The 56,840-nt window shown below is 70.5% G+C and carries 55 protein-coding genes and 1 pseudogene (1 of these 56 running past the window's edge); 41 read left to right on the top strand and 15 right to left on the bottom strand.

Annotated elements, in window-relative coordinates; all coding sequences use genetic code 11:
* The 15 genes from AB0C26_RS43805 to nuoN all read left to right on the top strand — a co-directional run.
* Nucleotides 1-1,108, top strand: the 3' portion of a protein-coding gene (locus AB0C26_RS43805) for a geranylgeranyl reductase family protein (RefSeq protein WP_360260528.1). It extends 188 nt beyond the left edge of the window; only the last 1,108 of its 1,296 coding nucleotides appear in the window; its start codon lies beyond the left edge, outside the window; the stop codon is at nt 1,106-1,108.
* A gap of 74 nt (nt 1,109-1,182) precedes the next feature.
* The gene (locus AB0C26_RS43800) at nt 1,183-1,548 is read left to right on the top strand and encodes an NADH-quinone oxidoreductase subunit A (RefSeq protein WP_360260525.1); all 366 of its coding nucleotides are present in this window, start codon (nt 1,183-1,185) and stop codon (nt 1,546-1,548) included.
* Nucleotides 1,549-1,582: 34 nt separating this feature from the next.
* Nucleotides 1,583-2,251 carry an NADH-quinone oxidoreductase subunit B family protein gene (locus AB0C26_RS43795; protein WP_360260523.1) on the top strand — a complete coding sequence of 223 codons (669 nt, stop codon included), beginning with the start codon at nt 1,583-1,585 and terminating at the stop codon, nt 2,249-2,251.
* An 83-nt stretch (nt 2,252-2,334) separates the two neighbouring features.
* Nucleotides 2,335-2,952, top strand: coding sequence for an NADH-quinone oxidoreductase subunit C (locus tag AB0C26_RS43790; RefSeq protein ID WP_360260639.1), 618 nt, complete (start codon nt 2,335-2,337; stop codon nt 2,950-2,952).
* Nucleotides 2,949-4,274 carry an NADH-quinone oxidoreductase subunit D gene (locus AB0C26_RS43785; protein ID WP_360260520.1) on the top strand — a complete coding sequence of 442 codons (1,326 nt, stop codon included), beginning with the start codon at nt 2,949-2,951 and terminating at the stop codon, nt 4,272-4,274. Before AB0C26_RS43790 ends, AB0C26_RS43785 begins: the two co-directional genes overlap by 4 nt.
* Nucleotides 4,274-5,290 (top strand): NADH-quinone oxidoreductase subunit NuoE, encoded by a 1,017-nt coding sequence (nuoE, locus tag AB0C26_RS43780; protein WP_360260518.1) that lies wholly within the window; start codon nt 4,274-4,276, stop codon nt 5,288-5,290. The genes AB0C26_RS43785 and nuoE overlap by 1 nt, the downstream gene beginning before the upstream one ends.
* Nucleotides 5,287-6,603, top strand: coding sequence for an NADH-quinone oxidoreductase subunit NuoF (nuoF, locus tag AB0C26_RS43775; protein WP_360260515.1), 1,317 nt, complete (start codon nt 5,287-5,289; stop codon nt 6,601-6,603). The genes nuoE and nuoF overlap by 4 nt, the downstream gene beginning before the upstream one ends.
* Nucleotides 6,603-9,050, top strand: a complete 2,448-nt coding sequence (locus AB0C26_RS43770; RefSeq protein ID WP_360260513.1) for an NADH-quinone oxidoreductase subunit G — start codon at nt 6,603-6,605, stop codon at nt 9,048-9,050. The genes nuoF and AB0C26_RS43770 overlap by 1 nt, the downstream gene beginning before the upstream one ends.
* Nucleotides 9,047-10,423, top strand: coding sequence for an NADH-quinone oxidoreductase subunit NuoH (gene nuoH, locus AB0C26_RS43765; protein WP_360260511.1), 1,377 nt, complete (start codon nt 9,047-9,049; stop codon nt 10,421-10,423). The genes AB0C26_RS43770 and nuoH overlap by 4 nt, the downstream gene beginning before the upstream one ends.
* 1 nt (nt 10,424) lies before the next feature.
* Entirely contained in the window at nt 10,425-11,018 is a 594-nt protein-coding gene (gene nuoI, locus AB0C26_RS43760; protein WP_360260509.1) for an NADH-quinone oxidoreductase subunit NuoI, read from the top strand.
* Nucleotides 11,018-11,761, top strand: a complete 744-nt coding sequence (locus AB0C26_RS43755) for an NADH-quinone oxidoreductase subunit J (protein WP_360260506.1) — start codon at nt 11,018-11,020, stop codon at nt 11,759-11,761. Before nuoI ends, AB0C26_RS43755 begins: the two co-directional genes overlap by 1 nt.
* On the top strand, nt 11,758-12,057 hold the full coding sequence (gene nuoK, locus AB0C26_RS43750; RefSeq protein WP_360260504.1) for an NADH-quinone oxidoreductase subunit NuoK: 300 nt from the start codon (nt 11,758-11,760) through the stop codon (nt 12,055-12,057). The genes AB0C26_RS43755 and nuoK overlap by 4 nt, the downstream gene beginning before the upstream one ends.
* 12 nt (nt 12,058-12,069) lie before the next feature.
* Nucleotides 12,070-13,995, top strand: a complete 1,926-nt coding sequence (nuoL, locus tag AB0C26_RS43745) for an NADH-quinone oxidoreductase subunit L (protein WP_360260502.1) — start codon at nt 12,070-12,072, stop codon at nt 13,993-13,995.
* Nucleotides 13,992-15,527: an NADH-quinone oxidoreductase subunit M gene (locus AB0C26_RS43740; RefSeq protein WP_360260500.1), complete on the top strand. Its 1,536-nt coding sequence runs from the start codon at nt 13,992-13,994 to the stop codon at nt 15,525-15,527. The genes nuoL and AB0C26_RS43740 overlap by 4 nt, the downstream gene beginning before the upstream one ends.
* A gap of 2 nt (nt 15,528-15,529) precedes the next feature.
* Nucleotides 15,530-17,062 carry an NADH-quinone oxidoreductase subunit NuoN gene (gene nuoN, locus AB0C26_RS43735; protein WP_360260498.1) on the top strand — a complete coding sequence of 511 codons (1,533 nt, stop codon included), beginning with the start codon at nt 15,530-15,532 and terminating at the stop codon, nt 17,060-17,062.
* 27 nt (nt 17,063-17,089) lie between these two features.
* Here nuoN and AB0C26_RS43730 read toward each other — a convergent pair whose 3' ends face one another.
* On the bottom strand, nt 17,090-17,704 hold the full coding sequence (locus tag AB0C26_RS43730) for a hypothetical protein (RefSeq protein WP_360260496.1): 615 nt from the start codon (nt 17,702-17,704) through the stop codon (nt 17,090-17,092).
* 34 nt (nt 17,705-17,738) lie between these two features.
* Here AB0C26_RS43730 and AB0C26_RS43725 point away from each other — a divergent pair, with 34 nt between their 5' ends.
* Complete coding sequence (locus AB0C26_RS43725) at nt 17,739-18,611, top strand: alpha/beta hydrolase (RefSeq protein WP_360260494.1); 873 nt, start codon at nt 17,739-17,741, stop codon at nt 18,609-18,611.
* A 258-nt stretch (nt 18,612-18,869) separates the two neighbouring features.
* Here AB0C26_RS43725 and AB0C26_RS43720 read toward each other — a convergent pair whose 3' ends face one another.
* The 3 genes from AB0C26_RS43720 to AB0C26_RS43710 form a co-directional block, all read right to left on the bottom strand.
* Nucleotides 18,870-19,883: a polyprenyl synthetase family protein gene (locus tag AB0C26_RS43720; RefSeq protein WP_360260492.1), complete on the bottom strand. Its 1,014-nt coding sequence runs from the start codon at nt 19,881-19,883 to the stop codon at nt 18,870-18,872.
* A gap of 82 nt (nt 19,884-19,965) precedes the next feature.
* Entirely contained in the window at nt 19,966-20,613 is a 648-nt protein-coding gene (locus tag AB0C26_RS43715) for a GyrI-like domain-containing protein (RefSeq protein WP_360260490.1), read from the bottom strand.
* The gene (locus AB0C26_RS43710) at nt 20,597-21,139 is read right to left on the bottom strand and encodes a PadR family transcriptional regulator (protein WP_360260488.1); all 543 of its coding nucleotides are present in this window, start codon (nt 21,137-21,139) and stop codon (nt 20,597-20,599) included. Before AB0C26_RS43710 ends, AB0C26_RS43715 begins: the two co-directional genes overlap by 17 nt.
* Before the next feature lie 199 nt (nt 21,140-21,338).
* On the opposite strand from AB0C26_RS43710, the gene AB0C26_RS43705 reads away from it, so the two are divergent.
* Complete coding sequence (locus AB0C26_RS43705) at nt 21,339-22,133, top strand: IclR family transcriptional regulator (RefSeq protein ID WP_097327878.1); 795 nt, start codon at nt 21,339-21,341, stop codon at nt 22,131-22,133.
* A gap of 89 nt (nt 22,134-22,222) precedes the next feature.
* Nucleotides 22,223-22,942, top strand: a complete 720-nt coding sequence (locus AB0C26_RS43700) for a zf-HC2 domain-containing protein (protein ID WP_360260485.1) — start codon at nt 22,223-22,225, stop codon at nt 22,940-22,942.
* Nucleotides 22,943-22,955: 13 nt separating this feature from the next.
* Here the strand turns inward: AB0C26_RS43700 and rarD are convergent, their stop codons facing one another.
* The 4 genes from rarD to eccE form a co-directional block, all read right to left on the bottom strand.
* On the bottom strand, nt 22,956-23,894 hold the full coding sequence (rarD, locus tag AB0C26_RS43695) for an EamA family transporter RarD (RefSeq protein WP_360260483.1): 939 nt from the start codon (nt 23,892-23,894) through the stop codon (nt 22,956-22,958).
* A gap of 53 nt (nt 23,895-23,947) precedes the next feature.
* A complete protein-coding gene (locus AB0C26_RS43690) occupies nt 23,948-24,397 on the bottom strand; it encodes a GNAT family N-acetyltransferase (RefSeq protein WP_360260481.1) in 450 nt (149 codons plus the stop codon).
* Nucleotides 24,398-24,449: 52 nt separating this feature from the next.
* The gene (locus AB0C26_RS43685) at nt 24,450-24,830 is read right to left on the bottom strand and encodes a phage holin family protein (RefSeq protein ID WP_360260478.1); all 381 of its coding nucleotides are present in this window, start codon (nt 24,828-24,830) and stop codon (nt 24,450-24,452) included.
* Between the two features lie 93 nt (nt 24,831-24,923).
* Nucleotides 24,924-26,777, bottom strand: coding sequence for a type VII secretion protein EccE (gene eccE, locus AB0C26_RS43680; protein ID WP_360260476.1), 1,854 nt, complete (start codon nt 26,775-26,777; stop codon nt 24,924-24,926).
* A gap of 216 nt (nt 26,778-26,993) precedes the next feature.
* Between eccE and AB0C26_RS43675 the strand changes: the two genes are divergently transcribed.
* The 4 genes from AB0C26_RS43675 (at nt 26,994) to AB0C26_RS43660 (ending at nt 31,497) form a co-directional block, all read left to right on the top strand.
* Nucleotides 26,994-27,383 (top strand): WXG100 family type VII secretion target, encoded by a 390-nt coding sequence (locus AB0C26_RS43675; protein ID WP_360260474.1) that lies wholly within the window; start codon nt 26,994-26,996, stop codon nt 27,381-27,383.
* 14 nt (nt 27,384-27,397) lie between these two features.
* Entirely contained in the window at nt 27,398-27,694 is a 297-nt protein-coding gene (locus AB0C26_RS43670; RefSeq protein ID WP_360260472.1) for a WXG100 family type VII secretion target, read from the top strand.
* Nucleotides 27,695-28,003: 309 nt separating this feature from the next.
* Nucleotides 28,004-31,135, top strand: a complete 3,132-nt coding sequence (locus tag AB0C26_RS43665) for an SseB family protein (protein ID WP_360260469.1) — start codon at nt 28,004-28,006, stop codon at nt 31,133-31,135.
* Nucleotides 31,132-31,497 carry a hypothetical protein gene (locus AB0C26_RS43660; RefSeq protein WP_360260467.1) on the top strand — a complete coding sequence of 122 codons (366 nt, stop codon included), beginning with the start codon at nt 31,132-31,134 and terminating at the stop codon, nt 31,495-31,497. Before AB0C26_RS43665 ends, AB0C26_RS43660 begins: the two co-directional genes overlap by 4 nt.
* On the opposite strand, the gene AB0C26_RS43655 is transcribed toward AB0C26_RS43660, so the two are convergent.
* The 3 genes from AB0C26_RS43655 to acs all read right to left on the bottom strand — a co-directional run bounded on the left by AB0C26_RS43655 (nt 31,494) and on the right by acs (nt 35,027).
* Nucleotides 31,494-32,417: an alpha/beta hydrolase gene (locus tag AB0C26_RS43655; RefSeq protein ID WP_360260465.1), complete on the bottom strand. Its 924-nt coding sequence runs from the start codon at nt 32,415-32,417 to the stop codon at nt 31,494-31,496. The genes AB0C26_RS43660 and AB0C26_RS43655 overlap by 4 nt on opposite strands.
* 23 nt (nt 32,418-32,440) lie before the next feature.
* A complete protein-coding gene (locus tag AB0C26_RS43650) occupies nt 32,441-32,971 on the bottom strand; it encodes a hypothetical protein (protein ID WP_360260463.1) in 531 nt (176 codons plus the stop codon).
* Nucleotides 32,972-33,035: 64 nt separating this feature from the next.
* The gene (gene acs / locus AB0C26_RS43645; RefSeq protein ID WP_360260460.1) at nt 33,036-35,027 is read right to left on the bottom strand and encodes an acetate--CoA ligase; all 1,992 of its coding nucleotides are present in this window, start codon (nt 35,025-35,027) and stop codon (nt 33,036-33,038) included.
* 201 nt (nt 35,028-35,228) lie between these two features.
* Here acs and AB0C26_RS43640 point away from each other — a divergent pair, with 201 nt between their 5' ends.
* From AB0C26_RS43640 to AB0C26_RS43625, 4 genes are all read left to right on the top strand, one after another.
* Nucleotides 35,229-35,960 carry an oxidoreductase gene (locus tag AB0C26_RS43640; RefSeq protein ID WP_360260457.1) on the top strand — a complete coding sequence of 244 codons (732 nt, stop codon included), beginning with the start codon at nt 35,229-35,231 and terminating at the stop codon, nt 35,958-35,960.
* Between the two features lie 60 nt (nt 35,961-36,020).
* Nucleotides 36,021-36,500 carry a PH domain-containing protein gene (locus tag AB0C26_RS43635; protein ID WP_360260455.1) on the top strand — a complete coding sequence of 160 codons (480 nt, stop codon included), beginning with the start codon at nt 36,021-36,023 and terminating at the stop codon, nt 36,498-36,500.
* A gap of 634 nt (nt 36,501-37,134) precedes the next feature.
* The gene (locus AB0C26_RS43630; protein WP_360260453.1) at nt 37,135-37,701 is read left to right on the top strand and encodes a TetR/AcrR family transcriptional regulator; all 567 of its coding nucleotides are present in this window, start codon (nt 37,135-37,137) and stop codon (nt 37,699-37,701) included.
* Nucleotides 37,702-37,838: 137 nt separating this feature from the next.
* Nucleotides 37,839-38,306 (top strand): nuclear transport factor 2 family protein, encoded by a 468-nt coding sequence (locus tag AB0C26_RS43625; protein WP_360260450.1) that lies wholly within the window; start codon nt 37,839-37,841, stop codon nt 38,304-38,306.
* Between the two features lie 142 nt (nt 38,307-38,448).
* Here the strand turns inward: AB0C26_RS43625 and AB0C26_RS43620 are convergent, their stop codons facing one another.
* Nucleotides 38,449-39,246, bottom strand: a complete 798-nt coding sequence (locus tag AB0C26_RS43620) for an HAD-IB family hydrolase (RefSeq protein WP_360260637.1) — start codon at nt 39,244-39,246, stop codon at nt 38,449-38,451.
* Between the two features lie 321 nt (nt 39,247-39,567).
* Entirely contained in the window at nt 39,568-39,924 is a 357-nt protein-coding gene (locus AB0C26_RS43615; protein WP_360260448.1) for an STAS domain-containing protein, read from the bottom strand.
* Between the two features lie 168 nt (nt 39,925-40,092).
* Here AB0C26_RS43615 and ssd point away from each other — a divergent pair, with 168 nt between their 5' ends.
* The 8 genes from ssd (at nt 40,093) to AB0C26_RS43575 (ending at nt 44,992) form a co-directional block, all read left to right on the top strand.
* A complete protein-coding gene (gene ssd, locus AB0C26_RS43610; RefSeq protein WP_360260446.1) occupies nt 40,093-41,148 on the top strand; it encodes a septum site-determining protein Ssd in 1,056 nt (351 codons plus the stop codon).
* Complete coding sequence (locus tag AB0C26_RS43605) at nt 41,145-42,344, top strand: TadA family conjugal transfer-associated ATPase (RefSeq protein ID WP_360260443.1); 1,200 nt, start codon at nt 41,145-41,147, stop codon at nt 42,342-42,344. Before ssd ends, AB0C26_RS43605 begins: the two co-directional genes overlap by 4 nt.
* The gene (locus AB0C26_RS43600) at nt 42,341-43,060 is read left to right on the top strand and encodes a hypothetical protein (protein WP_360260441.1); all 720 of its coding nucleotides are present in this window, start codon (nt 42,341-42,343) and stop codon (nt 43,058-43,060) included. Before AB0C26_RS43605 ends, AB0C26_RS43600 begins: the two co-directional genes overlap by 4 nt.
* The gene (locus tag AB0C26_RS43595) at nt 43,057-43,239 is read left to right on the top strand and encodes a hypothetical protein (RefSeq protein ID WP_360260439.1); all 183 of its coding nucleotides are present in this window, start codon (nt 43,057-43,059) and stop codon (nt 43,237-43,239) included. Before AB0C26_RS43600 ends, AB0C26_RS43595 begins: the two co-directional genes overlap by 4 nt.
* Complete coding sequence (locus tag AB0C26_RS43590; protein ID WP_360260437.1) at nt 43,236-43,928, top strand: type II secretion system F family protein; 693 nt, start codon at nt 43,236-43,238, stop codon at nt 43,926-43,928. Before AB0C26_RS43595 ends, AB0C26_RS43590 begins: the two co-directional genes overlap by 4 nt.
* 109 nt (nt 43,929-44,037) lie before the next feature.
* The gene (locus tag AB0C26_RS43585) at nt 44,038-44,223 is read left to right on the top strand and encodes a DUF4244 domain-containing protein (RefSeq protein ID WP_360260435.1); all 186 of its coding nucleotides are present in this window, start codon (nt 44,038-44,040) and stop codon (nt 44,221-44,223) included.
* Complete coding sequence (locus AB0C26_RS43580) at nt 44,220-44,582, top strand: TadE family type IV pilus minor pilin (RefSeq protein ID WP_360260433.1); 363 nt, start codon at nt 44,220-44,222, stop codon at nt 44,580-44,582. The genes AB0C26_RS43585 and AB0C26_RS43580 overlap by 4 nt, the downstream gene beginning before the upstream one ends.
* A gap of 50 nt (nt 44,583-44,632) precedes the next feature.
* A complete protein-coding gene (locus tag AB0C26_RS43575) occupies nt 44,633-44,992 on the top strand; it encodes an Rv3654c family TadE-like protein (RefSeq protein WP_360260431.1) in 360 nt (119 codons plus the stop codon).
* A gap of 16 nt (nt 44,993-45,008) precedes the next feature.
* On the opposite strand, the gene AB0C26_RS43570 is transcribed toward AB0C26_RS43575, so the two are convergent.
* A complete protein-coding gene (locus tag AB0C26_RS43570) occupies nt 45,009-47,366 on the bottom strand; it encodes a DEAD/DEAH box helicase (protein WP_360260429.1) in 2,358 nt (785 codons plus the stop codon).
* A 133-nt stretch (nt 47,367-47,499) separates the two neighbouring features.
* Between AB0C26_RS43570 and AB0C26_RS43565 the strand changes: the two genes are divergently transcribed.
* The 6 genes from AB0C26_RS43565 to topA all read left to right on the top strand — a co-directional run bounded on the left by AB0C26_RS43565 (nt 47,500) and on the right by topA (nt 55,275).
* The gene (locus AB0C26_RS43565; RefSeq protein ID WP_360260427.1) at nt 47,500-47,859 is read left to right on the top strand and encodes an STAS domain-containing protein; all 360 of its coding nucleotides are present in this window, start codon (nt 47,500-47,502) and stop codon (nt 47,857-47,859) included.
* The gene (locus AB0C26_RS43560; protein WP_360260424.1) at nt 47,856-48,296 is read left to right on the top strand and encodes an ATP-binding protein; all 441 of its coding nucleotides are present in this window, start codon (nt 47,856-47,858) and stop codon (nt 48,294-48,296) included. Before AB0C26_RS43565 ends, AB0C26_RS43560 begins: the two co-directional genes overlap by 4 nt.
* A gap of 282 nt (nt 48,297-48,578) precedes the next feature.
* A complete protein-coding gene (locus AB0C26_RS43555) occupies nt 48,579-50,921 on the top strand; it encodes a sodium-translocating pyrophosphatase (protein WP_360260422.1) in 2,343 nt (780 codons plus the stop codon).
* Between the two features lie 53 nt (nt 50,922-50,974).
* Complete coding sequence (locus AB0C26_RS43550; protein WP_360260420.1) at nt 50,975-51,508, top strand: hypothetical protein; 534 nt, start codon at nt 50,975-50,977, stop codon at nt 51,506-51,508.
* A 1-nt stretch (nt 51,509) separates the two neighbouring features.
* The gene (locus AB0C26_RS43545) at nt 51,510-52,286 is read left to right on the top strand and encodes a hypothetical protein (protein ID WP_360260417.1); all 777 of its coding nucleotides are present in this window, start codon (nt 51,510-51,512) and stop codon (nt 52,284-52,286) included.
* A 205-nt stretch (nt 52,287-52,491) separates the two neighbouring features.
* The gene (gene topA, locus AB0C26_RS43540) at nt 52,492-55,275 is read left to right on the top strand and encodes a type I DNA topoisomerase (RefSeq protein ID WP_360260415.1); all 2,784 of its coding nucleotides are present in this window, start codon (nt 52,492-52,494) and stop codon (nt 55,273-55,275) included.
* 3 nt (nt 55,276-55,278) lie between these two features.
* Here topA and AB0C26_RS43535 read toward each other — a convergent pair whose 3' ends face one another.
* A complete protein-coding gene (locus tag AB0C26_RS43535) occupies nt 55,279-56,580 on the bottom strand; it encodes a D-arabinono-1,4-lactone oxidase (RefSeq protein WP_360260413.1) in 1,302 nt (433 codons plus the stop codon).
* 137 nt (nt 56,581-56,717) lie between these two features.
* Here AB0C26_RS43535 and AB0C26_RS43530 point away from each other — a divergent pair.
* Nucleotides 56,718-56,840, top strand: a pseudogene (locus AB0C26_RS43530) (TetR/AcrR family transcriptional regulator); the annotation flags it as partial.

The following is a 56,840-nucleotide window of genomic DNA, read 5'->3' as shown; positions in this document are numbered from 1 at the left end:
GCAACTGGTCCGGATGGGCGTCGACACCTCCGAGAAGGCCGGCTGGCTGCACAACCGTGGCCTGCGCGTGATCGGCGGCGGCGTCCGGCTCGAGCTCGACTGGCCCGACCTGGCCAGCTTCCCCGACTACGGTCTCGTCCGTACCCGGCTGGACTTCGACGACATGCTGGCCAAGCGCGCGGTCGAGGCCGGTGCGCTGCTGCGGACGAACGTGAACGTCACCGGCCCCGTGCTCGACGACGACGGTCACGCCATCGGCGTCGAGGCCAAGGTCGGTCCCGGCAAGGAGCCCGTGCAGTTCCGGGCCCCGCTGGTGATCGCCGCCGACGGCGTCTCGGGCAAGCTCCCGCTGGCGATGGGCCTGGCCAAGCGCGACGACCGCCCGCTGGGCGTGGCCGTCCGGCGCTACTACACCTCGCCCGTGCGCGCCGACGACGACTACCTCGAGTCCTGGCTGGAGCTTCGCAGCTCCGAGGACCCGAGCCGCCTGCTTCCCGGCTACGGCTGGATCTTCGGCATGGGCGACGGCCGGGTGAACGTGGGCCTCGGCATCCTCAACTCGTCCAGCGCCTTCGGCAAGACCAACTACCGGTCGATGCTCACCGACTGGCTGGCCGGCACGCCCGCCGACTGGGGTTTCCGCGACGAGACCAACGCGGACGGGCCGATCCTCGGCGCCGCGCTGCCGATGGGCTTCAACCGGGTGCCGCACTACACGCGCGGTCTCATGCTGGTCGGCGACTCCGGCGGCATGGTGAACCCGATGAACGGCGAGGGCATCGCGTACGCCATGGAGTCGGGCGAGCTCGCGGCCGAGGTGGCCGTGCAGGCGCTGGCCCGGCCCGAGGGTGCCGACCGCGAGCGTGCGCTGCGGGCGTACCCGTCGGAGCTTAGTCTGCGGTTCGGTGGCTACTACCGACTCGGCGGAGTGTTCGTGAAGCTCATCGGCAACCCGCAGATCATGCGGCTCGCGACGAAGCACGGGATGCCGCATCCGACGTTGATGCGGTTCGTTCTGAAACTGCTGGCCAACCTCACCGACCCGCGTGGCGGTGACGCGATGGACCGGGTGATCAACGGCCTGACGAAGGTGGCCCCCGCCGTCTGACGCACCCCCGCTCGACCAAGAACAAATCGGACGAATAGTGTTATACGGCTCATAGTCGCAGTAGGAGTCCTGAGATGTCGGTCAACCCATACGTCCCGATCGTCGGGTTACTTGTCCTCGGCGCGCTCTTCGCGTTGTTCTCGGTGTCGATCGCGCCGATCGTCGGTCCACATCGCTACAACCGGGCCAAGCTCGACGCGTACGAGTGCGGTATCGAACCGGCGCCGACACCGGTGGGCGGCGGCCGGTTCCCGGTGAAGTTCTACCTGACCGCGATGCTCTTCATCATCTTCGACATCGAGACCATCTTCCTCTATCCGTGGGCCGTGTCCTTCAACGCGCTCGGCCTGTTCGGCTTCGTCGAGATGGTCCTGTTCATCGTCACGGTCTTCATCGCCTACACCTACGTGTGGCGGCGTGGCGGCCTCAACTGGGACTGATCCGCGGCAACTGGTCTTAACAGGAGACACAGCCATGGGAATCGAAGAGAAACTACCGGCCGGCATCCTGCTGACCTCCGTCGAGAAGTTGTCGAACTGGGCCCGCAAGTCCTCGTTCTGGGGTGCCACCTTCGGACTGGCCTGCTGTGCCATCGAGATGATGGCCGCCGGCGGTCCGCACTACGACCTCGGTCGCTGGGGCATGGAGGTCTTCCGGGCCTCGCCCCGGCAGGCCGACCTGATGATCGTGGCGGGCCGGGTGAGCCAGAAGATGGCGCCCGTCGTCCGGCAGATCTACGACCAGATGCCCGAGCCCCGCTCGGTGATCTCGATGGGCGTGTGCGCCTCGTCCGGCGGCATGTTCAACAACTACGCGATCGTGCAGGGCGTGGACCACATCGTCCCGGTCGACGTCTACCTGCCCGGCTGCCCGCCGCGGCCCGAGATGCTGATCGACGCCATCCTCAAGATGCGCGAGAAGGTGATGGCCCAGCCGCTCGGCCCCAACGGCCGCAAGATGCTGGAGCAGCGCCGGGCCGAAGGCAAGGTACCGGTCGTCGCGCCGGGTGCGATGCCGTCGTCGTACCGGGTGGACAAGGTGCGCCGGGCCGAGTGGACGCAGGCGGTCAAGGAAGGCCGCGAGGAACAGCTGCGCATCGAGAACTGGATGAAGCTGCAGCCGCACCTGCGGGAGGGCAAGTGAGCATCGAACCACAGGACGGCCCCCAGCCGGTCGGCGCCGACATCGACGCCCCGGCCCAGGCGCCGGCCAGCCCGCAGAAGGGCATGTTCGGCATCACCGGCACCGGTGACGTCTCCGGCTTCGGCGGCCTGGTCCGCCGGCGGCCCGAGGAGATCAGCAGCCCCAAGCCGTACGGCGGGTACTTCGACGAGGTCACCGACGCCCTCGAGGAGGCGTACCCCGGCTTCGCCGACGCGATCGAGCGGGTCGTGGTCGACCGGGGCGAGCTGACCCTGCACATCAAGGCCGAGCGGATCGCCGAAGTCGCGCAGATCATGCGGGACGACGAGTCGCTGCGCTTCGAGCTGTGCTCGTCGGTGTCCGGCGTGGACTACCTCGCCAGCGACGTCCGCCGGCTGCACGTCGTCTACCACCTGGCCTCGATGACGTACCGGCGCCGTGTGCGGCTCGAGATCGCCGTGCCCGACGGCGTGAGCGTCCCCAGCGTGACCAGCGTCTACCCGACCGCCGACTGGCAGGAGCGGGAGACGTACGACATGTTCGGCGTGGTCTTCGCGGGTCACCCCAACCTGACGCGGGTGCTCATGCCGGACGACTGGGAGGGCCACCCCCAGCGCAAGGACTACCCGCTCGGCGGCGTGCCCGTCGAGTACAAGGGCGCCGAGATTCCGCCTCCTGACCAGCGGAGGGTCTACCAATGACACAGTCCGGATACGCAACCGAGCGCGAGACCACCGAGGGCCGCGTCTTCACCGTCACCGGCGGCGACTGGGACACCGTCACCGGCAGCGTCGACCCGCTGAGCAACGAGAAGATCGTCGTCAACATGGGTCCGCAGCACCCGTCGACGCACGGCGTTCTGCGCCTCGTGCTCGAACTCGAGGGCGAGACCGTTCAGGAGGTACGGCCGGTCGTCGGTTACCTCCACACGGGCATCGAGAAGAACCTCGAGTACCGCAACTGGACGCAGGGCACCACCTTCGTCACCCGGGCCGATTACCTCGCGCCGCTGTTCAACGAGGCCGGTTACTGCCTCGCCGTCGAGAAGCTGCTCGGCATCACCGACCAGATCACCGAGCGGGCGAACACGATCCGGGTGCTCTTCATGGAGCTGAACCGGATCTCGTCGCACCTGGTCTGGCTGGCCACCACCGGCATGGAGCTGGGCGCCATCTCGATGATGCTGTACGGCTTCCGCGAGCGTGAGTACATCCTCGACATCTTCGAAGAGACCTCCGGCCTGCGGATGAACCACGCCTATTTCCGCCCGGGCGGAGTGGCGCAGGACGTTCCGGAGTCGGCGATCAAGAAGATCCGCGACTTTCTGGTCTACCTGCCCAAGAAACTCAAGGAGTACGAGGCCATGCTCTCCGGCCAGGTGATCTGGCAGGAGCGTACTCAGGGCGTCGCCGTGCTCGACGTGACCGGTTGCCTAGCGCTCGGCGTCACCGGGCCCGTGCTGCGTTCCGCCGGCCTGGCTTGGGACCTGCGGAAGACGATGCCCTACTGCGGCTATGAAAATTATGAGTTCGATGTCCCGACCGCGACGACCGCCGACGTCTGGGGGCGGTACCAGGTTCGTCTCGCCGAGATTCGAGAATCTCTCAAGATCATAGAACAGGCCCTCGACCGCCTGCGGCCGGGTCCGATCTTCATCGCCGACAAAAAGATAGCCTGGCCTGCGCAATTGGCCGTCGGGCTGGACGGCATGGGCAACTCGCTCGAGCATGTGGCCAAGATCATGGGCCAGTCGATGGAGTCCCTTATCCACCATTTCAAGCTCGTGACCGAGGGCTTCCGGGTGCCGGCGGGCCAGGTCTACGTCGCGATCGAACACCCGCGCGGGGAACTCGGCGTGCACGCCGTCTCCGACGGTGGCACCCATCCCTACCGGGTGCACATGCGCGACCCGAGCTTCGTGAACCTCCAGGCCATCCCCGCGATGGCCGAGGGCGCGCTGTTGGCCGACGTCATCGCCGGCGGCGCTTCTCTGGACCCCGTGATGGGTGGGTGTGACCGGTAATGACTGATACAACGGTGGATTTCTCCCCCGCCGCCGCCCCTCTGGCCGAAAAGCTTCTCGGCCAGGCAACTGAGATCCTCGCTCGCTACCCCGCCGGTCGCGAACGGTCGGCCCTGCTGCCGCTGCTCCACCTGGTGCAGACCGTCGAGGGCCACGTCAGCCCGAACGGCGTGGCGTTCTGCGCCGAGATCCTGGGCATCAACAAGGCCCAGGTCGGCGCGGTCGCGACGTTCTACACGATGTACAAGCGCCGGCCGACCGGCGAGTACCTGGTGAGCGTCTGCACCAACACGCTGTGCAACACGCTCGGCGGTCAGGAGGTCTACGACCAACTGTCCGAGCACCTCGGCGTCGGGCACGACGAGACCACCGGCGACGGCCGCATCACGCTGGAGCACGCCGAGTGCCTGGCCGCCTGCGACTACGCACCGGTCGTCACGGTCAACTACGACTTCGCCCTCGACGAGGCCACCCCGGAGGCGGCGGTCGGCCTGGTCGAGAAGCTGCGCACCGGCGAGTCGTTCACGCCGGCCCGGGGCGCGCGGATCTGCTCCCTCAAGGAGATGCAGGTCCAGCTGGCCGGCTTCGCCGATCCCCGCGAAGGCGCGGTCGGCGACGGCCGGGCCGGGGCGCCCACCCTGCGCGGCGTGACCCTGGCCCAGGAGCACGGCGTGGCGGTGCCGAACTTCAACCCGGACACCCCCATCACCAAGACCAAGCCCTCCCCGCGTGAGGAGAGCAAGGGCCCGGTGGCCACCGTCGTCGACAAGGTGAAGTCGGTGGTGACCTCGCACGCGGGCAAGCCGGTCAAGGCCGGCGACGACAAGGACCCCCAGGTCCGTACGGCCGAGCAGCGCAACCCCGACGCCAGCACGCCGGACAAGGACGCCACGAGCAAGCCGGCGCCGGTCGTGCCGTCGAACCCGGCCGAGGCGGCCGGTGCGGGCGCCAACCAGCCCGCCGGTGACGGCAAGCCCGCCGGCGACACTGCCCGCGGCAGCGAGGAGGCGAAGTGACCCAGCCACGGCGTGAGCTTCTGGAAAAGCTGACCCCGGTCCTCACCAAGCGCTGGCTCTCGCCGAACGCCTGGCAGATCGGCGTCTACGAGCAGCTGGACGGATACCGTGCGGTCCGCAAGGCCCTCGACGTCCACCCCGACGACCTGATCCAGCTCATCAAGGACTCGGGCCTGCGCGGCCGCGGCGGCGCCGGCTTCCCGACCGGTCTCAAGTGGGGCTTCATCCCGCAGGGCGACGGCAAGCCGCACTACCTCGTGATCAACGCGGATGAGGGCGAGCCCGGCACCTGCAAGGACCTGCCGCTGATGACGTACGACCCGCACTCGCTGGTCGAGGGTGCGATCATCGCGGCGTACGCGATCCGGGCCAACCGGGCCTTCATCTACATTCGCGGCGAGGCGGTGCACGCCGCCCGGCGGCTGCGCAACGCGGTGGAAGAGGCGCGCGCCGCCGGATATCTGGGCGAGAACATCCTCGGCTCCGGGTTCGACCTCGAGCTGGTCGTGCACAGCGGCGCCGGCGCGTACATCTGCGGCGAGGAGACCGCCCTGCTGGACTCGCTCGAGGGTTTCCGGGGCCAGCCGCGGTTGCGGCCGCCGTTCCCGGCGATCGCCGGCCTGTACGCGAGCCCGACGGTGGTCAACAACGTCGGCACCATCGCGAGTGTGCCGTACATCGTGCTCGGCGGCGCCGACTGGTGGAAGAGCATGGGCACCGAGAAATCGGCCGGCCCGATGATCTACTCGCTCTCCGGCCGGATCGCCAACCCGGGCCAGTACGAGTGTGGGCTCGGCATCACCCTGCGCGAGCTGATCGAGCTGGCCGGCGGGATGAAGCCCGGGCACAAGCTGAAGTTCTGGACGCCCGGCGGATCGTCGACGCCGCTGCTCACCGCCGAGCACATCGACACGGCGATGGACTTCGAGGGCGTCGCCGCGGCCGGGTCCATCCTCGGCACCACGGCCATGCAGATCTTCAGCGACCAGGACTGCCCGGTCTACTCGACCTGGCGGTGGCTGGAGTTCTACCACCACGAGTCCTGCGGCAAGTGCACCCCGTGCCGCGAGGGCAACTACTGGATGGTCCGCACCTACCGCCGGATCCTCTCCGGCGAGGGCACGTACAAGGACCTCGACACCCTGCAGGACACCGCCGACAACATCTTCGGCCGGTCCTTCTGCGGCCTCGGTGACGGCGCGGCCACCCCGGTCATGTCCACGCTGAAGTTCTTCCGTCAGGACTACCTGGACTACATCGAGGGCCGGACAGCTCCGCGGCTGTCGTCCAAGTCCCTGGTTGGAGCTCACTGATGACTGATGTAGCCAAGAAGGCCGACACCGTCACGCTCACCATCGACGGGATCGAGGTCGTCGCCGAGAAGGGCGAGCTCGTCATCCGCGTGGCCGAGCGGATGGGCATCGCGATTCCCCGGTTCTGCGACCACCCGCTGCTCGCGCCGGCCGGCGCCTGCCGGCAGTGCCTGGTCGACATCGAGGGCCAGCGCAAGCCGGTCGCCTCCTGCACCCAGACGGTCGCCGAGGGCATGGTCGTCAAGACCCAGCTCACCTCGCCGGTGGCCGCCAAGGCGCAGGGCGGCGTGATGGAGCTGCTGCTGGCCAACCACCCGCTCGACTGCCCGACCTGCGACAAGGGCGGCGAGTGCCCGCTGCAGAACCAGGCGATGACGAACGGCCGCACCGACTCCCGCTTCCACGAGCACAAGCGGGAGTACGAGAAGCCGATCCACATCTCCAGCCAGGTGCTGCTCGACCGCGAGCGGTGCATCCTGTGCCAGCGCTGCACCCGGTTCTCCGAGGAGATCGCCGGCGACAAGTTCATCGACCTGATGGACCGCTCGTCCGGCGAGCAGATCAACGTCTACCGCGACGACTTCTTCGGCGGCCGCGGCACCGGTGACGGCCAGGTCGGCGAGGGCGAGGGCGACGTCGCCTTCAACTCGTACTTCTCCGGCAACACGATCCAGATCTGCCCGGTCGGCGCGCTCACCGGCGAGCAGTACCGGTTCCGGGCCCGCCCGTTCGACCTGGTCTCCACGCCGACGGCGTGCGAGCACTGCGCGGCCGGCTGCTCGATGCGGGCCGACCACCGCCGCGGCAAGGTGCTGCGCCGGCTGGCCGGCGACGACCCGGCGGTCAACGAGGAGTGGAACTGCGACAAGGGCCGCTGGGGTTTCCGCTACACGACCGCCAACGACCGGATCACCACGCCGCTGATCCGCGGCGCCGACGGTGAGCTGCGCGAGGCGTCCTGGAGCGAGGCGCTGCTGGCGGCGGCCGAAGGCCTGACCGCGGCCAGGGAGAGCGGGGTCGGGGTCCTCACGGGTGGCCGGCTCACCGTGGAGGACGCGTACTCGTACGCCAAATTCGCCCGTCTCGCCCTCGGCACCAACGACATCGACTTCCGGGCCCGCCCGCTCAGCGCCGAGGAGGCCGATTTCCTGGCCTCGTCGGTGGCCGGACTGGCCGACGTGACCTACGAGGACGTCGAGAACGCGGGCTCGGTGGTGATCGCCGGGCTGGAGCCGGAGGAGGAGTGCCCGATCCTCTTCCTGCGCCTGCGCAAGGGCTTCAACCGCAAGCGGCTGAAGGTCACGGCCGTCGCGCCGTACCTGACCCGCGGTTTCACCAAGCTGGGAGCCGCGCTCGTGGCGGCCGTGCCCGGCGAGGAGGCCCGGCTGCTGGCCGAGGACCCGGCGATCGCCGCCGCGCTCGCGACGCCGGGCGCGGTGCTGATCGTCGGCGAGCGGCTGGCCACGGTGCCCGGCGGTCTGTCGGCCGCGGCGGCGCTGGCCGCGCGGACCGGCGCCCGCCTCGCGTGGGTGCCCCGCCGGGCCGGTGACCGCGGCGCCATCGACGCCGGCTGCCTGCCCAACATGCTGCCGGGCGGGCGCCCGGTGGCCGACCCGGCCGCTCGGGCCGAGCTGGCCCGGGCGTGGAAGGCCGCGCCCGACACGCTGCCCGGCTCGGCCGGCCGCGACACCGACGCGATCATCGCGGCGGCCGCCGAGGGGAGGCTCGGCGGCCTGCTGGTCGCTGGCGTCGACCCGGGCGACCTGGCCGACCCGCGGCTGGCCGAGCAGGCGCTCGAGGCGGCCGGCTTCGTGGTCAGCCTCGAGCTGCGGCACAGCGCGGTGACCCGCCGCGCCGACGTGGTGCTGCCGGTGGCCCCGGCGGCCGAGAAGTCGGGCACCTACCTCGACTGGGAGGGCCGGCTGCGGTCCTTCGGAACCGTGCTCCCGACCAGCACGGCGATGACCGACGGCCGGGTGCTCGAGGCGATCGCGGCCCTGATGAACGTGACGCTCGGGACCGGCGACGTCATGGCGATCCGCCGCGAGCTCGGCGCCATGCCGGCGAGCAGCGCGGCCCGCCCGGCGCTGCCCTCGGTGTCTCCCGCCGCGCTGCCTTCCGTCACCTCGGCGGAAGCCGTCCTCGCCACCTGGCACCACCTGATCGACCTCGGCTCGCTGACCGAGGGCGACGCGGTGCTGGCCGGGACGGCCCGGACGCCGCTGGCCCGCATCGGCAAGGACCTGGCCGAGGAGCTGGGCGTGGCCGACGGGGACGCGCTCACGGTCGGCACCGACCGCGGCGCCGTCACCCTGCCGGTCGCGATCACCGATCTGCCGCCGCGGGTGGTGTGGCTGCCCACGAACTCCCCAGGCTCCACGCTGCGCCGCAGCCTGGGGGTCACCGCCGGCGCGGTTGTCCGGCTCTCTTCGGGAGCGAACGCATGAAGTCGACATTGCTGGCGGCGCACGCCGTCGACCCCACCCTCCAGACGTTCGAGGACGACATCTGGTGGATCACGCTGATCAAGCTGTTCGGCGTCTTCGTCCTGCTGCTCCTGTTGACGCTCTTCACGATCAACTATGAGCGCAAGGTCGTGGCCCGGATGGCGGTCCGCCCCGGTCCCAACCAGGTCGGTCCCAAGGGCTGGCTGCAGAGCCTCACGGACGGTGTGAAGTTGCCGTTCAAGGAGGAGATCATCCCGAAGACCGCCGACAAGGTGGTCTACTTCATCGCCCCGGTGATCTCGGCGACCACGGCCTTCACCGCCTTCTCGGTGATTCCGTTCGGCGGCGTGGTCAACATGTTCGGCCAGACGACGGCGCTGCAGCTCACCGACGTGCCGGTCTCGGTGCTGGTGCTGCTCGCCTGCTCCTCGATGAGCGTGTACGGCGTCGTGCTGGCCGGCTGGGCGTCCGGCTCCACCTACCCGCTGCTGGGTGGCCTGCGGTCGAGTGCGCAGATGATCTCGTACGAGGTCGCCATGGGTCTGTCCATCGTGGCCGTCTTCATGACGGCCGGCACGATGAGCACGTCGCAGATCGTCAAGGCGCAGGCCGAGGGCAACCCGGTGAACATCTTCGGCTGGGAGGCGACGACACCGAGCTGGTACGCGATCCTGCTGCTCCCCAGCTTCGTCATCTACTGCATCGCCGCCGTCGGTGAGACCAACCGGGCGCCGTTCGACCTGCCCGAGGCGGAGTCGGAGCTGGTCGGTGGCTTCCACACCGAGTACTCGTCGTTCAAGTTCGCGCTGTTCTTCCTGGCCGAGTACATCAACATGATCACCGTCTCGGCGTTCTGCACCACGCTGTTCCTCGGCGGCTGGCGCGCGCCGTGGCCGATCACCACGATCTGGGAAGGCGCCAACGCCGGCTACTTCGGGCTGATCTGGTTCTTCGCCAAGGTGCTGCTGCTGCTCTTCGGCTTCATCTGGCTGCGGGCCACGCTGCCCCGCATGCGCTACGACCAGTTCATGCGGTTCGGCTGGAAGGTCCTCATCCCGGTCAACCTGGTCTGGATCCTCTTCCTGAGCTACGTCAAGGTCGCCAACAACGAGCTGTCGCAGCAGGCCAAGTGGATCTCGATCGTCGGCATCGTGGTCGTCGTCCTGCTGGTCGCCATGCTCTGGCCGGCCGCCCGCAAGCCACGGCAGCTCTCCCTGGAGGAACAGCTGGCCGCGCGACCACCGGGCAGTTTCCCGGTGCCACCGATCGACCTACAGGTTCCCCCCAGCCCACGGGCCCGCCGCGCGGTGGCCGAACGCGCACCCGCCACGGTGGGTGGCGACCCCGCTCCCTCGGAAAACAAGGAGGTGTGACGTGGGTACGTTCACCGGCTCGTTCAAGGGCTTCGGGGTGACCTTCGCGCACATGTTCCGCAAGGTCATCACGACCGACTACCCGTTCACGCCGCCGACGCCGGCCCCGCGCTACCACGGCCGGCACATCCTCAACCGGCACCCGGACGGGCTGGAGAAGTGCATCGGGTGCGAGCTCTGCGCCTGGGCCTGCCCGGCCGACGCGATCTACGTCGAGGGCGCCGACAACACCGACGAGCAGCGCTTCTCGCCCGGTGAGCGGTACGCGGGGATCTACCAGATCAACTACGCGCGGTGCATCTTCTGCGGCCTGTGCATCGAGGCCTGCCCGACCCGTTCGCTCACCATGAGCAACGAGTACGAGCTGGCCCGCGACAGCCGGCAGGACCTGATCTTCACGAAGAAGGAACTGCTGGCCCCGCTTCTGGAGGGCATGGAGCAGCCGCCGCACCCGATGCGCCTGGGCGAGACCGACAAGGACTACTACGTCGGCGCTCTCACCAACCCGGGCACCTCGGTCGGCGCCGAGCGGGCGCCCTGGGCCACGAACGAAGTTTCGGACGCGACGGGCGAAGCGGCGAAGGGGGCCGTGTGATGGACCACGTCTCCACCGGCGAGGCCGTCGCCTTCTGGATCCTCGGCCCGATCGCGGTGATCGGGGCGCTGGGCATGGTGCTGGCCCGCAACGCCGTGCACTCCGCGCTCTGGCTCGTGTTGACGATGCTCTGCCTCGGCGTCACGTACGTGATCAATGCCGCGCCGTTCCTGGGCATGGTGCAGATCATCGTCTACACCGGCGCGATCATGATGCTGTTCCTGTTCGTGCTGATGCTGGTCGGCCGGGATGCCTCGGACTCCCTGATCGAGACGTTGCGCGGCCAGCGGGTGGCCGCGATCGTGCTCGGCGTCGGCTTCGCGATCCTGGTCGGCACCGGCCTGGCCCGCTCGCTCGGGGACACCCCGACGGCCGGCCTGACCGAGGCCAACGCCAACGGCAACGTCCAGGGCCTCGCGTCGCTGCTGTTCACCCGCTACGTCTTCGCCTTCGAGGTCACCTCGGCCCTGCTCATCACGGCGGCGGTCGGCGCGATGGTGCTGGCGCACGTCGAGCGGGCCAAGGCGGACGTCGTCGACCAGCTGACCCGGATGAAGCAGCGCTTCCGCCCTGGCAGCTACCCCGGCCCCAAGCCCGGCCCGGGCGTGTACGCCAACACGATGTCGGTCGCCGCGCCCGCCCGCCTGCCGGACGGTAACGGCGCCGAGCGGAGCATCTCCGCGATCCTTCCGCTGCGCGAGCTGACGGCGGACGAGGCGGCCCCGAAGGGAACAGAGAAGTGACTCCTGACTACTACCTCGTTCTGGCGGCCATCCTCTTCACCATCGGCGCCGCCGGGGTGCTCGTCCGCCGCAACGCGATCGTGCTGTTCATGTGCATCGAGCTGATGCTCAACGCCGCGAACCTCGCCCTGGTCACCTTCAGCCGCATCAACGGCAGCCTCGACGGCCAGATCATCGCGTTCTTCGTGATGGTCGTCGCGGCGGCCGAGGTCGTGGTGGGTCTCGCGATCATCATGTCGATCTTCCGTACGAGGCGCTCCGCGAGCGTCGACGACGCGAACCTCCTCAAGTACTAAAGGGGCCTTCACGTGGAACACGCAGTGGAGTACGCCCCCGCGTCGGGGGTGCTGAGCGGAATCTGGCTGCTCATCGCCATTCCGCTCGTCAGCGCGGCGATCCTGCTGCTGCTGGGCAAGCGGGCCGACAAGTGGGGACACTGGCTCGGCGTCCTCGCGGTGGCCGCCTCGTTCGTGCTCGGCCTGATCTTCTTCATCAGCCTGGCCGACCTCGAAGAGGGACACCGCACGGCGCAGCAGAGCCTCTGGGACTTCATCACCGTCGGCAGCCTGCATGTCGACTTCGGACTTCTCTTCGACCCGCTCTCCGGTGTCTTCGTCCTGCTGATCACCGGTGTCGGCTCGCTGATCCACATCTACGCGGTCGGCTACATGGAGCACGACCCCGGCCGCCGCCGGTTCTTCGGCTACTTCAACCTGTTCGTCGCGGCGATGCTCCTGCTCGTCCTCGGCAACAACTACGTGATGCTGTACTTCGGCTGGGAGGGCGTCGGTCTGGCGTCGTACCTGCTGATCTCGTTCTGGTACACCCGGCCGTCGGCGGCCACCGCCGGCAAGAAGGCGTTCCTGATGAACCGGGTCGGCGACACCGGCCTGGCCATCGGCATCTTCATCCTCTTCGCCTACCTGGGCACCACGCAGTACGACGAGGTGTTCACCAGCGTCGGCGGGCTCAGCTCGACGGTGACGCTGATCCTCGGCATCCTGCTGCTGCTCGGCGCGGCCGGTAAATCCGGCCAGTTCCCGCTGCAGGCCTGGTTGCCCGACGCGATGGAGGGCCCGACCCCGGTCTCGGCCCTCATCCACGCGGCCACGATGGTCACCGCCGGCGTCTACCTGATCGCCCGCTCCAACCCGATCTTCTCGGCCAACCAGACGCTCCAGGTGATCGTGGTCAGCGTGGGCGCCCTGACGCTGCTGATGGGCTGCATCATCGGCGCCGCCAAGGACGACATCAAGCGCGTCCTGGCCTGGTCGACGGTCAGCCAGATCGGCTACATGTTCGTCGGCGTCGGGCTCGGCGGCGGTGCGTACGCCCTGGCCATCATCCACCTGCTGGCGCACGGCTTCTTCAAGGCCAACATGTTCCTCGGCGCCGGCTCGGTCATGCACGGCATGCACGACCAGGTCGACATCCGGCGCTTCGGCGGCCTGCGCAAATACATGAAGTGGACGTGGTTGACCTTCGCCACGGGCTGGCTGGCCATCATCGGTATCCCGCCGCTGTCCGGCTACTTCTCGAAGGAGCCGATCATCGCGGCCGCCTTCGAGCGCGGTGACTGGACGTCCTGGCTGTTCGGCCTGGCGGCACTGCTCGGCGCCGGGCTGACCGCGTTCTACATGACGCGACTGTTCGTGCTCACGTTCCACGGGCCGGAGCGGTACACCGAGGACAACCAGCATCCGCACGAGTCCCCGGCGATCATGACGATCCCGTTGGTGATTCTGTCGCTGGGCTCGATCGTGGCCGGTGGGCTCATGGTCACGGTGGTCCCGGACTGGCTCGAGGCCACCTTCGGCCCCGAGGAGCAGACCGCCGAGGCGGTCCTCCCGCACCTGTGGATCACCATCCTCAGCGTGCTGATCACCCTGCTCGGCGCCGGGCTGGCCTGGGCGCTCTTCCGCCGCGGAACGGCGCTCGAGCCGCAGCCGGCCGGTGTCATCGTCACCGCGGCCCGCCGCAACCTCTACACCGACGCGTTCAACGAGGCGGTGTTCGAGCGGCCCGGCATCTACCTCACGCGGGCGCTGGTCTACCTCGACAACAAGGGCATCGACGGACTGGTCAACGGGATCGCGGCCGGTGTCGGCGGCAGCTCCGGGCGCCTCCGGCGGCTTCAGACCGGTTTCGTACGGTCGTACGCCCTCTCCATGCTCACCGGTGCCGTCCTCGTCGTCGGCGCCTTCCTCGCGATCCAGCTTGGGTGGTTGGCGTGAAAGACTTCCCGTTCCTGTCCATCCTGACGCTGCTGCCCCTGGTCGGCGCGGTGGTCGTGGCGTGCGTCCCGCGCGCCAAGGCGCAGCTGGCCAAGCTGGTGGCGCTGGGCTGGTCGCTGGTGGTGCTCGCGCTGAGCGTCGTCATGTGGATCGCCTTCCAGACCGGGGGTGACCGCTTCCAGTTCCGGGAGTCGTACGCCTGGATCCCGTCCTGGGACGCCCGGTTCACCCTCGCCGCCGACGGCATCGCGCTGGTCATGCTGATGCTGATCGCGGTGCTCTTCCCGATCGTCATCCTGGCGTCGTGGCGCGACGTCGACCAAAGCAAGCGCTCCGTGCCGACGTACTTCGCGCTGCTGCTGGCCTTCGAGTTCACGATGATCGGCGTCTTCGCCGCCGCCGACATCTTCCTGTTCTACGTGTTCTTCGAGGTCATGCTGATCCCGATGTACTTCATCATCGGCTCGTTCGGCGGTCCCCGCCGGCAGTACGCCGCTGTGAAGTTCTTCCTCTACAGCCTGGTCGGCGGCCTGTTCATGCTGGCCGCGGTGATCGGGCTGTGGGTGGTCGGCGGGCACACGTTCGACTTCGGCAAGCTCGCCGGGGCGGCCGGGTCGATCGACCAGAACACGGCCCGCTGGCTGTTCCTCGGCTTCTTCGTCGCCTTCGCGATCAAGGCGCCGTTCTTCCCGTTCCACACCTGGCTGCCGGACGCCGGTGGCGCCGCCCCGGCCGGCGCGGCCGCGCTGCTGGTCGGCGTCATGGACAAGGTCGGCACGTTCGGCATCCTGCGGTACTGCCTGCCGCTGTTCCCGGAGGCGTCCCGCTGGTTCGCCCCGGCGGCGCTGGTCCTCGCGGTCATCGGGATCATCTACGCCGCGCTGCTGGCGGTTGGGCAGAACGACCTGAAGCGCCTGGTGTCGTACACGTCGATCGCGCACTTCGGCTTCATCGGCATCGGCATCTTCGCCTTCACCACGCAGGGCGGCACCGGCTCGGTGCTCTACATGGTCAACCACGGCCTGGCCACCGGCCTGCTCTTCATCGTGGTCGGGATGTTCGTCGCCCGCCGGGGATCCAACCTGGTCAGCGACTTCGGCGGCGCCGGCAAGATGGTCCCGGTCCTGGCCGGCGTGCTCTTCTTCGCCGGTCTGGCCTCGCTGGCCCTGCCCGGCACGGCCCCGTTCGTCAGCGAGTTCCTGGTGCTGATCGGGACCTTCACGGTGCACAAGACGTACGCCGTGATCGCGACCGCCGGGATCATCCTGGCCGCCGCGTACGTGCTCTGGATGATCCAGCGCACCACGCAGGGCACGCTCAACCCGGTCCTGCCCACGGTGCCGGCCATGCGGCGAGACATCACACTGCGGGAAAAGATCGTGGTGGCCCCGCTCATCCTGCTGATCGTCCTGCTCGGCTTCTATCCCAAGCCGGTCACCGACGTGATCAACCCGGCGGTGCAGGCGACCATGCAGGACGTCGGCGTGCAGGACCCGACACCGGTCGTCGCGAATGAAAGGGTGGCGCGCTAGCCATGGGAGACCTGAAACTGCCCGCCATCGACTACGGCGCGCTGCTGCCGATGTTGATCCTCTTCGGGGTGGCCTGCGTCGGCATCATCGTCGAGGTGACGGCCCCGCGCCGGATCCGCAACGCCGTCCAGCTCAGCCTGGCGGCCCTCGGCATCGTGGCGTCCTTCGTCGCGGTGATCCTCCAGCACAGCACCCGCACGATCACGATCGGCGGCGCGGTCGCGGTCGACGGCCCCACCCTGTTCCTGCAGGGTGCGCTGCTCGTCCTCGGCCTGGTCTCGCTGATGCTGATCGGTGACCGCACCCTGGAGCGCGGCGGCCCGTTCGTCTCGCAGGCCGCGATCACCGTCGGCTCCCAGAAGGACGTCAAGCAGGCCGGCGACCAGCCCGGCCTGACCGAGGTCTACCCGCTGACCGTGTTCGCGCTCGGCGGCATGCTGCTGTTCGTCGCGGCCAACGACCTGCTCACGATGTTCGTCGCGCTCGAGGTCTTCTCGCTGCCGCTCTACCTGCTGTGCGCGCTCGCCCGGCGGCGGCGCCTGCTCAGCCAGGAGGCCGCCCTCAAGTACTTCCTGCTCGGGTCGTACGCCTCGGCGTTCTTCCTGTTCGGCGTGGCGCTCATCTACGGCTTCGCCGGCGGCATCAGCCTCGACCAGGTGCACCAGGCGGTGATCAACCCGCAGAGGAGCCAGGTTCTGCTGTACGGCGGTCTGGCCCTGCTCGCGATCGGCCTGCTCTTCAAGGCGGCGCTCGCGCCGTTCCACGTGTGGACGCCCGACGTCTACCAGGGCGCGCCCACCCCGATCACGGCGCTGATGGCGGCCTGCACGAAGGTCGCCGCCTTCGGCGCGCTCCTGCGGATCCTGTACGTGGCGTTCGACGGCGTCCGCTGGGACTTCCAGCCGGTGCTGGGCACGGTGGCGGTTCTGACCATGCTGGTCGGCGCGGTCCTGGCGGTCACCCAGACCGACATGAAGCGGCTGCTCGCCTACTCGTCGGTCGCCAACGCCGGCTACCTGCTGGTGGGTGTGCTGGCGCTCAACCCCGAGGGCCTGTCGAGCACGATGTTCTACCTGGTGGCGTACGGCTTCACGGTCCTCGCCGCCTTCGGCATCGTCACCCTGGTCCGCGACGCCGACGGCGAGGCGACCCACCTGTCCCGCTGGGCCGGGCTGGGCCGCAAGAGCCCGCTGTTCGCGGCGGTCTTCACGTTCCTGTTGCTGGCCTTCGCCGGTATCCCGCTGACCAGCGGCTTCACCAGCAAGTTCGGCGTGTTCGGGGCGGCCATCGAGGGCGGGCAGACCTGGCTGGTCATCGTCGGCGTGCTCACCAGCATGCTGATCGCCTTCCCGTACCTGCGAGTCGTCGTCCTGCTGTGGCTCTCCGAGCCCGGCGAGTCGACGCCGACGGTGTCCATCCCGGGCTTCCTGACGTCGGCGGCCCTGGCCATCGGCGTGCTGGCGACGCTCGCCCTCGGCGTCGTCCCGGCCCCCCTGATCGACCTGACCCGAGACGCGGCCCAGTTCGTCCGCTGACCCACCCCGCGGCGTGGCCCGGCGCCTCTAGTTCAGGAGGCGTTGGGCCCAGGTCGCCCGGCCGTGCCCGTTCACCTGGACCAGGGCGATCGTCAGATCGGAGGCCTGGGCCGGAGCCGCGGCCCGGGGAACCCGGCCGCCGAGGTTGGCGTCGGCCGGGACCAGTACGGCCGCGAATGTCAGCTCCTCGGCTTCGAGTGAGTACAGCGCGATGGCCTCGATCGGTATGAACCCGCCGTCGGCGGTGTGCACTCCGTCGGCGCCGGCCAGCCAGGGATAGCGATCCGCGGCCTCGGACAGCGCGCTGTTGGAGGCGAGGTTGGTCCCCTCCTTGCCGAACATCATCGCGGGCGGGCGATGTGTGCGGTTGTGCAGCATCATCATGTAGACGGCGCCTTCCTCGTGAGCCGGCCGGCGCCAGGTCACATGCCCGAGGAAGAGCTGCTGCCCCTCGGCAATCGTCGGAACGCTGTGCGGGCCCAGCGCGGCCTCCGCCGTGGCCTGGTCGACGATCCGCAGATCGGCGCGCGCGGCCAGGTCACCGGCCGAGTAGGGGGCGCGGCCGGTCCACCAGCGGGAACCCTCGATGGCCGCGACCAGGATGAGCGTCACCGCGACAACGATCGCGATCCATCTGCGCACGGCCGAAGTGAATCACACCAGTAGGGTTTCCGGCGTGCACGAGAGGGTCAACGGCGTCGATTTGTACACCAGGCGTTTCGGCGACCCGGAGCGGCCGATGCTGGTTGTCGTTCACGGCGGGCCGACCTGGGACCACTCGTTTCTGCTGCCGGCGGTCGCGGAGCTGAGCGACGTGGCACATGTCGTTCTGTTCGACCTGCGCGGATGCGGGCGGAGCAGCCGGACGCCGCCGGTGGGGGAGCTGCCGGTCGCCGCCCTCCAGCCGGAACACCTGGCCGATGATGTGGCGGCGCTGGTGCGCCATCTGGGCGCCGAGCGGGCCGACATCCTCGGGTTCTCCTACGGCGGCATGATCGCGATGCGGGTGGTGGCGCAGCATCCCTCCGTCGTGCGGTCGGTGATCCTGGCGTCCACGACGGCGTACCGCGAGTTTCAGCATCTGCTCGACGAGTCGGCGGACTACCGGGAGCGTCGTGGACTGACCACGCCGGTGTCGTTCGGTGACCCGCTGCTCACCGGGCCGGACGCAGCGGACGGCGCGCTGAGCAGGGCCATGGCGGTGGCCGACGCACCGCTGGCCGTGTGGCGGCTGGACCGGCTGGCCGAATGGCACCGGGTGCTCTCGCGGGTGCGCTTCTCCAGCGACTGGAACGAACCCTACGAGACCGGCCGGCTGCATCCGGCGGCCCCGGAGGACGCGCCGCGCGTACTGCGGGAATGGGGTGGACCCGCCCTGCTGCTCCAGGGGGTGCGGGACATGGGCTTCCCGGTCGAGCTGGCCCGCCGCCTGCACGGCGAGCTGCCCTCGAGCACGCTGGTCGAGGTGCCCGAGGCCGCGCACATGGCGCACTTCGACAATCCGGACGCCTGGCTCTCGGCGATCCGGGCCTTCCTCAGCCGCGCTTAGCCCAGCCCCGCACCGCGCGGCCGACCAGGTCGCTTCACGCTGGGCGGCTCGTCGGGTTGGGCGGCTCGTCGGGCGGGGCGGCTCGTCGGCCTGGGCGGCTCGGCAGGCTGGGCGGCTCGTCCGGTTGGGCGGCTCGTCGGGCTGAGCGGCTCTTCACGCTGGGCGGCGATCAGCTCAGCCACGTTCCGGCGCGGCGGCGGCGAACAATCGGCCGTGTCCGCTCGGATCGTCGGCCGGGTTGCGCGGGGGCGGGGTCGGTCAGCTTGTGCGGTCGGCGATGAAGTCGCAGAGGGCTTCCATGGCCCGCTTGGCGTCGCCGGCGGGCAGGGGGGCCAGCTGGGCCCGGGCCTCTTCCGCGTAGGTGCGGACCGTCTCGCGGGCCTTCTTCATCGCGGCGGACTCGCGCAGCAGCGTCAGGGCCTCGGCGTGCAGCGCGTCGTCGGTGATCGGGCCGCTGGCCAGGAGCTCACGAAGCCGTACGGCCGAAGCGTCTGTGTCGTCGCCGGCCAGGGCGTAGAGCACCGGCAGGGTTGGCACGCCCTCACGCAGGTCGGTGCCGGGCGTTTTGCCGGACTGGACCGACTCCGAGGCGATGTCGAGCAGGTCGTCGGAGAGCTGGAACGCGATGCCGATCGTCTCGCCGTAACCGGCGAGCGCCTCGACCGACGTGGCCGGCGCCCCCGAGAACAGGCCGCCGAAGCGGGCCGAGGTGGCGATCAGCGACGCGGTCTTCTCGGTGATGACGTGCAGATAGTGCTCGATGGGGTCGCTGCCGCGCGGGCCCACCGTCTCGGCGATCTGCCCGTGCACCAGCCGCGCGAACGTGCGGGCCTGAAGGTGAACGGCCTCCGGCCCGAGCGTCGCCGCCAGGTCGGCGGCCTGCGCGAACAGGTAGTCACCGACCAGGATGGCCACGGAGTTGCCCCAGCGCGAATTGGCGCTGGGCGCCCCGCGCCGGACGGGCGCCTCGTCCATGACGTCGTCGTGGTACAGCGTCGCCAGGTGGGTCAGCTCGACCACGTTGGCCGCCGCGACGATCTCGGGCGCCTGCGGATCTCCGAACTGCGCTCCCAGCGCCACGAGCAGCGGCCGGAACCGCTTGCCGCCCGCGTCGGCGAGATGCCGCGCGGCCTCGGCCACCAGCGGATCGGCGCTGGCCACGTTGGCCCGAAGCTCCTCCTCCACGGCAGCCAGCGTCGCCGTCACCGACGCATCGACCCTCGGATCGACGTCGAGGCCGAGCGACGACAGCGCCATGTCGGAAGGCGTCATATCCCCGGTGCTCACCACGCTTTCACGATGCCACATGGGTCCGACCCCCACGGCCCCAGGGGTAGCGCTCGCAAGATCAAAATCAAGATCTGGCACACGTCTCGGACATCACCGCGGCGGTCACCGGCTGGCGGAGGATGGTGCGCCGCTTCTCGGGCGGCACCCGGCGGGCGTCGCTCAGGTAGATCTCGTGGTGCAGACCGGTCATCTGGAGACCTTGCTCGGGGATGATCTCGTCGTGCAGCCGCGCCAGCACGCCGGCCTCGTCGTCGAAGGAGCCGATGTGCAGAGTCTGCACGCACCGGCCCTCGGACAGCGCCTGAAGGCGGAGGTCGCCGAGACGTGCCGGCGGTTGTTTGGCGCCGGCCCGCGCGATCGCGGCGTCGACCATGTCCTGACCGATCCAGTCCGGGGTCATGAGCAGCAGCGTCCAGTCCCACCGGGACTTGTCGCGCGCCGTGGTGAACGAGCCCATGTCGTCGGCCCACCAGAGGCCTTCCAGCGGCGGAACCACGTAGTCGCGGTCCAGCTCGGTCTTGCTGGCGAACTTCAGGCCGTACGCCACCGGGTAGAGCGCCTCCAGCGCGCCGGCGAAGACGGGCGAGGTGTTGGGGTCCCCGTGGCCGTCGATCGCGAGATAGCGCATATCGGGCACGTCCAGGACCCGGAACTGACCGGGCCGGGCCTGGTACGCGTCGAGGGTCTTCTTGAAGTCAGTCTTGCTGGTCATGGGGTACCTGGACTCGGCCGGCGAGCCACTGCCTCTCCGCCTCCATGAGGCTCAGTGAGTACGAGAACACTTCACGCGCCGCCGGGGGAAGGGCGGCCCGGTCCTGTTGGGCCTCCGCGGCCGCCCGGACCCCGGCGATGCGCGCGTCGATCGCCGCCAGCCGCGTGTGCAGGGCCCGTGCGTAGTCGGCCGGCGAGAACAGGGGCAGATTGGCGATGCCGACGAGCAGCGGATTGGGGACCGGCTGAGGGTCGGCGACGAGCGTCAGGGCCGCCCGCGCCGCCGTCTCGCGGCCCTCAGCGGTGGCGTGCAGGACCCGCCGGGATTTTCCGCCGGCCTGGCCGTTGGGGGCGTGCAGCAGGCCTCGCTTCTCCAGCTTGCCGAGAAGGTAATAGATCGAGGAGAACCCGATGTCGGTCCACTGTCGGATGCCGCGCTGCTCGATGACCCGTTCCAGGTCGTAGCCGTGCTGCGGCCGCTCGATGATGAGGCCGAGCACGGTCAGCTCGGCCGGTGTCAGATCCACGCCCTATTCTAGCGCTAGAATAAGACTGGATGGCAATGCGGCGGCGCAGAGTGATCATCAGATTGAGGGACGGCTATCGAGCGCGCTGAGTGCTACTGACCATACGGCTCGTGTAAATCGATCGTGATCCACATGCTTTTGGCATTCCCCCGGGGGAAGATTATTCATATGGTGTAAGTCCCTGGCGTCGGAGGTAGCTGTGCGCGACCCCCTGGCGGAGCCGTCCGATCTGATCCGGAGCGTGTCACGCGCCCTGCGCGTTCTCGAGTCGGTAGGTCGAGCCCCGCGCGGACTCACCGTGAAGCAGATAGCGCGACGGTGCGAGTTGACCGTCGCGACGACGTATCACCTTGTGCGCACTCTGGCCTACGAGGGTTACGTGATCCGCCGCGAGGACGGCACGTACATCGTGGGGCTGGAGATCGCCGACCGGTATCGGGAACTCGTCTCCGCCTTCCGCGGCCCGCCCGCGGTCGGCGAGGCGCTGCGGCGCGCGGCGCTGGACAGCGGCTACAGCCACTATCTCGGCCGTTTCGTCGGTGGCCGCATCGCCGTGACCGCCTCGGCCGAGGGCGCCCGGTCGCCGTTCATCGACGACATGACCCCCGGCTTCGACGAGGGCGGTCATGCGACGGCGCTCGGCAAGGCGTTGCTGGCCACGCTCACGCCCGATCAGCGCGCCCGCTACCTGCGTGATTACGGCATGCGTGCGTTCACCCCGGCCACGTTGACGACGCCCGAGGCGCTCGAGGCCGACCTGGCCGCGGGCGAGCGGCGTGGCATGCAGCTCGAAATGGGACAGTTCCGGCAGGGGCTGGCGTGCGCGGCGGTGCTGGTCATCGCCGACCGCGACATCGAACGGCGGCTCGTGCTCTCCTGCGCGCTGCCGGCGGCCGAGATGCTTACTTCGGCCCGGGTCGTCCGGGCCAAGCTCACGGCGGCCGCCCGAAATGTCGCCGAGGCGCTCTCCGCGGGCGAGTCGGCCACCGCCTGACAAGGGAACCTAAGGCTTCGTTGAACTCCACGTTCGTCCCTCGCGTAAGACAGGGTGCAAGCGGGAGATCAGCGGAGGGTGGTGACGGGGTGCGCTGCGAGCATGAGCACGATGACGGAGCGTATGTACTGGGTGCCTTGTCGCCGGCCGAGCGGGCCGCCTACGAGCAGCATCTGGCCACGTGTTCGTTCTGTCGTGAGGCCGTGGCCGATCTGTCGGCCATGCCCGATCTGCTGGCCCGCCTCGACGCCAAGGAGTTCGCCAAGCTCCTCGATCCCACGCTCAGCGGTGGCACGAGCCATCCGGGAGCGTCGCTGCGCGACTGGGCGACGTCGGAGTGGGCCACGTTGGCGCCCTCCGCTAAGCGTCACAAAAAGGGCAAGGCCTCTCGGGTACGCCTTCTGAGCAGTGCCGCCGCCGCGATCTTGGTGGTGCTGGTCGGCGCGGGACTGTTTCTCTGGACGCGGGGCTCGGCCGCCCCGGCCGCGCCGCCACCCGGCCCGGCGGTCGCCATGACGGCGATCGACGGCGCCTCGCCGATCAAGGCGACACTGCGGCTGACCAGCACGGCCGGCGGCACCAAAGTGGACATGGTCTGCAACTACAGCGCGGCCGCGAGCCGCCCGTACACCTTCCGCCTGATGGCCTACGGGCCGGACGAGCAGAAGGAGCAGGTCGGCTCCTGGCAGGCCGAACCGGGCTCGCAGTTCACCATGCCGGGAGCCACACATTTCGGGCCGGGCAGCCTCTCGCGGCTCGAGCTGGTGCAGTACGACGGAAAGGTGCTCCTGGCCTACGACGTCCCCTGACCTCTGATTCCGGTCAGCGGGGTGGCAGGGTGGCGATCGGCTCGGCAGTGGCGGCTGCTGAGCCGATCGCCGTCCTCTCTCGTCTCGTCCTGGTCAGCGCGTCCACGGTGAAGATGATCAGCGCGACCCAGACCAGCGCGAACCCGGCGAGGCGGGCCGGCGGCATCGGCTCGTGGTAGATGAGCAGCCCGCAGGCGAGCTGGAGGATCGGCGCCACGTACTGAAGGATTCCGATGCCGACCATCGGCACCCGGTTCGCCGCCCCGGCGAAGAGCAGCAGGGGTACGGCGGTGGCCAGCCCCGACAGGACCATGAGCACGGTGTGCGTGGCCGACACGTGCCCGAATTGCGCGTCTCCGCCGATGTTGAGCCAGGCCAGGAAGATCAGCGCCGGCACGGCCAGCACCGACGACTCGACGAAGAGACCCTCGGCCGGCGGCAGCGACATACGTTTCTTGATCAGGCTGTACGTGCCGAAACTGGCGGCCAGGAGCAGGGCGATGTACGGCAGTCGCCCGTAGTCGATGGTCAGCACGGCGACCGCGACGGTGCCCACCCCGACGGCGATCCACTGCCAAGGGCGCAGCCGTTCGCCCTGAACGGTGACGCCGAGCAGCACGACGACGAGCGGCGTGATGAAGTAGCCGAGGGCGGTTTCCACGACCCGGTCGGTGTTCACGCCGTAGATGTAGGTCGCCCAGTTCACGCCGATGAGCACCGCGGCGATCGCGATGCCGCCGAGCAGTTTGGGCGTGCGCAGCAGCCGGCCGAGGAAACGCCAGTTCCGCAGGGCGGCCAGCAGCAGGGTCACGAAGACCACCGACCACACCACGCGGTGAGCGAGGATCTCCAGGGCCGACGCCGGCTGAAGATGCTTGAAGTAGATCGGGAAGAAGCCCCACATCACATACGCCGCGAGGCCGTAGAGATATCCGCGCCGCTCGTCGCTCATGACCCCACCGTAAGGTCTTCCCCGGATCCCGGTCCTTGCATATGGCCGAGGTCTCAGGCGGTGGACGCCGCCCGTACGGCCTCAAGATCGCAGGCCATCCAGCGCCCGGGGTCCACCTCGACGAAGCCTTGCGCCGCGTAGACCGGCTGGGCGTCGCGGGTCGTCAGGAGCAGACGCTTGAGGCCGAGCGCCGCATAGTGGTCGCGCACGCTCCCGACGAGCCAGCCGCCGAGGCCCTTGCCCCGGTGCGCCGGATCGACGTAGACGTCGCACAGATAGGCGAAAACGGAGTCGTCGGTGATCACACGCGCGACGGCCACCTGCACGTCGCCGAGATAGATGCCGAACGCGTCGGACCCGTCGAGGGCCGCCCGCATCTGTTCGAGCGACCGGCCCTTGGCCCAGTAGGCGTCGGTCGACAGCCACCGGTGCACCAGCGGGAGATCGATCCGCTCCCGCTCGGAGCTCAACTCGTATCCGTCGTCACGGCTCGCACACAACACGACCGTGAGTGAAGCCTGGATCTTGCCGGCCCGCCACCGGAATCCCAGGGTTCTAGTCGTCGCCGTCGGGAACGAGCATGTTGAGCAGCCAGCTCACGACGCCGACGAGCAGGGCGCCGAGGACCGCGCTCGGCCAGAAGTCGTCGACGTGGAACGGCAGGTCGAACTGGCCGGCGATCCAGCTGGTCAGCAGGAACAGCAGCCCGTTGACCACCAGCGCGATCAGGCCGAGCGTAAGAACGTAGAGTCCGCACCCCACGATCTTGATGATCGGCCGCAGGACTGCGTTTACCACGCCGAAGATGACCGCCACGATCAGCAGCGTCACGACCTTCTGGGACGTGGAGTCGGTCGTCAGCTCGATGCCGTCGATCAGCACGGTCGCCAGCCACAGCGAGAACGCGGTGATCAAAAGCCGGATGATGAGGCCCATGGCCCGGAATCGTGCCACGCCCGCGCCACCAGGCACGACACCACACACCGATCTTGTCGATGTCGTTGACGAAGATCTCCCCTATATCGGCCGTCAGCGGCCCGGCGGGCCGACCAGCTGGGTCTCGATGGGGGTGTGGGCGAGGGCGGCCCACCGGACGGCCCGTCGGTTGACCACGCCCACCATGTCGGGCCGGATGCGGGTCATCCACTGGGCCACCTCGCCCAGGCCCAGCGCCCCGCCGATCAGGGTGGCCTCGTCGGGGCGGAGCGGCTGGAGGATGAGCAGGTCGGCGCGGGAGGCCACGTCGACGTCGGCGGCCGAGAACTCGTCGCGGACGACCAGCGTGGCCTGCCAGCCGGCGCCGGGCCGGTTGTCGGAGCCGACCGGGCCGATGTCGACGACGACCAGCAGGGGCTGAAGGGCCGAGCCGGGGGCGATCTCGACGGGCCGCCCGGGCGGCACGACCGCGATCGACTCGCCGGGGACGGCGGCACCGCGGACGAACGGCTCCCAGGCCCGTGGCCGGGCCGTCTGGACCATGACCCGCGCGCCCAGGGCCATCGCCCGCAGAACGACCAGCTGGGCGCAGCGGACCCCGCCGACCAGCAGCACGCGGGTCTGGTCGGGACGGAACAGCCGGGCCACCACCGGGTTGCCGTGCCGGTTGCGGCCGAGCATCAGGCCGGACGCGCCGACCGGCAGATCAAGGCCCTCGAGCTGCTCGGCCGGCTGGACGCCGTCGGGCGGCAGACCCGGCACGACCGACGGCGTGCCGCCCAGCGGGAGCGTCGCGGACAGGCCGGACAGGTGCTCGCCGTCGAGCCGCCGGACACCGGCCCGCTCGGCCGCGACCAGCTTGTGCAGGGCCTGGGTGGCGGCGCCGAGCGCGTTGGCGTCGGGGGCGGCGAGCCGGATCGTGAGGTCGAGCGGGGTCGGACCGTGCGCCGGCCGCGGACCGGCCGTCAGCGACACCGTGGTGGCCGAGGCCGGCAACGTGAGCAGCCGGGACACCAGCCGGCGGGACGTCTCGACGCGAGGGTCGGGCCATCGGCGGAGCTGGAAGGTGCTCTGCGCGAGCCCGCCGACCCGCAGGCCGGGCCACGTCTCCTGAGCCCGGTCGGCGCCGTCGTCGTGCGCCAGCTCGGCGATCACCCGCATCGCAGCGGCCTCGCCGAGCGGCCGGGCGGGCACCGCGGACAGCCGCCGGACGAGCTTGCGCACCAGGCCGGACAGGGAACGGTGCAGCTCGTCGGGCGCCCAGCCCTCGGCGCGCAAGAGCCGGACGGCGAGCAGGGCGCGGCTGTGCCCGAGCAGGCGGCCCTCGGTGAGCTGACGGTACGAGTTGGCCGGGGTGCCGGCGCCGGCCCGCAACGACGGCGCCGGGGCGCCGGTCAGCACCAGCTGGATCAGAACCGGCGGCAGCTCCGCCCCGGCCGACGGCAGCAGCGAGGCGGGGGAGGGCAGCGCCGCCGACTCCTCGGCCAGCAGCCCGGCCGGATCGCCGAGCTCGAGCACGGCGGTCAGCCCGTGACCGTCCACAATGATTGCCGCCGGGTCGCCGGCCAGATCGGTCTGTTCCACGCGCGCCCCGGGCGCGACGAACTCGAGCAGCGCGGCCGGCGAGGTCGCGGCGGCCGCCGAATGCCGCCGGCCGCCGAAGCGGAGCATCACGCCGAACCACTCGAACAACCAGCGCCGGCGCAGTCTCAACCAGGTGACCGCCAAGAGGAGCAGGGCGACGGCGACACCCGCCACAAGGCCGATCGGCCCGTTCAGCGCGCCGATCACGATCGCCACCGCGGCCACCTGAGTGGCGACGAGCTGACCGGCTCTGACGCCCAACAGCCGTCCACCCCGGACCGGGCCGTTGCTGACCTTGGGTGACGGCCGGGCCGGTCCACTGAGGTCGCGGTAGTCGCGTTCCCCCGCCACACCAACCGTCATGTCACACCGCCCCTCGCGCCGCATTCCTGCTTGTGCGGGCCCATCGTATGGGCATCGGCCCACCCCGGGGCGCCCTGTGGACAGAGCTGGGTTATCCACAGGTTCCGATTCCGAGCTTTCTCGTCTTGACGAACTTCGCTACGGTCGGCGACGTACCTGAAGAGTAATCGGCCGCTCACGGCATGCCCCAACGGCTTGTTTTCCGGGGCTAGCCTGGTGGCCACCGTCGATACGTCAACGGATCTCGGCGATCGGCGAACCGAACGAGAGAGCGGGGTGACGTCCGGGGTGGCCCAGACGCAGGCAGAATCCGCGGTGATGGCGAAGACCGCCGCGAACTTCGACGACGTGAACGCGGGGCTCCAGCAGATGCTGAGCACGCTCATGTCCGAGCTTTCCGTGCTGAGCAGCGCGTGGAAGGGTCTCGGCGCGGCCGCGTTCGAGCAGGTCAAGGTGCAGTACGCGGAAGACCTCAAGAAGCTCAACGCGGCACTCGCGCAGACCGCCGATTCGATCAAGGTGTCCGGCGTCGGCTACGACACCTCCGACACCGAGGCCCAGAGCCGGGTGGCCAACTCCGGCGGCAGCTTCCAGCTGCCGCTCTGACGGGGAGAGAAGACATGCCCAACGACGGAGTTCTGCTCGTCAACTTCGGCGCCCTCCAGAACGCCAGCGCCGACATCCAGAAGGCGATCAGCACGCTGCAGTCCCGGCTCGACCAGCTCGAGAGCAACGCCGCTCCGCTGGTGGCCACGTGGGAGGGCGAGGCCAAGGAGGCGTACGCGCAGCGGCAGGCCACGTGGCGCGCGGCGTCCGCCGACCTGCAGAGCATCCTGCAGAACATCAAGGTGGCCGTCGACCAGTCGGTCGACGACTACATCCACACCGAGAAGGCGGCGACTCAGCGCTTCCAGTGAGCGCCGATTTATCCCGCGGCGGCCGGGCAGTCGACAGTGACTGCGCCGGCCGTTCCCTTTAGTCCGTTCTTGCGAGACTTGGTGTCCCCCGAACGCGTACTGGCCGAAAAGTCCGATGACGCTACTATCGGTTGTCGGCTGGTTGCTGCCGGCTACTGATCAAGGCGCATCGGAGACCTTCCGAGCGCGTGCCGAGGGCGTCGTACACCTGCTTTACTTCTCCGCGTACTGCCGCCCATTGTGATCGCGGCCTGACCTTGTAGGTTGTACGCGTTGAGATGGCCTCGTCGCGCGTGGGGAGAGGTGGACGTGTCCGAGTGGGAGCCGGCTACGGACGCCGAGGTCGCGATGCGCGATGCGTTGCGCACCGACGACCAGGAGTCGTACTTCCGCATTCTCTCCGGGGTTGACCTGCTGTTGCCGGTCTCGGCCGACGCCCTCGCGGGCCTCGCGCCGCTCGGCTGGGGCACCTGGAGCACAGGCGGGCGCACCCATGTGCTCGCTTTCACGTCGACCGCCGCGTTGCAGGCCTGCCTGGCCGACTACACGGGCTCGGCCCGGCGCGTTCCGTACCAGGAGCTTGCCAACACCTGGCCCAACCTCGAGTGGTGGCTCGCGGTCAACCCCGGCCTGCCGATCGAGGGCTACCTGCCGGCATGGTTCGTCGCCCAGCTCTCCCGGGGCGACCTGAGGCTGCCCACTCGCGGGCCGGGCCGTGAGGCGACCCCGGCGTCGGCCAAGATGCAGGACCTTCAGGCCGCCGCCCTCGCCGCCAACGCGGCCGCCACCGGCCAGGAGGAGGCCGCCCGCCCGGGTGGGCCGACCACCGACGCGGCGCCGGTTCCGGCGACGGCGGCCTACCCGCAGTATCCGTCCTCGGTCGCCCCGCCCAGCGCGTACGGCCAGGCGGCCAGCGCGGCCTACGGCGAGGGGAACACGCCTTACGGCCAGCCCGTGAGCACCCCGCCGGCGTACGAACCGCCGGGACAGCCCGCGCCCAGCGCACCCGCCGCCTACGGCCAGGCCGCCGGTGCGGCCCCGGCGTACGGGCAGCCGTACGGCGGAGCAGCCAGCCCGGCCGCGCCCGGTTTCGGCCAGCCGTCCAACCCGGCCGCGCCCGGTTTCGGTCAGCCGTCCAGTCCGGCCGCGCCCGGTTTCGGTCAGCCGTCCAGTCCGGCCGCGCCCGGCTTCGGTCAGCCGGGTAGCCCCGCCGCGCCTTCTTATGGGCGACCCGTCAGCCCGGCCGCCACACCGATCAGCGCGCCCCCGGTCAGCGGTCCAGGCGGAGCGTACGCCGGTCAGCCGGATGCCTACTCCCGGTCCGCCGGCCAGCAGCCGCCCGCCGCCCTTCCCTCCCGCACCCAGCCGCCGACCGCCCAGCCGCCGACCGCCCAGCCGCCGACCGCTCAGCCGCCGGCAGCTCAGCCGCCGGCCCTTCAGCCGGCCGGGCCCTCCAGTGCCGAGCCGATCGGACCCGGTGGTCTCCCGATCCGTACCCCCGGCAGCGTGATGCCCAGCGGCCTGCCCGCTCGCACGCCGTCCTCGGCCTCGTCCGGTCCCGCGTCCGCGGCCCCGCTTGCTCCGCCGATGGCGCCGCCGCCGGCGACACCTCCCCGGCCGGCCTCCGCGGCCCCCTTGGCTCCGCCGCCCACCGTGCCCTCGGCCTACCAGCCGCCGTCCATCCCGATCGCCCCGGCGTCCGGGATCCCGTCCTCGGGCATTCCGGCGTCGAGCGTTCCCGCTTCCGGCATCCCGTCGTCGAGCATTCCCTCCTCGAGCATTCCGGCTTCGGGCATCCCGGCTTCGGGCATCCCGGCTTCGGGCATCCCGGCCTCCGGAATCCCGGCCTCCGGGCCGCCGTCGACGCCCACGCTCGGTGGCGCGTTCGGCGCTCTCGGGAGCCGCCGGTCGGCCCCGCCGAGCGACCTCCAGGACCCCAACGCCCCGCTCCCGGTGCGCAACCCCGGCGCCAACACCCCGCCCGTGCCCGAGCACTTCGTGCCGAGCGACCCCGCCGAGAGCACCTTCGACCCCGGCTGGGCCCAGCCCACCGTGGCCACCCCCGCCGGCGGTCTGCCCCGGCGCACCGTCACCCCTCCCGCCGACGAGCAGCGTGGCGGTTTCCCGCAGGGTCCGGCCTCCCCGCAGGCCGCCGCCGTGCAGCAGACCAGCCCCGCCGTACGGCAGACCAGCCCCGCTCAGCCGGGTGGGCTCGGCGATCAGCCGGGCAGCGAGCCCGGCCGCGGCTTCGGCACCCCGCTGCCCCGCCGCCAGGCCACCTCGCCGTCGGCCGGGCCGCCTCCCTCCATGACGTCGTTCCCCGCGTTCCAGACGCGCTCCGACGCCGCCCGGGCCGAGGCCCCCGCCGAGCGTCTGGCCCCGCCGGTCATTCCCGGTTCTCCGGGCAACGACCGCCTGGCCCGGCCCGGCGGTCAGCCCGCCCCGGCCGCTCCCTCGTACGGCACCCCTCCGCCGGTCGAGCCTTTCGTTCCGGCCAACGACGTCGAGCGGGAGCTCTTCGACGCCGCCGGCGGTGGCAGCACCGACGCTTTCCTCTCCACCCTGCTGCTCGCCACCGTTCTCGTTCCGGTCGCCGACCACTCCCGCCCGGGCAGCGCGCCCGGTGAGTCCGGTTTCGCCTTCCGTACCGAGCAGATGGACGGCGAGGCCTTCCTCATTGTCTTCACCAGCAAGGATCGGCTGGCCGAGCACTACGCCCAGCCCACGCGTACGGTCGGGGTCCGGTTCTACGAGCTGATCCGCAACTGGCCCGACCCGGCCTGGTCGTTCGCCGTCAACCCGAACAGCCCGATCGGCGCCAAGTACCCCGGCCCGCAGGTCATCGCCCTGGCCAACTGGGCCGCCGACGCCGGACTGGGCACCGACCCGGACGCGCCCCTGGCCGAGGACGCGGCTTCTCCCGTGCCCGCGCCCGAGCCGGCCAGCGACGACGCCCAGCACGCGACCGTCATGCAGAAGACGCTTCCGCCCGACCAGGTCGACTACTACCTGGAGCGGGGTTACGACCGGGTGGCCGGCTTCGTGCACCGGGCGACCGAGGTGGAGCACCTGCGTACGCCCGGCGAGCTCTTCGCGGCCCTGGGGCTCAGCTATGACGGCTCCCAGCATCAGCCGGACGCGAAGGAGGCGTTCGTGCTGCGCTGGCCCGCGTACCGGCCGAGCCTCTACCGGATCCCCTACGGCGGCCAGAACGAGCAGGCGCTGCGCGCCATGGACGGCTGGGTGATCGAGCGGGCGCCGTTCCGGGGTAACGGGTTCGCCCCGGGCGAGGGCCGCGACGTGATCGCGGAGTTCAAGGTGGACAGTGTGCGGCTGCCGCACGGCTCGCAGCTGTGGCGGATCGACGCCGACGGCAACGAGCGCATGGTGGCGATCTTCGACAACGACGGACCGCTGTGGCGCCGGGTTGGTGAGCAGTGATGCGCGACGGGTATGTGGCTACCTGGCAGGGCCGGGAGTACGACGCGGTGCCGGACGGCGACAACGTCCGGATCTACCGCACCGAGCCGGCGGACGGCTTCGAGGAGGTTCGGCCCGGCCGGTACGTGCGGGTGCTGACCCCCAGCGAGTACGAAGAGCTGGTCTACGTGCGAACGACCTGTTCGTGGCGGGGCGCGCCGTTCATCGTGCTGGCCGAGACCGATTCGTGGCTTCGGGTGGAGTACGCGGGTGGCCGCGCCCCGATCGCCCGCCAGCTCGGCCTCGAGGAGTTCGACTTCGGCGTCTACCAGGGCTGGGCGCCGATACACGAGGTCTCCGAGCTGCACGAGCAGCGCATCTAGCTGGTCTTGGCCCAGCGGAGGACTTCGCCGGTGACCACGTCGGTCGCCTCCTGGTGCAGGAAGTGGCCGGCGTCGGGGATCAAACGCCACTCGTACGGGGCGATGACGTACCGCCCCGAGCCCTGAGCCGTGCGCGGGAGCGTCGCCGTGTCGAGCTCGCCGTGCAGCTGCAACGTCGGGGTGATCAGCGGTTTCTGCATGAGTTTCACGAAGCGGTAGCCCTGCAGCCGGATCGCGCTGCGGAAGACCCAGCGGTACGCCTCGAGCGCGCAGAACGCCGCCTGCGGGATCTGCATGGCCTCGCGACATCGGCGTACGTAGTCGTCGAACTCGGGTGTCTCTCTCCACTGGGGACCGGTCCAGCGGGTCATCAGTTCGCCCACCATCGCCGCGTCGTCGCGGGTGAGCACGTGCTCGTAGCGGGGCACCTGGAAGCGCAGCGCCGACGTGGAGGCGGAGAGCTGGCCGCGCGGGTCGGCGAACAGCGCCGCCCGCAACCGCAGCGGATGGGCCGCACCGAGCACGACCAGGCGGTTGACCAGTTTGGGGTGGAACGCTGCGGCGGCCCAGGCGATCATGCCGCCGGCGCCGGCTCCCACGATTGTCGCGTTCCGCTCGCCGAGGGCGCGGATCGTGCCGGTGACGTCGGCCGCCATGGTGTAGCCGTCGTAGCCGCGCGGCGGCTTGTCACTCGCGCCGTAGCCGCGCAGGTCCATCGCGACGGCCCGGAAACCGGCGTCGGCGACCCGGGGCAGGATGTCGTGCCAGGCCCACCAGAACTCCGGGAAGCCGTGCAGGAACAGCACCAGCGGGCCGGTGCCGGCCTCGACGACGTGGAAGCGGCTGCCGTTGGCGCCGACGAATCGATGTGTCCATGGGCCGTCCACCAGCACGCATGACTCATCTACCCGTCCGCCCATGGCCTCCAGGGTAGGCGCTTGCGTCAGCCGGTCGCGACCATGGCCCGTACGAGCGTGCCGGGCTGGCCTTTGCCGCAGTTGACTTTCGTCGGCCCGGGGTTGACGCGGGCCCGGATCGGGCTGCCCTTGGTGACCGGGACAGCACTGACCGTGTAGAGGCTCCAGGTGGTGCCCGCGTCGTCCTTGACCGTCACGCAGGAGCCGGAGGCGGCCGTGACCGTGCCGTTCACCCAACCCGGCTGGAAGCCGCCGACGTTGGGCACATGCACGCCGGCCGGGCGGCTGGGGGCCGCGGTCCGGGTCGGTGCCTTCGTCGCGGCCGCAGTCGGCTGGACGGCGACGGTAGTGGCCAGAGACGGGACGGGAGCAGGCGCCGAGGTGGTGGGTGCCATCGTGACGGTGGCGGGCGCGCTGCTCGTGGCGGTGGCCGTGGTTGTGAGGGGAGCAGCGGGCGGCGCCGCGGAGACGGGCGGCGTGGAGTCTTTCGAACACCCGCTGAGCACCACTATGCCGAGGGACAGCGCTACCGCCGTACCCCCAAGGACCTTGACCATGGAACCCCCGTGACCGAAGCGCCGCGGCCCGAGAAGGGCCGCGGCGCCACAGCGTAGCGGAAAGTCAGTCCTCCGACTTGGTGCTCTTCATGCCCGACGAGATCAGGTCCATCACCGCGGAGTCCTGCAGCGTGGTGACGTCGCCCAGCGAACGGTGCTCGGCCACGTCCTTCAGCAGGCGGCGCATGATCTTGCCGGAGCGGGTCTTGGGCAGCTCGGGCACGAGCATGATCTGGCGCGGCTTGGCGATCGGGCCGAGCGTCTTGGCCACGTGGTTGCGCAGGTCGACGTTGAGCTTCTCGCCCGCGTCGCCGTCGGTGTCCACATTGCCCCGCGGGATCACGAACGCCACGATCGCCTGGCCGGTCGTCGGGTCGGTCGCGCCGACCACCGCCGCCTCGGCGACCGACGGGTGCGACACCAGGGCCGACTCGACCTCGGTGGTGGAGATGTTGTGTCCCGAGATCAGCATGACGTCGTCGACCCGGCCCAGCAGCCAGATCGCGCCGTCGTCGTCCTTCTTGGCCCCGTCACCGGCGAAGTAGATCCACTCGTCGGAGGAGCCCGAGCCGGACCCGGCGCCGAAACGCGACCAGTACGTGTCGATGAACCGCTTGTCGTCGCCCCAGATCGTGCGCAGCATCGACGGCCACGGGTCGCGCAGCACCAGGAAGCCGCCGCCACCGTTCGGCACCGACTGGGCCTGGTCGTCGACGACGTCGGCCGTGATGCCGGGCAGCGCGGTCATCGCCGAGCCGGGCTTCGTCGCCGTCACACCGGGCAGCGGCGAGATCATGACGCCGCCGGTCTCGGTCTGCCACCAGGTGTCGACGACCGGGGTCCGGTCGTGGCCGATGTTCTTGCGGTACCACATCCAGGCCTCGGGGTTGATCGGCTCACCGACGCTGCCCAGGATGCGCAGCGACGACAGGTCGTAGCCGGCCGGGATGTCGTCGCCCCACTTCATCATCGTGCGGATGAGCGTGGGCGCGGTGTAGAGGATCGACACCTTGTACTTGTCGACGATCTGCCAGAACCGGTCGCGGCCCGGGGTGTCCGGCGTGCCCTCGTACATGACCTGGGTGGCGCCGTTGGAGAGCGGGCCGTAGACGATGTACGAGTGGCCGGTGACCCAGCCGATGTCGGCCGTGCACCAGTAGACGTCGGTCTCCGGCTTGAGGTCGAAGACCGCGTGGTGCGTCCACGACGTCTGGGTCAGGTATCCGCCGGTGGTGTGCAGGATGCCCTTCGGCTTACCGGTCGTGCCCGACGTGTAGAGGATGAAGAGCGGGTGCTCGGAGTCGAACGCCTGCGCCTCGTGCTCGGTGCCGGCCTGCTCGACGGTCTCGTGCCACCACTTGTCCTTGTCGGTCCAGGCGACTTCCTGGCCGGTGCGGCGCACGACGAGCACGTTCTCGATGCTGGGGCACTGAGCGACGGCCTCGTCGACGGTCGGCTTGAGCGCCGACGGCTTGCCGCGCCGGTATCCGCCGTCCGCCGTGATCACGAGCTTGGCGTCGGCGTCCTTGATGCGGGTGGAGAGCGCGTCGACCGAGAAGCCGCCGAAGACCACGCTGTGCGTCGCGCCGATGCGCGCGCAGGCCAGCATCGCCACCGCGGCCTCGGGGATCATCGGCAGGTAGATCGCAACCCGGTCGCCGGCGCCGACACCGAGGCCGGTCAGCGTGTTCGCGGCCTGGCTGACCAGCTTGAGCAGGTCGCTGTAGGTGATCGTGCGGGTGTCGCCGGGCTCGCCCTCCCAGTGGATCGCCACCTTGTCGCCGTTACCGGCCTCGACGTGCCGGTCGACGCAGTTGTAGGCGATGTTCAGCTCGCCGCCCACGAACCACTTGGCGAACGGCGGGTTGGACCAGTCGAGGACCTGGTCCCACTTCTTCGCCCAGGTGAGGCGGTCGGCCTGCGTGGCCCAGAAGCCGAGCCGGTCGGCGGCGGCCTCCTCGTACGCGTCGGCCTTGACGTTGGCGTCGGCGGCCACCTGCTCCGGCGGCGGGAACTGCCGCGTCTCCGATGACAGGTTCGCCAATGTCTCGCTCATGAGGGCGGCTCCTCTTCACTGCTGACCGGGGCTTCTTCGTTGCACATTAGTCAGGCCTGATGTGACCGGCGAGGGTTGCGTCACCCAGCGCGCCGGGTGGCATCATGGGCGCGCTGGATGACCGGCCCTTGATCGGTCCTGCGCGAATCTTGCCAGTTCCGCGCCAATTTGTGCAGCCCAAGTTTCGATACTCTTACCGGCGTGGATCCACTCGCCCCGCTGCTCGAGCTTGCCGACGTCGCCCCCGCCCTCACCGAGGCGCGCGATCGCGTCGACGCCGCCATGCGGCACCGCGCGCTGCGCCGGCACGGCGGTCAGGTGGCGGCCGAGGCCAGTCTGCGTGGTGCCGTGGCCAGCGCCGCCCTCGAGGGCAACGTCCACGACCTCGACGACGTCCGCGGCGGCACGGTCACCGATCCGGTGGTCCAGGGCGCCCTGCGCGTCGCCGAGAGCCTCGGCGGGCTCGTCGACCTCTGGCCCCGGGCGCCCCGTCAGGTCCTGGCCAAGCTGCACGTCCTGGCCGGGCGCGGGGTGGTTCCGGCCGCCGATCTCGGCCGCCTCACCGGCGCCGCCGACCGCGTCGACGCGCTTTCCCGCCTGGTGGCCGGCAACGACCGGACCCCGCCGCTGCTGCTGGCCGCGATCGTCCACGCCGAGCTGATCACGCTGCGGCCGTTCGCCGGGCCGGCCGGCGTCGTGGCCCGCGCCGCCGCCCATCTCACGCTGATCAACCGCGGCTTCGACCCCCGGGGCCTGGTCGCCGTCGAGATCGGCCATCACCGTCGCGAGCCGGAGTACGTCGGTTCGGCCGGCGCCTACGCGACCGGGACACCGGACGGCGTCCGATCATGGCTGCGCCATTACGCCGCAGCTGTCACGGAGGCGGCCGATGAGATCACCAGCATCGGCGATGGGGTTCTCGCCTCCGTCTGATCGGTCAGTCTTTTTCACACACCGCCGGATCATGACAATTCCGCTGGAATACTCGCTCGCGTGGAGACGACCTGGGAGCGCCCCTATACGCCGGGCACGGGACGTTGGCTGGTAATCGGCTGGGAGATCGCTGCATTAGCGTTGCTGGGCTGGACCACGGTCCGCCAATTCGATCTCAGCGGCCACGGCATCCGCGTGCTCGCCGGGGTCCTGGCCGCCGTCTGGGTGCTCGGCGCCTACCGCATCCTCCAGATGGGCGCCTACATCGGCCCGGCCGGCCTGCGCATTCGCGGCCTGCTGCGATCACACACGATGAGCTGGGACGACGTCGCCCACGTGCGCCTGCACAAGGCCACGCACAAGCTCGGCCCGTGGGAGATCGAGAGCGGCCTGACGGTCCTCATCGAGCGCGCCGACGGCTCCACGGTCAACACCGAACTCTGGGCACAGGGCGTCGACTTCCACTCCCGCCCGAAGCTCTTCAAGGCCGTTTATCACGAACTGCGCAACAGGCATCTAGAGGCAAGAAACCCCATTTAGTACGCGTTCTCGAAGAGCCCCGCTTCGTCGCACCGGCTGGGTGCAACTCTTTCTCCTCGCCGACGACCGGCCGGTTCGGTTCTCACTCTCGAAGAAAACCCCGAAAAATAGAGCCGGCGTCCCGCATGGGGCGCCGGCTTTGCGCGTCCGGACCGGGTTATCAAGCGTGCACCTGGGTCGTTGTCGACGGTCCAGAGCCCCGCGGGTCCGCTGTGGGAGCCCGGTGGCCCAGGTCCCGCCGCAACGTGCCTGCCGTGGCTGATCGCGCGTGGGTTCCCGGTGGCCGTGCACGAGATCCGAATTACGGACCTTCCGGGAATCCCGGACCTTCCGCTTCTCACCTCGCCAGTTCTTTCTACGCCCGTCGCGGCTTGATCGCCAGGGTTTCGGGCCCTCCAAGTGGCCGCGGCAAATTACTCAGACCGAAGGCATTCGCGCTGGTCATTGACCTTGTGCCCGAGTGGTTGGTGAGTCCCGCGGTACCTCTCGGGGATGGCGAATCTTCTTGACGGCCTCCGCTTGACTCTGTACCATTCGGTACACTGCGCTTCGACGAGTTTCGAGGCGCTCTCTGCTGCGGCCTCGCGGATCGTGGGCCGTCTGATCTCTTCGATCTCGCTGGGCGGGGGCTGTAATGCCGCGGACTCTTCTCGATCGTTCGGATGCCGTTCTGGCCCTCGCCGGTGTCTTCCGGCGCAGGGGGTTCGAGGGCGCTTCGCTGTCGGTCATCCAGCAAGAGACCGGCATGGGGCGTGGCAGCCTCTACCACTTCTTCCCTGAGGGGAAGACGGACATGGGGCGGGCGGTGCTCGCCGAGGTGCAGGCGTGGTTCGAGGAGCAGGTGTTCGAGCCGCTGCGCGCCTCCGAAGACGCGGACAGCGCCGTGGTGAAGATGGCGCGGACGGTGGAGGAGTACTTCCTCTCCCGCCAGCGGGTGTGCTTGTTTGCCGTGATGGCTCTGGGTGGGGAGCGGGAGACCTACGCCGAGGCGGTTCGGATCTACTTCTCCGACTGGGTCGGGCTGCTGGCTCAGGCGCTGGGCCGCGGCGGGATCGCGGAGCAGGACGCGGCCGATCTGGCGATGGACGCGGTCGCGACGATTCAGGGCGGGCTGATCCTGGCGCGTGCTCTTGACGACGATGCCGTGGTGGTCGGGACCGTGGCTCGCGTAGAGCGCCGCTTGCGCGACGCCCTGCCCTGACCCCTCGTCCACGAGGTGTCCTGGGGCACCCCTAAGGCAGGTCACGGCGCTGCCTGTTGACACCCCTGCTCCGCGTCTGTACTTTTCAGTACAGGCAGTACCGATCGGTACAGCTCCACTCTGAAAGGTGTGACACCATGTCGCGTCCGCCCCTGCCGCCGTTCACCGCCGCCACCGCCGCCATCAAGGCGCGCGCCGCCGAGGACGCTTGGAACACCCGCGACCCCGAGCGCATCTCCCTCGCCTACAGCGAGGACAGCTGGTGGCGTAACCGCTCGACCTTCGTGCAGGGCCGCGCCGCCATCGTCGACTTCCTCGCCGGCAAGTGGGAACGTGAACTCGACTACCGGCTCATCAAGGAAGTCTGGGCCTACACCGGCGATGTCATCGCCGTGCGCTTCGCGTACGAGTACCACAACGCCGAGGGCCAGTGGTTCCGCGCCTACGGCAACGAGAACTGGCGCTTCGATGAGGAAGGGCTCATGACCCACCGTCACGCGAGCATCAACGACGTCGCGATCGAGGAGTCCGAGCGCAAGTTCTTCTGGGACAACTCCGGCCCCCGCCCGGCCGACCACCCCGGCCTGAGCGAACTCGGACTGTAACGGCGCCAACCGTCCTCGGCCGAGCCGGGACAGCCCGGCGGCCGGGCGCGGAGAACGAGCCGCGACAAGCGGCCCCTGTCGTATCGGGTCGCCGGCCCGACGGTGGATTCGACGAGTGGGGGCCGCGCGACTCCGTACAGAATCAGGCCAAGGCTTTGGTGCGCCGATGGCGTGCGTAGATCGCGATGCCGATACCGACGCCGACGCCGACGCTGAGAGCGGCGGCGACCGGAACCGCCGGCCGATCGCGCAGGCGCCGGCTCAGCGGGATGGGATGCCGGAATTCGAGGATCGGCCAGGCGTTCTCGACGGCCGCGCGACGCAGGGCGCGATCGGGATTGACGGCGCTGGGATGGCCGACCGCCTCGAGCATCGGCAGGTCGGTGACCGAATCGGAATAGGCATAACACTCGGCCAGGTCGTAACCGCGCTCGGCGGCCAGCTCGCGGATGCCGACGACCTTGCTCGGGCCGGCGGCGTAGAACTCGACCTCGCCGCTGTAACGGCCGTCGACGATGCTCATCCGCGTCGCGATGACGTCGGTGATGCCGAGCAGCGCCCCGATCGGGCGGACCATCTCGTCGCCCGAGGCGGAGACCAGCACGACGTCGCGCCCGGCCGCCTGATGCTCGGCGATCAGCGTCGCGGCCTCGGCGTAGACGTAAGGGTTGATGAGCTCCTCGAGCGTTTCCGCGACGATCTGCTGCAACTGCTCGACGCGCCAGCCCTTGGACAGCGCCGCGAGGTAGTCCCGCGTGCGGCTCATGGTCTGCTCGTCGGAGCCGCCGCCCAGCCGGAACATGAGCTGTGCGTAAGCGGATTTGACGACGTCACGGCGGCTGATCAGGCCATCACGGTAGAAAGGCCGTCCGAAGGCCAGCGCGCTGGACTTGGCGATGACGGTCTTGTCGAGGTCGAAAAACGCGGCACTGAGGCCCACGGGCGGCAAGTGTAGCCGTACCGGGCCGTGGTTCGCGGCCCTCGGCGCGTCGATGCCTCGATGGTGACGCGCTGTGAAAACGGTCAGACAGGCAGGCTTATCCCACTCGGGCACAATCGGTACTCGACTGCGATGCTTCCGTGAGGCATGCTTGTGCTGTTGCGATCGGGATTCACGTTGCCAGGGTCGCGCTCTTCTACTCAGGCCCTCGGTGATTACGCCCCCCGTAATCACCGAGCGATTCGGCTCGACCCCCCCGGAGCCGAATCCTCGGACGGCCCCCGTCTCCCCCGACGGGGGTCGTTCCCTATGCGCCGTTCCCTATGCGCCAGTGGCCTGGGTTCGGCTCGCCGTCTCATTGTCGAAACTCAGGCCGAAGAACTCGCACAGGCCGGTGACGTCGAGAACGCGCCGGAACGACGGCGACGGACTGACCACGAGGAATGCCGCCCCGACCTCGCCGGCCGCGCGGTAGCCCTCGATCAGGGCGCCGAGGCCGCTCGAGTCGATGAAGCTCGCCGCGCCCAGATCGACCCGTACGACCGAGGGTGACCACTCGGCGACCGCCGCGCGCACACAATCCGCCAGCTCATCGGCGTTCGAGAAGTCGACCTCGCCCGCGACGATGATCGTGGCCCCGCCGTCGTCGGCGAGTGTGCGCCGGAACGAGCTTTCCATGCCAACCCCTCCGTGTCCGGACCAACATACCCAACCCGCGCCCCGCCCGCCCTTCGTGGTTGTCCGTCCGTAGCAGATCCACACCGCGTGCGGTCGATATCCACAGGCGCTCGAGTTGTCCACAGCCCCTGTTGCCGGGCCGTGCCGGGCTTGGCCACGGTGGGCGCCATGTCCGCACCTCGCCTGCCCCTTGTCGTCACCTCCGACCCCGATCTGCTCGATGATCTGCTCCGGCTCGCCGCCGCCGGAGGCACCCAGGTCGACGTGGCGCCCGACCCCGTGGCCGCCCGGTCGAGGTATGGCCGCGCCCCGCTGGTCATGCTCGGAGCCGACCAGCTCCAAGCGTGTGGCCGGGCCCGATTACCGCGCCGCTCCCGCGTCGCCGTCGTCCACCGCGGCCGGCTGCCGGGCCCGCTCGACAAGATCGCCCAACAGTCCGGCGCCGAGCACATCGTCGAGCTGCCGACCGCCGAGGCCTGGGTGGTCGACCGCTTCGCCGAGCAGCGCGATCAGCCGGTCGGCCGGGTCCTGGCCGTGATCGGCGGACGCGGCGGCGCCGGCGCCAGCATCCTCTCCAGCGGGCTCGCGGTCACCGCGGCCGGCGCCGGCCACCGCACGCTGCTGATCGACGGTGACCCGCTCGGTGGCGGCCTCGACCTGCTGCTCGGCTGGGAGGACCGGGACGGTCTGCGCTGGTCCTCACTCACCGAGACGGAGGGACAGGTCGATCCGCCGGCGCTGCTGGGCGCCCTGCCGCATCAGGGCGACCTGGTGTTGCTGTCGTTCGCCCGGCACGAGTCGCCGGCCGTGCCCGCCCCGGCGATGGCGGCGACCATCGACGCCGCCCGCCGGGCCCGCGACGTGATCGTGGCCGACCTGCCCCGCCGACTCGACGACGCCGGGGTGCTCGCGCTCGAGAGCGCCGACCGGGCACTGCTGATCGTCCCGGCCGAGGTGCGGGCGGTGGCCGCGGCGACCCGGGTCGCGCAGATGGTGCTGAGCCACCGTGACGAGCTGTCCGTCGTGGTCCGCGGCCCGGCGCCGGGGCGGCTCAAACCCCGCGACGTGGCCCGGTCGCTGAGGCTTCCGCTGGCCGGGACGCTGCGGCCCGAGCCGGCGATGTGCCAGGCCCTGGAGCGCGGCATAGCGCCCGGCGAGACCGGCCGGGGTGAGCTCGCCGTGCTCTGCCGCCGGCTGGTCGGCGAGCTTCTGGAGGCGGCATGACGGCGTACGGCTCCGCGCCCGAACTGGCCGGCCGGGTGCGCCACCGCTTCGCGATGGAGGGCGTGGAGGCCACCCCGGCGGCCGTGGTGCGGGCGGTGCGGCGAGAGCCGGGAACGGCGGTCCTGGGTGACACGGCGGTGCTGCGGCTCGCCGACCGGGTGCGCGACCAGCTCGTCGGCGCCGGCCCGCTGGCCCCGCTGCTCGACGACCCGGCGGTGACCGACATCCTGGTCAACGGCATCGAGGTCTGGGTCGACCGCGGCGGCGGCCTGTCCCGGGCGCCGATCCCGCTCGGTGATCACGACGAGGTACGCCGGCTCGCGCAGCGGCTCGCGGCCGCGTGCGGGCGCCGCCTCGACGACGGGCAGCCGTTCGCCGACGCGCGCCTGCCCGACGGCACCCGGCTGCACGCGGTGCTGCCCCCGGTCGCCACCGGCGGGCCGTACCTGTCCCTGCGCACCTTCCGGCAGCGGCCGTTCACCGTCGACGAGCTGGTCGAGCAGGGCACGGTTCCGCCGACGATCGCCCCGGTGCTGACGGCGATCGTGGCGGCCCGCCTGGCCTACCTGGTCACCGGCGGCACCGGCAGCGGCAAGACGACCCTGCTGGCCACCCTGCTCGGCCTGGTGCCGCCGACCGAGCGGATCGTCCTGGTCGAGGACGCGGCCGAGCTGCGCCCGGTGCACCCGCACGTGGTGGCCCTGCAGGCCCGCACGTCCAACGTGGAGGGCACCGGCGCGATCGGGCTCACCGACCTGGTCCGCCAGGCGCTGCGCATGCGGCCCGACCGGCTCGTGGTGGGCGAGTGCCGGGGCGCCGAGGTCGTCGACCTGCTCGGCGCGCTCAACACCGGCCACGACGGCGGCGCGGGCACCCTGCACGCGAACGCGCCCGCCGACGTACCGGCCCGGCTCGAGGCGCTCGGGCTCCTGGGCGGCCTGCCCCGCGCGGCCCTGCACGCCCAGGTGGTGGCGGCCCTCCAGGTGGTGCTCCAGGTCCGGCGTGGCGACCAGGGCCGCGTGCTCGAGTCGGTGAGCGTCCTGCTGCCCACCGGCGAACACCGCCTGGCCACGGTGGTGCCGGCCTGGCGGCGTCTGCGCGGCCCCGGCCCGGGTGCGGCCGCCCTGTCCCACCTGCTGGCGTCGCGGGGCGTACGGGTCCCGGCGGTCCTGTCCCCTCCCCAGGGGCAGTCATGAACTGGTGGGCAACCGTCCTGGTGACGGCCGGCGCCCTGGCGGTGGCCGGGCGCGGCGGGTCGCGCCTGCCGACACTCTCCGCGGGCGCTTGGTGGCCGCGGCTGCGTGCTTCGGTCGCGGCCCGCCCGCGACCGGCCCTGATGTACGCGGTGGGCGTCATGTCTGCGGTCGCCCTGCTCGCGGGCGGCCCGGTCGCCGCGACCGTCTCAGCCGCCTACGGCGGGTTCGCCGGCCGAGCCCTGACCCGGCACTCGGCACGGCGCCGCGCCTCGGCCGCCCGGGCGGCCGCCCTGGACGCGCTGGCCGCCCTCGCAGCCGACCTACGCGCCGGCCTGCCTCCAGCGGACCTGAGCGCCGGCCTGCCGTCCGTGGAAGTGGGCGGGGGTGCGGAACGGCTGACGCGGCTTGCGGCCGCGGTGTGGCGGCTGGCCGAGCAGACGGGCGCTCCGGTGGCCGACCTCGTCGAGCGGATCGAGGCCGACGGGCGGACGGCCGACCGGGCCGCCGCGTCCGCGTCGGCGCAGGCGGCCGGGGCCCAGGCGACGGCGATGCTGCTGGCGGCCCTTCCATTCGGCGGTCTCGCGCTGGGCGTACTGATCGGCGCCGACCCGCTTTACGTCCTGCTTCACACACCGCTCGGCGGCACCTGCGCCGTCGTGGCGGTGGCCCTGCAATGCGCCGGGCTTCTCTGGGCGGAAAGGCTGACCGGGCGATGACGGCCTCCTGCGAGTTGGCGGCGTTCCTGCGCGCGACCGGCCCGGTGCGGATGCCTTCCCGGATGTGCTGCGTGGCCGCCCTGGTCGGCCGTGAGGCGCCCGACGCGGTAGCCGACCTGTGCGAGACGCGGTCGGAGATCGATGCCGATCTCCTCACGCCGGCGGCGGTGGTGTCATGACCCTCTTGCTGATCGCCGCCGCCGTGGCGGTCCTGGTGGTGCCGGCCGGCCTGTCCCGGCGGCGAACCCGGCAGCCCGCCCGGCGGCCGCTGCCGGCGGCCTGGGGCCGGATCACGCTGGCCGTGGGCATCGGGCTCGCCGTCGCGGGATTCGTCGGCACCTGGTGGGGCCTGCCGTTCGCAGCGGTCGCCGGAGTGGGTGCCGAGCGGCTGCTCCGGCGGCGGGAACCGGCCCCGGTCCGGGCGGAACGGCTCGCCGCCGCGGCCGATCTGCCGCTCGGAGCCGACCTGCTGGCGGCGGCGTTGCGGGCGGGCGCCCCGGTCGGCCAGGCGGTGGACGCGGTGGCGGACGCGCTCGACGGCCCGCTCGGGGCCCGGCTGAGACGGACGGCGCGGTCGCTGCGCCTGGGCGCGCCACCCGAGGAGGCCTGGGAGCACCTGGCCGGCGTAACCGGGGCCGAACGTCTTGTGGCGGCCGCCGTCCGCTCCAGCGCCAGTGGGGGAGCGCTGGCCGGCGCGCTGGCCCGGCTCTCCGACGATCTGCGAGCCGACCTGGCGGCCGCCGTGGAGGCGAGGGCGCAGCGGGCGGCGGTTCTGATCGTGCTGCCGCTCGGCCTGTGCTTCCTGCCGGCGTTCTTCCTGGCCGGCCTCGTCCCGGTGATGACCGCGGTCCTGAAGGACGTGCTGTGACGTCCCCGCTCTGGCTCCGTGGCCGGCCATGTGTGGTGGCCCGGCGCGGTGATCGATGGCCGGTCGCCTTCCCGGCGGCCGGCGGGAAACACAACCGAAGGAGAACCACGTGCGCAAACTGATCGCGAACGTCGCCCGGCTGCGGGGCGAGGCCGCGGACGCCGGGATGAGCACCGCCGAGTACGCCGTCGGCACGCTCGCCGCCGTCGCGTTCGCCGGAATCCTGTTCAAGGTGCTCACCAGCGGCAACGTGCAGGCGGCGCTCGGCGCGGTCATCGACCGGGCCCTGAAGTGAGACGGCGCCGGCGGCCCGGCCGCGATCGGGGAGCGTTCACGGCCGAGCTGGCGGCCGGGCTGCCGGCGCTCATGCTGTTGTTGACGGCCGGGCTCACCGCCGTCAAGGCGGTGACCGCCCAGGCCCAGTGCCTGGCCCTGGCCCGGGACGCGGCCCTGGCCTCGGCCCGCGGCGAACCGCCACCCACCGCGACGGCGGACCCGCCGGGCGCGGCCGTCCAGATCAGCGGCGACGCCGAGGTGGTCAGAGCCCACGTGACCGCACCGGTCCGCCTACTGGGCCGAGGCCCGACGGTGATCACGGTCGAGGCTTCCGCCGTCGCCGCCCGAGAGCCGGCCACCGTAAGGGCCACCAGATGAGCCCGGGGCGAGGACAGCCGGCCGCGGGGCGTGCTTGGTGGATGGGCTTCGTGCGGGAGCGTGATCGTGGGGCCGCGTCGATCCTGGTGTCGGCGGTGGGGCTCTGCCTCGTCGCAGCTGGGCTGGCCGGGGCCGCCGTGGGATCGGCCCTGGTGGGGAAGCAGCGGGCGCGGGTGGCGGCCGATCTCGGAGCGCTGGCCGGCGCGGCGGAGGCGATCTACGGAGAGGGGGTGGCCTGTGCGCGGGCGGACCGGTTCGTCACGGCCAACGGCGCACGGCTGACGTCCTGCGTGGTCAGCGGGCTCGAGATCGTGGTCCGGGTGACGGCCGACGTGGGTCCGCTGGCCGGCGTCGTGCGGCCGGCCACCGTCGCGGCCCGGGCCGGACCCGTCCAGGCGTTGCCGCCCTGACCGGCGGGGCGGCGTCTCAGGCGGGGGCGGCGGTGCCGATCAGAGCGGTGAGTACGGCGTCGAGAACCTGGACGGCGGCGGTCTTGTGGAGGGGGTTGTTGCCGTTGCCGCACTTGGGGGACTGGACGCACGAGGGGCAGCCGGTTTCGCAGGTGCAGGCGGCGATGGCCTCTCGGGTGGCGCTGAGCCAGTCGGTGGCGGTGGCGTAGGCCCGTTCGGCGAAGCCGGCGCCGCCCGGGTGGCCGTCGTAGACGAAGACCGTGGGCGCCTCTGTGTCGGCGTGGTTGGCGGTGGAGAGGCCGCCGATGTCCCAGCGGTCGCAGGTGGCAATCAGGGGGAGGAGCCCGATCGCGGCGTGTTCGGCCGCGTGCAGGGCGCCGGGGAAGTCGGCGGGCTCGACGCCGGCCCCGGCCAGCGCGTCGGGCGTGATGGTGAACCAGACGGCCACCGTGCGCAGGTCGCGGACCGGCAGGTCGAGTGGCTTGGTGTCGATCACCTCGCCGGAGCCGATGCGGCGGCGCTGATAGGAGACCACCTGGCTGGTCACCTCCACCTCGCCGAGGAAGAGGCTGACCGGGCCGGCGTCCACGCGGGAACGGACGCCCAGCACCGACACGTCCGTCACGTCCCGGGCGTGCGTCGACCAGTCCGGTTCCTCCTGGTGGACCAGGGCGATCGCGTCGTCCAGGTCGAGGTCGTCGACCACGAAGCTGACGCCCTGGTGCAGGTAGACCGCGCCGGTGTGCAGCATCATGTGCGACGAGCCCTGGTCGACCGTGCCGAGCAGGCGGCCGGTGGACGCCTCCACCACCGAGACCGGGGCGCCACCGGCGCCGCGCAGGTCGACGTCGGGGCGGCCGGGGTGGGTCCAGTACCAGCCGGACGGGCGGCGGCGCAGCGCCCCCGACGCGGTCAGGCCCTCCACCGCCGCGCGGGCCGGCTCGCCGCCGAACAGGGCCAGGTCGGGCTCGGTCAGCGGGGCCTCCGAGGCGGCGCAGCAGAGTTGAGGGCCCAGGACGTACGGGTTGGTGGGGTCGAGAACCGTCGCCTCGACCGGGCGGCCGAAGAGCGCCGACGGGTGGTGCACCAGGTACGTGTCCAGCGGGTCGTCGCGGGCGATCAGCACCGCCAGCGCCTCGCCGCCCGCCCGGCCGGCGCGGCCCGCCTGCTGCCACAGCGACGCCCGCGTGCCGGGGTAGCCGCAGATCAGCACCGCGTCGAGGCCGACCAGGTCGACGCCGAGCTCCAGCGCGTTGGTCGAGGCCAGGGCCAGCAACTCGCCGGAGAGCAGCGCCCGTTCGATTTGACGGCGGTCCTCGCGCAGGTAGCCGGCGCGGTAGGCGGCCACCCGGTCGCCCAGGCCGGGCACCGCTTCGTCGAGCTGCCGCCGCGCGATCGTCGCGACCACCTCGGCGCCGCGCCGCGAGCGGATGAAGGCCAGGGTCCGGGTGCCGGCCGCGACCGCGTCGGTGAGCAGGTCGGCCGTCTCCCGCAGCGCCGACCGGCGTACCTGCGGCAGCTCCACCTCGTCCACCGGAAAGTCGTCATCGACGGGTGCGGGCTGCAGCGGCGGCTCCCACAGCGCGAAGGTCATCGCGCCGCGCGGGGAGGCGTCCTCGGTCACGGCGGTCACCGGCACGCCCGTGAGGCGGGCGGCGGCGTCGGCCGGATCGCCCGAGGTCGCCGAGGCCAGTACGAACGTGGGGGTGCCGCCGTACCGGGCCGCCGTTCGGCGCAGGCGGCGGATCACGTGGGAGACGTGGGAGCCGAAGACGCCGCGGTAGGCGTGGCACTCGTCGATCACCACGTACGTCAAGCGGCGGAAGAAGGACGCCCAGCGCGCGTGCCCCGGAAGCATCGCATGATGCACCATGTCCGGATTCGTGAGGATCAGCCGCGAGTGCTGGCGGATCCACTCCCTTTCCTCGCGCGAGGTGTCACCGTCGTATGTGGCCGGGCGTACGCCGGACAGGCCCAGCCGGGCGACCGCGCGCAGCTGATCCGCGGCCAGGGCTTTGGTCGGCGACAGATACAGAGCCGTCGCCCGCGGATCGTCCAGCAGGCGGGTGAGCGCCGGCAGTTGATACGCCAATGACTTGCCCGACCCCGTTCCGGTGGCGATCACCACATGGGTTCCGGAGTGGGCCATCGTCGCCGCGGCGGCCTGGTGTTCCCACGGCGACTTGATGCCGTGTGCGGTCAGGGCCGAGACTAGGTCGGCCGCGGCCCACTCGGGCCACGGCGCTGTCCGCCCCGTGCGCGCGGGCAGGTTCTCGATGTGTGTGATCGGCGATGGCCGGGCCGACGAGTTGCGGGCCTTCAGCAGGTGCAGCAGCTCGGCGGGGCCGAAGGCGGTCGACGTCACGCACAGCACTGTGACACCGGAATGCCGCGAACCTCAAACGGGTACGACGGTGGGTGCCATGCGACGCCTGAATCCGGGCGGTGGTTAGATTCGCTGGGGAGATCGGCTGCCGGATCAGCGTGCCCCGCAGGGAGGAGGAGCGATGGAGCTGTCCCTTGCGACCCGGACCGTCGACGAGCACACGGTGCTCGAGGTCGGTGGCGAGGTCGACGTCTACACGGCTCCGAGGCTGCGGGAGCGCCTCGTGGAGCTGGTCGATTCCGGTGCCCGCAACGTCATCGTCGATCTCGGCGGGGTCGAGTTCCTCGACTCGACCGGTCTCGGCGTGCTCGTCGGCGCGATGAAGCGGCTGCGGGTGGCGAACGGAAAGTTCGGCCTGGTCTGTTCGAAGGAAGCGCTGCTGAAGATCTTCCGGATCACGGCGCTCGACCAGGTGTTCCCGATCTATCCCACGATCGAGGCGGCGACCCAGGACGGCGACGGCAGCGGTCCGACTTCGTGATGGCGACTGTTCGGCTGTCCTTCTCGCCCGCGCCCGTGCACGTCCGTACGGCTCGGCTGGTCGGCGTCGCCGTGGCCCGCCGGGCCGGTGTCGCCGAGGAGTTGCTGGACGAGGTCCGGCTGGCCATCGGTGAGGCCTGCACGCGGGCCGTCGCCCTGCACAACCAGTACGGCCTGCCCGACCTCGTGACGGTCGAGATGTCTGATTCGGACGCGTACACGGTCCGGGTCATCGACCACGCGCCGATCGAGGCCAGCATCGGTTTGACCAAGCTTCCGCCGGACGAGCTGGCCGCGGAGACGCTGACCGACGAGGATCTGACCACCGGCGTCGGTTTCGCGCTGCTGGCCGGCTTCGTCGACGATCTGAAGGTCAGCCCGGTCGCGGACGGGACGGGCACCGAGGTCCGCATGGTGTGGCCGGTGCAGCGCCGCTAGGACAAATCGGACGAAGCCTCCGAAGAGGGAAGCGAAGCCGACAGAGATAAATCAGCTTCTATACCCTATTTCTCGCCCGCTAACACAGCGGGAAACATCACCACGACACGGCCGGATCCGGGTGTGACCATCACCACGTCGGCCGATACAGTACGCGAGTTATCAACTACTGCTCCTGGTCCCGCGCCCCGCGGGACCCGGTTGTCGTTCCCCTTGAACGGGGATGCGCCCGGACGGTCTCGTCCGCCGACCCGGGCGCGGTCGGTGTACAGGAGGACATTGATGTCCGGGACCTCGTTAAGTGGTTCCAACGTCACGTTTGTCATCGTGGCGCTGGTATTCGCGCTCATCGCGCTCGGCTTCGCCGCCATGTTCGTCCAGTCGGTGCTCAAGGCCGGCCGGGGAACCAAGAACATGCAGGAGATCGCCGGGGCCGTGCAGGAAGGCGCGTCGGCGTACCTGTTCCGTCAGTTCAAGACCCTAGCCATCTTCGTGGTGATCGCGGTCGTCCTGCTCTTCCTCCTGCCGGTGCACGACACCGACAACGAGGTCTGGGTCAAGATCGGCCGCTCGCTGTTCTTCATCGTCGGTGCCGTCTTCAGCTCGTTCATCGGTGGCGCCGGCATGGCGCTGGCCACCCGGGCCAACCTGCGGGTGGCCGCGGCCGCCGGTGAGAACGGTGGCCGGGAGACCGCGATGGGCATCGCGTTCCGCACCGGTGGCGTGGTCGGCTTCCTCACCGTGGGCCTCGGCTTGTTCGGTGGCGCGCTGGTGGTGCTCATCTTCCGTAGTGACGCCCCGACCGTCCTCGAGGGCTTCGGCTTCGGCGCCGCGCTGCTCGCCATGTTCATGCGGGTCGGCGGCGGCATCTTCACCAAGGCCGCCGACGTCGGCGCCGACCTGGTCGGCAAGGTCGAACAGGGCATCCCCGAGGATGACCCGCGCAACGCCGCGACCATCGCCGACAACGTGGGCGACAACGTCGGTGACTGCGCCGGCATGGCCGCCGACCTGTTCGAGTCGTACGCGGTGACGCTGGTCGCCGCGCTGATCCTCGGCCAGGCCGCGTTCGGCCAGGACGGTCTGATCTTCCCGCTGATCGTCTCGACGATCGGCGTGGTGATCGCGATCATCGGTGTCTTCATCACCCGCCTGCGCCCGAGCGACCGCAACGGTCTCACCGCGATCAACCGGGCCTTCTACATCTCCGCGGTGATCTCGGCGATCGCCGTCGCTGTCGTCACCTTCATCTACCTGCCCAGCACGTTCGCGGGCTTCGGCGACGACGGCATCGAGGCGGGCGTCCTCGCCAGCGGGCGTGACCCGCGGTGGGTGGCCATCGGCGCGGTCGTCATCGGTATCGTGCTGGCCGCCGCCATCCAGGCGCTGACCGGCTACTTCACCGAGACCAACCGGCGGCCGGTGCAGGACATCGGCAAGTCGTCGCAGACGGGCGCGGCCACCGTCGTGCTCGCCGGCATCAGCGTCGGCCTGGAGTCCGCCGTGTACTCGGCGCTGCTGATCGGCGCCGGCGTCTACGGCGCCTTCCTGCTCGGCGGCGCGTCGCTGACCCTGTCGCTGTTCGCCGTCGCGCTGGCCGGTATCGGCCTGCTCACCACGGTCGGCGTCATCGTCGCGATGGACACCTTCGGCCCGATCTCGGACAACGCGCAGGGCATCGCCGAGATGTCCGGTGACGTCGACGAGAAGGGCGCGCAGATCCTCACCGAGCTCGACGCGGTCGGCAACACCACCAAGGCGATCACCAAGGGCATCGCGATCGCCACGGCCGTGCTCGCCGCCACGGCGCTGTTCGGCTCGTACACCAATAGCCTGGCCACCTCGCTGGCCGACGCGGGCATCCGCCCGGACCAGGTCGGCAACGAGATCCTCGGCCTGCTGAACATCGCGAACCCGCGCAGCATCGTCGGCCTGCTGGTCGGCGCGGCCGTCGTGTTCCTCTTCTCCGGCCTGGCCATCAACGCCGTGTCCCGTTCCGCGGGCGCTGTGGTGATGGAGGTCCGCCGCCAGTTCCGCGAGTTCCCGGGCATCATGGACCGCACCCAGCGGCCCGAGTACGGCCGGGTCGTCGACATCTGCACCCGGGACGCGCAGCGCGAGCTGCTCGCCCCCGGCGTACTGGCGATCATGGCGCCGATCGCCGTCGGCTTCGGCCTCGGCGCCGGCGCGCTCGCGGCCTACCTGGCCGGCGCGATCGGCGCGGGCACGCTGATGGCGGTGTTCCTGGCCAACTCCGGTGGCGCCTGGGACAACGCCAAGAAGCTGGTCGAGGACGGCAACTTCGGCGGCAAGGGCTCCGAGGCGCACGCGGCGACGGTCATCGGCGACACGGTCGGTGACCCGTTCAAGGACACCGCCGGCCCGGCCATCAACCCGCTGCTCAAGGTGATGAACCTGGTCTCGCTGCTGATCGCCCCGGCGGTCGTGGCGTGGAGCATCGGCAGCGACCAGAACAACCCGCTGCGGATCGCCATCGCGATCGTCGCGGCGGCGATCGTGGTCGCCGCGGTCGTCTGGAGCAAGCGCAAGCCCATCTCGATGGGCGACGACACCCCGACCCCCGCGGCCGGCGACACCACGCCGACCGCGAAGGTCACGGCATAACAAAGGCGTACGGGGCACTCGATGTAAGCGGGGTGCCCCGTACGCTGCTTCCCATGCGCTCGGCCCGACCCCTCGTACTGCTGGCTCTGCTCGCGCTCGTGACCCCCTCTCTCGTCGCCTGTTCCGGCGCGCACAGCGCCCGCGCCTGGGCAACCTCCGTCTGCACCACGCTCGAGCCGTGGCGCAGCGAGATCGGCTCGCTGGCCACCCGTACCCAGCAGCAGATGGAGACCGCCACCACGCCGAATCAGGCGAAGGAGAACCTGTCGCGGCTGTTCGCCGGCGCCGAGGACGCGAGCGAGCGTGCCCGCGCCGGAGTGCAGAAAGCGGGAGTGCCCGACGTGGACGACGGTCAGAAGATCGCCGATGGCTTCCTCGGCTCCCTGTCCGCGATGCGGGACGCCTACGCGAAGGCCAAGGGCGGCATCCAGGGCCTGCCGACGGCCCCCGCCGAGACCTTCTATCAGCAGGTGACCCAGGTCGTCTCCCAGTTGCAGAGCGACTACCAGGCGAGCGGCCTCGACACGAGCAAGCTCAACTCGCAGGAGCTGCAGGCCGCCTTCGACGAAGTGCCCGAGTGCCGGTGAGATGACCGAGACGGGGTGGCCGCTGATCCCGCGCGAGGTTCTGCCCGCGCCGGTCCCGGCTGCCAAGCGCCGGCAACAGCCGCCGCAGCGTCCGCCCGGGCCGGCTGCGGAGGCGGGCCGGCAGCTTCCGATCTTCGGGGCCGAGACGACCGAGCCGTCGCCCGGTGACCTGGCCGGGCTGCTCGCCGGGCCGGGCCGGCTGGGCCGGATGGGCGGCACGGCCCGGGTCTCGGTGGTCGTGGACGCCGCCTGGCGGGTGCACGTGCTGGTCGCCGAGCTGGTCAGCCGGGGGCTGGTGGTCAACTGGCGGCCGGTCGAGGCCAGCGAAACCGACAATTCCGGCGAGCCGGGGACGACGCCTCAGGAAACGGGCGACGACGAGCCGACCGAGGCGCAAATCACGGAAGTGGATGAGCCGCCCGAGCCGAGACCCCGTTTCGAGGTGCTCACGGCGTACTCCCGAAGGTTGAACGGTCTTGCCAAGGCCTGGCCGGAGGCCGCCGCCGAACTCTTCCTCAGCGGCCCGCGGCTGCGGCTCTGGGTCGCCGCCGCGGGTGAACCCCTTCCGGGGGGATATGCGCTGGGTCTGGACCCGGAGAAGGACGTCACGGAGATCGACGCGGCGCTGGTCCGAGCCGGTCTCGCGGGCCGGCTGTCGGACGACGGCCGTCAGTATCTGATCAAGGGTAAGAAGCGGGTCGCCCGGCTGGCCGAGCTGGTCGGTGAGCGACCCCCGGCCGCGCCGGAAGACCTCTGGCCTCGGGGCGCGGGTGCGTGATCTTCCTGGATTGTGTCCGACACGACGGCATGTTCCCGGTGTACGGTGTCGCCGTCGGACGCGTGCGGTGGCCGGACCGTTACCATCCGACTTCAGGGTGCGGAGGGAATGGGTGCTCGTCCGGCGCGTTACGTTGAAAGTCTGTGCTCCGCCGGTCCTGATGGCGGAACGCTGAGGAACGACAAGTTCGAAGTGTGGGAGTGCCGTGCCGAGTGACGCCAGGACGACCCGTCTGGTCATCGTCGAGTCTCCGTCGAAGGCCAAGACGATCGCCGGTTATCTAGGCCCCGACTATTTCGTCGAGGCCTCCTTCGGCCATGTCCGTGACCTGCCCCGCAAGGCAGCCGACGTGCCCGCCAAGTACAAGGGCGAGTCGTGGGCCCGCCTCGGCGTCGACGTCGACAACGGCTTCCACGCGCTGTACGTCGTCTCCCAGGACCGCAAGGCCCAGATCGCCAAGCTGCAGAAGCTGGCGAAGGAAGTGGACGAGATCTTCCTCGCCACCGATGAGGACCGCGAGGGCGAGGCCATCGCCTGGCACCTGGTCGAGACGATCAAGCCGCGGGTCCCGGTCAAGCGGATGGTCTTCCACGAGATCACCAAGCCGGCCATCCAGGCCGCCGTGGCCAACCCGCGCGAGATCGACCGCGACCTGGTCGACGCGCAGGAGGCCCGCCGCATCCTCGACCGCCTCTACGGCTACGAGGTCAGCCCCGTCCTCTGGAAGAAGGTCATGCCCGGCTTGTCCGCCGGGCGTGTCCAATCGGTGGCCACCCGCATCGTGGTCGAGCGGGAGCGCCAGCGCATGGCGTTCCGTTCCGCCGAGTACTGGGACATCCTGGCCACCCTGGCCGTGCAGGGCCAGATCGAGGGCCCCCGCAACTTCAACGCCACTTTGATCGCGCTCGACGGCGACCGGATCGCCACCGGCAAGGACTTCGAGCCCACCACGGGCCAGGTCAAGCCCGGCGCCGGCGTGGTTCACCTCGACGAGAACGGCGCCCGCGGCCTGGCCGCCCGCCTCGACAACCGGCCGTTCACCGTGACCCGGGTGGAGGAGAAGCCGTACCGCCGCCGCCCGTACGCGCCCTTCATCACCTCGACGCTTCAGCAGGAGGCCGCCCGCAAGCTGCGGTTCTCCGCCTCGCAGACGATGCGCACGGCGCAGAAGCTGTACGAGAACGGGTACATCACCTATATGCGTACCGACTCGGTCAACCTGTCGGAGACCGCGCTCACCGCGGCCCGCCGGCAGATCGCCGAGCTGTACGGCCCGTCGAACGTGCCGCCGCAGCCGCGCCGCTACACCGGCAAGGTGAAGAACGCGCAGGAGGCGCACGAGGCCATCCGCCCCGCCGGCGACAACTTCCGGACGCCGGGCGAGGTCGCCAACGAGCTCTCCACCGACGAGTTCAAGCTGTACGAGCTGATCTGGCGCCGCACCATCGCCTCCCAGATGACCGACGCCGTCGGTAACTCGGTGAGTGTGCGGATCCGCGCGATCTCCACCGCGAACGAGGAGGTCGACTTCGCCGCCTCCGGCAAGACGATCACCGACCCGGGCTTCCTGCGGGCGTACGTGGAGTCCTCGGACGACGAGAACGCCGAGGCCGAGGACGCCGAGCGCCGCCTGCCGACCCTGGTCAAGGACCAGCCGCTGAGCGCCGAGGAGCTGGCCGCGGTCGGCCACCACACCTCGCCGCCCGCCCGCTACACCGAGGCGTCGCTGGTCAAGGCGCTGGAGGAACTGGGCATCGGCCGACCGTCGACCTACGAGTCGATCATGCGGACGATCCAGGACCGCGGGTACGTCGAGAAGCGCGGCCAGGCGATGATCCCGACGTTCCTGGCCTTCGCGGTGATCGGCCTGCTCGAGGGCCACTACCCGCGCCTGGTCGACTACAACTTCACGGCCTCGATGGAGAGCCAGCTCGACGACATCGCCGGTGGCGACCACGCCGCGCTCGACTTCCTGACCTCTTTCTACTTCGGCAGCCAGACGCCCGGCGCGGACGACTCGATCGCCAAGGCCGGCGGCCTGAAGAAGATGGTCACCGAGAACCTGAGCGCGATCGACGCCCGCTCGGTCAACTCGATCCCGCTCTTCACCGACGAGCAGGGACGCCACGTCGTGGTCCGGGTCGGCCGCTACGGACCGTACCTGGAGCGCCGCCTGCCCGGCGCCGACGAGGAGACGCAGGGCGACCGCGCCTCGCTGCCCGAGGGCATCGCGCCCGACGAGCTGACCCCCGAGAAGATCGACGAGCTCTACCTGGGCGGTGGCGGCGAGCGGTCCCTGGGCGACGACCCGGTGACGGGGGAGAGCGTCCAGCTCAAATCCGGGCGATTCGGTCCGTACGTGCAGAGCGGTGACCGCAAGTCCTCGCTGTTCAAGTCGCACGTGCCGGACGAGCTCACCCTCGAGCAGGCGCTCAAGCTGCTGACCCTGCCGCGCGTGCTCGGCGTCGACGCCGAGGGCAAGGAGATCTCGGCGGCGAACGGCCGCTACGGACCGTACGTGAAGCGCGACACCGACTACCGGTCGCTGGAGAACGAGGACCGTCTCTTCACGGTCACCCTCGACGAGGCCCTGGCCCTGCTTGCGCAGCCCAAGACCCGGCAGCGCCGCGAGGCCAAGCCGCCGCTGCGTGAGATGGGTCCCGACCCGGTCACCGAGAAGCCGATGGTGATCAAGGAGGGCCGCTTCGGCCCGTACGTGACCGACGGCGAGTACAACGCGTCGCTGCGCCGGGGCCAGACGCCCGAGGAGCTGACCGTCGAGCAGGCGTCCGAGATGCTCGCCGAGAAGCGCGCCAAGGGCCCGGCCCCGAAGAAGAAGGCCACCAAGAAGGCCGCGGCCAAGACGGCCGAGCCGGCGGCCAAGAAGGCGCCCGCGAAAAAGGCGGCGCCGGCCAAGAAGGCCACCGCCGCCAAGAAGGCCGCTCCCAAGAAGGCGGCGCCGAAAAAGGCCGCCGCCTCCGCCGAGTAGGACTCAGGCTCCGAGCACCCGGTCCAGGTAGTCGTTCGCGAAGACCCGGGCCGGGTCGAGCCGGTTCCGTACGGCCAGGAAGTCGTCGAACTTCGGGTAGACCGGGCGCAGGTCCTCGGCCGTCCGGTAGTGCAGCTTTCCCCAGTGCGGGCGCCCGCCCAGAGGCTGGCAGACGGCTTCCATGGCCCGGAAGTACGGCTCGTAGTCGACGCCCGAGTACTGGTGGATCGCGATGTACGCCGACTCGCGGCCGTATCCGTGCGACAGCCAGACGTCGTCGGGCCCGGTGAAGCGCACCTCGACCGGGAACTGCACCCGGAACGGCAGCCCGTCGATGATCTTCGGCAGCGCGGCCAGCACCTCGGGCAGGGCGGCGCGCGGAACCTCGTACTCCATCTCGGTGAAACGCACCCGTCGAGGCGTACAGAAAACGCGGTCCGAACGCTCCGTGTAGGTGCGGGCGGTGAGCGCGCGGGCCGCGACCGACTGGATCGTCGGCACGGCCGCCGGGACGGCCTTGCCGAGCCGGCAGACACCCTCCCACAGCGTGTTCGACAGGAACTCGTCGTCCAGCCAGCCCCGGAAGGGCGACAGCGGGCGGTCGTGCTCGGCCACCCGGTTGTTGCGCTTGAGCTGGGCCCGGTCCGTGTACGGGTACCAGTAGAACTCGACGTGGTCGTTGCTCGGAATCCACTCCTCGAGTCCGGCCAGCACGTCGGCCAGCGCCATCGGCCGCTCGTCGGCCAGCAGCGTGAACGCCGGCACGCAGCGCAGCGTCACCTCGACCAGAACCCCGAGCGCGCCCAGCCCGATCCGGGTGGCCGGGAAGATCTCGTCGTCCTTACCGGCCGTCAGCACCTCGCCCGAGCCGGTGACCAGCGTGACCGCCTCCACGCAGGACGCCAGCGTGCAGTGCTTCTCGCCGGTGCCGTGGGTGCCCGTGGAGATCGCGCCGGCGACCGTCTGCTGGTCGATGTCGCCGAGGTTCGGCATCGCCAGCCCGTGCTCGGCCAGCAGGGCGTTCAGCTTGGCCAGTGGCATACCGGCCTGCACGGTGACGAGATCGCCGTCGACCGAGATCAGTTCGTTCAGGCGATGAAGCACCATTCGCTGATCATTAGCGACAGCGATGGCGGTAAATGAGTGGCCGCTGCCCACGGCCTTTACCTTGCGTCCGTTTCCCGACGCGTCCTTGACGTGGGCGGCCACCTCGTCGACAGTGCCAGGGGTCAGGACGTCGGCGGCGATGGCCTGCTGGTTGCCGCCCCAGTTGATCCAGCGACGGGCGTTCAGGGGGGTCGTCATGATGGCTTTGTCCTCCGTACGAGCGCACAGTCGCACAAAACCGGGAAAGCGGCGTGTCCCGCGCGTCCCGTCGATGCCTCTCGCTCGTTGATCCGAGTAACGTTCCGATTATCACTGCTGAGAGGGAGTGGCGACGCGTGTCGACACCAACCGTCACCACCGGGCCCCTGCGCCGGGTTCCGGTGCAGGGCAGAAGCGTGGCCCGGGTCCAACGCATGCTCGACGCCTGCGCCGAGCTCGTCGACGAGGTCGGCTATGAG

This window comes from Actinoplanes sp. NPDC048796, assembly GCF_040650035.1.
Lineage (GTDB): Bacteria > Actinomycetota > Actinomycetes > Mycobacteriales > Micromonosporaceae > Actinoplanes.
Note: the sequence above shows the minus strand (reverse complement) of the source record. Positions and strands in the feature narration are given on the sequence as shown.

Coding starts and splice junctions, on each gene's coding strand:
- AB0C26_RS43630 (WP_360260453.1), top strand. CDS start 37,135: ATGCCGCGGACTCTTCTCGATCGTTCGGATGCCGTTCTGGCCCTCGCC.
- AB0C26_RS43790 (WP_360260639.1), top strand. CDS start 2,335: ATGTTCGGCATCACCGGCACCGGTGACGTCTCCGGCTTCGGCGGCCTG.
- AB0C26_RS43535 (WP_360260413.1), bottom strand. CDS start 56,580: ATGACGACCCCCCTGAACGCCCGTCGCTGGATCAACTGGGGCGGCAAC.
- ssd (WP_360260446.1), top strand. CDS start 40,093: ATGTCCGCACCTCGCCTGCCCCTTGTCGTCACCTCCGACCCCGATCTG.
- nuoH (WP_360260511.1), top strand. CDS start 9,047: ATGAAGTCGACATTGCTGGCGGCGCACGCCGTCGACCCCACCCTCCAG.
- AB0C26_RS43755 (WP_360260506.1), top strand. CDS start 11,018: ATGGACCACGTCTCCACCGGCGAGGCCGTCGCCTTCTGGATCCTCGGC.
- AB0C26_RS43785 (WP_360260520.1), top strand. CDS start 2,949: ATGACACAGTCCGGATACGCAACCGAGCGCGAGACCACCGAGGGCCGC.
- AB0C26_RS43625 (WP_360260450.1), top strand. CDS start 37,839: ATGTCGCGTCCGCCCCTGCCGCCGTTCACCGCCGCCACCGCCGCCATC.
- AB0C26_RS43650 (WP_360260463.1), bottom strand. CDS start 32,971: ATGGTCAAGGTCCTTGGGGGTACGGCGGTAGCGCTGTCCCTCGGCATA.
- AB0C26_RS43615 (WP_360260448.1), bottom strand. CDS start 39,924: ATGGAAAGCTCGTTCCGGCGCACACTCGCCGACGACGGCGGGGCCACG.
- nuoN (WP_360260498.1), top strand. CDS start 15,530: ATGGGAGACCTGAAACTGCCCGCCATCGACTACGGCGCGCTGCTGCCG.
- AB0C26_RS43555 (WP_360260422.1), top strand. CDS start 48,579: ATGTCCGGGACCTCGTTAAGTGGTTCCAACGTCACGTTTGTCATCGTG.
- AB0C26_RS43685 (WP_360260478.1), bottom strand. CDS start 24,830: ATGGGCCTCATCATCCGGCTTTTGATCACCGCGTTCTCGCTGTGGCTG.
- eccE (WP_360260476.1), bottom strand. CDS start 26,777: ATGACGGTTGGTGTGGCGGGGGAACGCGACTACCGCGACCTCAGTGGA.
- AB0C26_RS43770 (WP_360260513.1), top strand. CDS start 6,603: ATGACTGATGTAGCCAAGAAGGCCGACACCGTCACGCTCACCATCGAC.
- AB0C26_RS43550 (WP_360260420.1), top strand. CDS start 50,975: ATGCGCTCGGCCCGACCCCTCGTACTGCTGGCTCTGCTCGCGCTCGTG.
- AB0C26_RS43605 (WP_360260443.1), top strand. CDS start 41,145: ATGACGGCGTACGGCTCCGCGCCCGAACTGGCCGGCCGGGTGCGCCAC.
- AB0C26_RS43720 (WP_360260492.1), bottom strand. CDS start 19,883: ATGACGCCTTCCGACATGGCGCTGTCGTCGCTCGGCCTCGACGTCGAT.
- AB0C26_RS43670 (WP_360260472.1), top strand. CDS start 27,398: ATGCCCAACGACGGAGTTCTGCTCGTCAACTTCGGCGCCCTCCAGAAC.
- AB0C26_RS43655 (WP_360260465.1), bottom strand. CDS start 32,417: ATGGGCGGACGGGTAGATGAGTCATGCGTGCTGGTGGACGGCCCATGG.
- AB0C26_RS43715 (WP_360260490.1), bottom strand. CDS start 20,613: ATGACCAGCAAGACTGACTTCAAGAAGACCCTCGACGCGTACCAGGCC.
- AB0C26_RS43800 (WP_360260525.1), top strand. CDS start 1,183: ATGTCGGTCAACCCATACGTCCCGATCGTCGGGTTACTTGTCCTCGGC.
- AB0C26_RS43565 (WP_360260427.1), top strand. CDS start 47,500: ATGGAGCTGTCCCTTGCGACCCGGACCGTCGACGAGCACACGGTGCTC.
- AB0C26_RS43595 (WP_360260439.1), top strand. CDS start 43,057: ATGACGGCCTCCTGCGAGTTGGCGGCGTTCCTGCGCGCGACCGGCCCG.
- AB0C26_RS43600 (WP_360260441.1), top strand. CDS start 42,341: ATGAACTGGTGGGCAACCGTCCTGGTGACGGCCGGCGCCCTGGCGGTG.
- acs (WP_360260460.1), bottom strand. CDS start 35,027: ATGAGCGAGACATTGGCGAACCTGTCATCGGAGACGCGGCAGTTCCCG.
- AB0C26_RS43590 (WP_360260437.1), top strand. CDS start 43,236: ATGACCCTCTTGCTGATCGCCGCCGCCGTGGCGGTCCTGGTGGTGCCG.
- AB0C26_RS43545 (WP_360260417.1), top strand. CDS start 51,510: ATGACCGAGACGGGGTGGCCGCTGATCCCGCGCGAGGTTCTGCCCGCG.
- AB0C26_RS43795 (WP_360260523.1), top strand. CDS start 1,583: ATGGGAATCGAAGAGAAACTACCGGCCGGCATCCTGCTGACCTCCGTC.
- nuoE (WP_360260518.1), top strand. CDS start 4,274: ATGACTGATACAACGGTGGATTTCTCCCCCGCCGCCGCCCCTCTGGCC.
- rarD (WP_360260483.1), bottom strand. CDS start 23,894: ATGAGCGACGAGCGGCGCGGATATCTCTACGGCCTCGCGGCGTATGTG.